This window comes from Corynebacterium sp. HMSC11D10, from assembly GCF_001806995.1.
Lineage (GTDB): Bacteria > Actinomycetota > Actinomycetes > Mycobacteriales > Mycobacteriaceae > Corynebacterium > Corynebacterium coyleae.
Window position 1 is genome coordinate 38,706 of sequence record NZ_KV787018.1, and the last position, 56,677, is coordinate 95,382.

At 62.8% G+C, this 56,677-nt stretch carries 55 protein-coding genes; 33 read left to right on the plus strand and 22 right to left on the minus strand.

Annotation, left to right across the window (positions count from 1 at the left end):
- Positions 1–140 precede the first annotated feature (140 nt).
- On the minus strand, positions 141–1,592 hold the full coding sequence (locus HMPREF3120_RS00510) for a hypothetical protein (protein WP_070449744.1): 1,452 nt from the start codon (positions 1,590–1,592) through the stop codon (positions 141–143).
- 108 nt (positions 1,593–1,700) lie between these two features.
- On the opposite strand from HMPREF3120_RS00510, the gene HMPREF3120_RS00515 reads away from it, so the two are divergent.
- The 5 genes from HMPREF3120_RS00515 (at position 1,701) to HMPREF3120_RS00535 (ending at position 4,484) form a co-directional block, all read left to right on the plus strand.
- Entirely contained in the window at positions 1,701–2,129 is a 429-nt protein-coding gene (locus HMPREF3120_RS00515; RefSeq protein ID WP_070449750.1) for a hypothetical protein, read from the plus strand.
- A gap of 146 nt (positions 2,130–2,275) precedes the next feature.
- Entirely contained in the window at positions 2,276–2,692 is a 417-nt protein-coding gene (locus tag HMPREF3120_RS00520) for a hypothetical protein (RefSeq protein WP_070449752.1), read from the plus strand.
- 150 nt (positions 2,693–2,842) lie between these two features.
- Entirely contained in the window at positions 2,843–3,241 is a 399-nt protein-coding gene (locus tag HMPREF3120_RS00525) for a hypothetical protein (protein ID WP_070449755.1), read from the plus strand.
- Positions 3,242–3,392: 151 nt separating this feature from the next.
- Positions 3,393–3,791: a hypothetical protein gene (locus HMPREF3120_RS00530; RefSeq protein WP_070449765.1), complete on the plus strand. Its 399-nt coding sequence runs from the start codon at positions 3,393–3,395 to the stop codon at positions 3,789–3,791.
- A 324-nt stretch (positions 3,792–4,115) separates the two neighbouring features.
- A complete protein-coding gene (locus HMPREF3120_RS00535) occupies positions 4,116–4,484 on the plus strand; it encodes a hypothetical protein (protein ID WP_070449768.1) in 369 nt (122 codons plus the stop codon).
- A gap of 27 nt (positions 4,485–4,511) precedes the next feature.
- On the opposite strand, the gene HMPREF3120_RS00540 is transcribed toward HMPREF3120_RS00535, so the two are convergent.
- From HMPREF3120_RS00540 to HMPREF3120_RS00550, 3 genes are all read right to left on the minus strand, one after another.
- Positions 4,512–5,219, minus strand: a complete 708-nt coding sequence (locus HMPREF3120_RS00540; protein WP_070449771.1) for a hypothetical protein — start codon at positions 5,217–5,219, stop codon at positions 4,512–4,514.
- 57 nt (positions 5,220–5,276) lie between these two features.
- A complete protein-coding gene (locus HMPREF3120_RS00545) occupies positions 5,277–6,983 on the minus strand; it encodes an ATP-binding protein (RefSeq protein ID WP_070449921.1) in 1,707 nt (568 codons plus the stop codon).
- Between the two features lie 212 nt (positions 6,984–7,195).
- Positions 7,196–8,434, minus strand: a complete 1,239-nt coding sequence (locus tag HMPREF3120_RS00550) for a dicarboxylate/amino acid:cation symporter (protein ID WP_070449776.1) — start codon at positions 8,432–8,434, stop codon at positions 7,196–7,198.
- 88 nt (positions 8,435–8,522) lie between these two features.
- On the opposite strand from HMPREF3120_RS00550, the gene HMPREF3120_RS00555 reads away from it, so the two are divergent.
- The 12 genes from HMPREF3120_RS00555 (at position 8,523) to HMPREF3120_RS00610 (ending at position 19,297) form a co-directional block, all read left to right on the plus strand.
- Positions 8,523–8,978, plus strand: coding sequence for an SdpI family protein (locus HMPREF3120_RS00555; protein ID WP_246815385.1), 456 nt, complete (start codon positions 8,523–8,525; stop codon positions 8,976–8,978).
- Between the two features lie 187 nt (positions 8,979–9,165).
- Positions 9,166–10,635, plus strand: a complete 1,470-nt coding sequence (locus tag HMPREF3120_RS00560; protein WP_070449779.1) for an anthranilate synthase component 1 — start codon at positions 9,166–9,168, stop codon at positions 10,633–10,635.
- Positions 10,632–11,192: a glutamine amidotransferase-related protein gene (locus HMPREF3120_RS00565; RefSeq protein ID WP_070449782.1), complete on the plus strand. Its 561-nt coding sequence runs from the start codon at positions 10,632–10,634 to the stop codon at positions 11,190–11,192. Before HMPREF3120_RS00560 ends, HMPREF3120_RS00565 begins: the two co-directional genes overlap by 4 nt.
- Positions 11,185–12,204, plus strand: coding sequence for an anthranilate phosphoribosyltransferase (gene trpD, locus HMPREF3120_RS00570; RefSeq protein ID WP_070449785.1), 1,020 nt, complete (start codon positions 11,185–11,187; stop codon positions 12,202–12,204). Before HMPREF3120_RS00565 ends, trpD begins: the two co-directional genes overlap by 8 nt.
- Positions 12,197–13,576 carry a bifunctional indole-3-glycerol-phosphate synthase TrpC/phosphoribosylanthranilate isomerase TrpF gene (gene trpCF, locus HMPREF3120_RS00575; RefSeq protein ID WP_070449789.1) on the plus strand — a complete coding sequence of 460 codons (1,380 nt, stop codon included), beginning with the start codon at positions 12,197–12,199 and terminating at the stop codon, positions 13,574–13,576. Before trpD ends, trpCF begins: the two co-directional genes overlap by 8 nt.
- A 10-nt stretch (positions 13,577–13,586) precedes the next feature.
- Complete coding sequence (gene trpB / locus HMPREF3120_RS00580) at positions 13,587–14,783, plus strand: tryptophan synthase subunit beta (protein ID WP_070449793.1); 1,197 nt, start codon at positions 13,587–13,589, stop codon at positions 14,781–14,783.
- Positions 14,784–15,599, plus strand: a complete 816-nt coding sequence (gene trpA / locus HMPREF3120_RS00585) for a tryptophan synthase subunit alpha (protein WP_070449794.1) — start codon at positions 14,784–14,786, stop codon at positions 15,597–15,599.
- Complete coding sequence (locus HMPREF3120_RS00590) at positions 15,596–15,970, plus strand: Rieske (2Fe-2S) protein (RefSeq protein WP_083279367.1); 375 nt, start codon at positions 15,596–15,598, stop codon at positions 15,968–15,970. Before trpA ends, HMPREF3120_RS00590 begins: the two co-directional genes overlap by 4 nt.
- A 24-nt stretch (positions 15,971–15,994) precedes the next feature.
- Complete coding sequence (locus HMPREF3120_RS00595) at positions 15,995–16,933, plus strand: bile acid:sodium symporter family protein (RefSeq protein ID WP_070421892.1); 939 nt, start codon at positions 15,995–15,997, stop codon at positions 16,931–16,933.
- Entirely contained in the window at positions 16,930–17,235 is a 306-nt protein-coding gene (locus HMPREF3120_RS00600) for a hypothetical protein (protein WP_070449796.1), read from the plus strand. Before HMPREF3120_RS00595 ends, HMPREF3120_RS00600 begins: the two co-directional genes overlap by 4 nt.
- Positions 17,236–17,250: 15 nt before the next feature.
- A complete protein-coding gene (locus HMPREF3120_RS00605) occupies positions 17,251–17,763 on the plus strand; it encodes a hypothetical protein (RefSeq protein ID WP_070449798.1) in 513 nt (170 codons plus the stop codon).
- A 250-nt stretch (positions 17,764–18,013) separates the two neighbouring features.
- Positions 18,014–19,297, plus strand: coding sequence for an HNH endonuclease signature motif containing protein (locus HMPREF3120_RS00610; RefSeq protein WP_070449801.1), 1,284 nt, complete (start codon positions 18,014–18,016; stop codon positions 19,295–19,297).
- 68 nt (positions 19,298–19,365) lie between these two features.
- On the opposite strand, the gene HMPREF3120_RS00615 is transcribed toward HMPREF3120_RS00610, so the two are convergent.
- The 5 genes from HMPREF3120_RS00615 to HMPREF3120_RS00635 form a co-directional block, all read right to left on the minus strand.
- Positions 19,366–19,803 (minus strand): hypothetical protein, encoded by a 438-nt coding sequence (locus tag HMPREF3120_RS00615; RefSeq protein WP_070449804.1) that lies wholly within the window; start codon positions 19,801–19,803, stop codon positions 19,366–19,368.
- A 133-nt stretch (positions 19,804–19,936) separates the two neighbouring features.
- A complete protein-coding gene (locus HMPREF3120_RS00620; protein WP_070449807.1) occupies positions 19,937–20,284 on the minus strand; it encodes a branched-chain amino acid transporter permease in 348 nt (115 codons plus the stop codon).
- Entirely contained in the window at positions 20,285–21,004 is a 720-nt protein-coding gene (locus HMPREF3120_RS00625; RefSeq protein WP_070449812.1) for an AzlC family ABC transporter permease, read from the minus strand. It abuts the gene before it with no gap.
- A complete protein-coding gene (locus HMPREF3120_RS00630) occupies positions 21,005–21,613 on the minus strand; it encodes a YqgE/AlgH family protein (protein ID WP_070449814.1) in 609 nt (202 codons plus the stop codon).
- A complete protein-coding gene (locus tag HMPREF3120_RS00635) occupies positions 21,606–23,030 on the minus strand; it encodes a CCA tRNA nucleotidyltransferase (protein ID WP_371441175.1) in 1,425 nt (474 codons plus the stop codon). Before HMPREF3120_RS00635 ends, HMPREF3120_RS00630 begins: the two co-directional genes overlap by 8 nt.
- A 129-nt stretch (positions 23,031–23,159) precedes the next feature.
- On the opposite strand from HMPREF3120_RS00635, the gene HMPREF3120_RS12315 reads away from it, so the two are divergent.
- From HMPREF3120_RS12315 to HMPREF3120_RS00670, 7 genes are all read left to right on the plus strand, one after another.
- On the plus strand, positions 23,160–23,936 hold the full coding sequence (locus HMPREF3120_RS12315; protein WP_083284711.1) for an NUDIX hydrolase: 777 nt from the start codon (positions 23,160–23,162) through the stop codon (positions 23,934–23,936).
- The gene (locus HMPREF3120_RS00645) at positions 23,933–26,395 is read left to right on the plus strand and encodes a hypothetical protein (RefSeq protein ID WP_070449817.1); all 2,463 of its coding nucleotides are present in this window, start codon (positions 23,933–23,935) and stop codon (positions 26,393–26,395) included. The genes HMPREF3120_RS12315 and HMPREF3120_RS00645 overlap by 4 nt, the downstream gene beginning before the upstream one ends.
- Positions 26,392–29,814 (plus strand): murein biosynthesis integral membrane protein MurJ, encoded by a 3,423-nt coding sequence (locus HMPREF3120_RS00650; RefSeq protein WP_070449819.1) that lies wholly within the window; start codon positions 26,392–26,394, stop codon positions 29,812–29,814. Before HMPREF3120_RS00645 ends, HMPREF3120_RS00650 begins: the two co-directional genes overlap by 4 nt.
- Before the next feature lie 74 nt (positions 29,815–29,888).
- Positions 29,889–30,455 carry an RNA polymerase sigma factor gene (locus HMPREF3120_RS00655; protein ID WP_070421903.1) on the plus strand — a complete coding sequence of 189 codons (567 nt, stop codon included), beginning with the start codon at positions 29,889–29,891 and terminating at the stop codon, positions 30,453–30,455.
- Positions 30,456–30,465: 10 nt separating this feature from the next.
- The gene (gene trxB / locus HMPREF3120_RS00660) at positions 30,466–31,479 is read left to right on the plus strand and encodes a thioredoxin-disulfide reductase (protein WP_083284712.1); all 1,014 of its coding nucleotides are present in this window, start codon (positions 30,466–30,468) and stop codon (positions 31,477–31,479) included.
- 10 nt (positions 31,480–31,489) lie between these two features.
- Entirely contained in the window at positions 31,490–31,819 is a 330-nt protein-coding gene (trxA, locus tag HMPREF3120_RS00665) for a thioredoxin (RefSeq protein WP_070421904.1), read from the plus strand.
- A gap of 48 nt (positions 31,820–31,867) precedes the next feature.
- Positions 31,868–33,043: an N-acetylmuramoyl-L-alanine amidase gene (locus HMPREF3120_RS00670; protein WP_070449822.1), complete on the plus strand. Its 1,176-nt coding sequence runs from the start codon at positions 31,868–31,870 to the stop codon at positions 33,041–33,043.
- Between the two features lie 523 nt (positions 33,044–33,566).
- On the opposite strand, the gene HMPREF3120_RS00675 is transcribed toward HMPREF3120_RS00670, so the two are convergent.
- The 7 genes from HMPREF3120_RS00675 to rpmH all read right to left on the minus strand — a co-directional run bounded on the left by HMPREF3120_RS00675 (position 33,567) and on the right by rpmH (position 38,096).
- Positions 33,567–34,628 (minus strand): ParB/RepB/Spo0J family partition protein, encoded by a 1,062-nt coding sequence (locus HMPREF3120_RS00675; RefSeq protein WP_070449825.1) that lies wholly within the window; start codon positions 34,626–34,628, stop codon positions 33,567–33,569.
- 3 nt (positions 34,629–34,631) lie between these two features.
- Positions 34,632–35,552 (minus strand): ParA family protein, encoded by a 921-nt coding sequence (locus tag HMPREF3120_RS00680; RefSeq protein WP_101740847.1) that lies wholly within the window; start codon positions 35,550–35,552, stop codon positions 34,632–34,634.
- 27 nt (positions 35,553–35,579) lie between these two features.
- A complete protein-coding gene (gene rsmG, locus HMPREF3120_RS00685; RefSeq protein ID WP_101732845.1) occupies positions 35,580–36,212 on the minus strand; it encodes a 16S rRNA (guanine(527)-N(7))-methyltransferase RsmG in 633 nt (210 codons plus the stop codon).
- A gap of 100 nt (positions 36,213–36,312) precedes the next feature.
- Positions 36,313–37,293 carry a membrane protein insertase YidC gene (gene yidC / locus HMPREF3120_RS00690; protein ID WP_070449834.1) on the minus strand — a complete coding sequence of 327 codons (981 nt, stop codon included), beginning with the start codon at positions 37,291–37,293 and terminating at the stop codon, positions 36,313–36,315.
- A gap of 9 nt (positions 37,294–37,302) precedes the next feature.
- Complete coding sequence (gene yidD / locus HMPREF3120_RS00695; RefSeq protein ID WP_070421910.1) at positions 37,303–37,590, minus strand: membrane protein insertion efficiency factor YidD; 288 nt, start codon at positions 37,588–37,590, stop codon at positions 37,303–37,305.
- Positions 37,590–37,943, minus strand: a complete 354-nt coding sequence (rnpA, locus tag HMPREF3120_RS00700; protein WP_070421911.1) for a ribonuclease P protein component — start codon at positions 37,941–37,943, stop codon at positions 37,590–37,592. Before rnpA ends, yidD begins: the two co-directional genes overlap by 1 nt.
- Positions 37,944–37,958: 15 nt before the next feature.
- On the minus strand, positions 37,959–38,096 hold the full coding sequence (rpmH, locus tag HMPREF3120_RS00705) for a 50S ribosomal protein L34 (protein WP_070421912.1): 138 nt from the start codon (positions 38,094–38,096) through the stop codon (positions 37,959–37,961).
- Positions 38,097–38,857: 761 nt separating this feature from the next.
- On the opposite strand from rpmH, the gene dnaA reads away from it, so the two are divergent.
- The 6 genes from dnaA to gyrB all read left to right on the plus strand — a co-directional run bounded on the left by dnaA (position 38,858) and on the right by gyrB (position 47,457).
- Positions 38,858–40,456, plus strand: coding sequence for a chromosomal replication initiator protein DnaA (gene dnaA / locus HMPREF3120_RS00710; RefSeq protein ID WP_070449836.1), 1,599 nt, complete (start codon positions 38,858–38,860; stop codon positions 40,454–40,456).
- A 723-nt stretch (positions 40,457–41,179) separates the two neighbouring features.
- Positions 41,180–42,379 (plus strand): DNA polymerase III subunit beta, encoded by a 1,200-nt coding sequence (gene dnaN / locus HMPREF3120_RS00715; RefSeq protein ID WP_070421914.1) that lies wholly within the window; start codon positions 41,180–41,182, stop codon positions 42,377–42,379.
- Between the two features lie 15 nt (positions 42,380–42,394).
- Positions 42,395–43,576, plus strand: a complete 1,182-nt coding sequence (gene recF / locus HMPREF3120_RS00720; protein ID WP_070449840.1) for a DNA replication/repair protein RecF — start codon at positions 42,395–42,397, stop codon at positions 43,574–43,576.
- Entirely contained in the window at positions 43,560–44,156 is a 597-nt protein-coding gene (locus HMPREF3120_RS00725; protein WP_070449843.1) for a DciA family protein, read from the plus strand. The genes recF and HMPREF3120_RS00725 overlap by 17 nt, the downstream gene beginning before the upstream one ends.
- Positions 44,157–44,374: 218 nt before the next feature.
- Entirely contained in the window at positions 44,375–45,217 is an 843-nt protein-coding gene (locus tag HMPREF3120_RS00730; RefSeq protein ID WP_141740798.1) for an Abi family protein, read from the plus strand.
- Positions 45,218–45,321: 104 nt separating this feature from the next.
- Positions 45,322–47,457 (plus strand): DNA topoisomerase (ATP-hydrolyzing) subunit B, encoded by a 2,136-nt coding sequence (gene gyrB, locus HMPREF3120_RS00735; protein WP_371441174.1) that lies wholly within the window; start codon positions 45,322–45,324, stop codon positions 47,455–47,457.
- 89 nt (positions 47,458–47,546) lie between these two features.
- Here gyrB and HMPREF3120_RS00740 read toward each other — a convergent pair whose 3' ends face one another.
- Positions 47,547–47,981, minus strand: a complete 435-nt coding sequence (locus tag HMPREF3120_RS00740) for a DUF6918 family protein (RefSeq protein WP_070421918.1) — start codon at positions 47,979–47,981, stop codon at positions 47,547–47,549.
- Positions 47,982–48,095: 114 nt separating this feature from the next.
- On the opposite strand from HMPREF3120_RS00740, the gene HMPREF3120_RS00745 reads away from it, so the two are divergent.
- On the plus strand, positions 48,096–48,977 hold the full coding sequence (locus HMPREF3120_RS00745) for a chymotrypsin family serine protease (protein WP_141739321.1): 882 nt from the start codon (positions 48,096–48,098) through the stop codon (positions 48,975–48,977).
- Positions 48,978–49,108: 131 nt separating this feature from the next.
- Here the strand turns inward: HMPREF3120_RS00745 and HMPREF3120_RS00750 are convergent, their stop codons facing one another.
- The 4 genes from HMPREF3120_RS00750 to HMPREF3120_RS00765 form a co-directional block, all read right to left on the minus strand.
- Complete coding sequence (locus HMPREF3120_RS00750) at positions 49,109–49,546, minus strand: hypothetical protein (protein WP_141739322.1); 438 nt, start codon at positions 49,544–49,546, stop codon at positions 49,109–49,111.
- 27 nt (positions 49,547–49,573) lie between these two features.
- Positions 49,574–51,415, minus strand: a complete 1,842-nt coding sequence (locus HMPREF3120_RS00755) for a Rib/alpha-like domain-containing protein (RefSeq protein ID WP_070449850.1) — start codon at positions 51,413–51,415, stop codon at positions 49,574–49,576.
- A 79-nt stretch (positions 51,416–51,494) separates the two neighbouring features.
- Entirely contained in the window at positions 51,495–51,755 is a 261-nt protein-coding gene (locus HMPREF3120_RS00760) for a TetR family transcriptional regulator (protein WP_371440469.1), read from the minus strand.
- Positions 51,755–51,967: a CopG family transcriptional regulator gene (locus HMPREF3120_RS00765; RefSeq protein ID WP_070421923.1), complete on the minus strand. Its 213-nt coding sequence runs from the start codon at positions 51,965–51,967 to the stop codon at positions 51,755–51,757. The genes HMPREF3120_RS00760 and HMPREF3120_RS00765 overlap by 1 nt, the downstream gene beginning before the upstream one ends.
- A 71-nt stretch (positions 51,968–52,038) precedes the next feature.
- Between HMPREF3120_RS00765 and gyrA the strand changes: the two genes are divergently transcribed.
- Positions 52,039–54,555, plus strand: a complete 2,517-nt coding sequence (gene gyrA, locus HMPREF3120_RS00770) for a DNA gyrase subunit A (RefSeq protein ID WP_070449856.1) — start codon at positions 52,039–52,041, stop codon at positions 54,553–54,555.
- A 3-nt stretch (positions 54,556–54,558) separates the two neighbouring features.
- Positions 54,559–54,903, plus strand: a complete 345-nt coding sequence (locus tag HMPREF3120_RS00775) for a DUF3566 domain-containing protein (protein ID WP_070421925.1) — start codon at positions 54,559–54,561, stop codon at positions 54,901–54,903.
- A gap of 80 nt (positions 54,904–54,983) precedes the next feature.
- On the opposite strand, the gene HMPREF3120_RS00780 is transcribed toward HMPREF3120_RS00775, so the two are convergent.
- Complete coding sequence (locus HMPREF3120_RS00780) at positions 54,984–56,228, minus strand: hypothetical protein (RefSeq protein WP_070449859.1); 1,245 nt, start codon at positions 56,226–56,228, stop codon at positions 54,984–54,986.
- Between the last annotated feature and the right edge of the window lie 449 nt (positions 56,229–56,677).

Genomic DNA, 56,677 nt, shown 5'->3' on the forward strand with positions numbered 1-56,677 from the left:
CGTGGCATAAGGAACCCCGCCACTGCGTGTTCTCAGTGGCGGGTTTGCGCTTCGAATTTCTCCGCGCCTAAGCATAAACACGGACCTAATAAAGGAAAAGCCCTAACTGTGTTTTGTGACGACTGTCACCTCAAAATTTCTTAGAATGACGAACTACCGCCACCAGCGGAAAAGCCCGACGAGGACACGCCGCCACTAAAGCCACTCGAGGAGGACGACGCCGCCTTTGCCGCCTGTACGTTCGCCGCGTGCCACGAGTGCATGTGCACGTATGGGACGTACCCGCCGTACCAGAACCCAGTCTCGTACACCGCCGGTGCCCGCAGCTTTTGCTTCTCCTTCACGTCGCTGAACTGCTTCTTCTTCACCTGGTCCAAGATCACGCGGTAATCGCCGAGCACGCGCACGAAGTCATCGAGGAAGGTGGGGGAGTTCGGGTTTGCGTCAAGCGCCTCGATCCGCCCCATCAGCAGGTCGAGTTCCCGCTTCAGCTCCTTGCCCTTCACCTCACTGCGCGCCCGCAGCACGTCCTCGCGGATCTTGGTCAGGTCAGCCCGTCGCGCTGCGGCGTCGCCATGCTCGACGGCGAAAAGCCTGTCGATGTTTTCCTCCGCCTTAGACACGTGCTTGACGGATTCGGCCGCGTCCGCCAACTGCCTGCGGTGCTCGTACACGTCCTTGTCGTCGTTCATGTTGATCGCGTTCAGCCCCGCCGCGCCGTGGACCAACTCGTTCATGCTCAGGAAGCGGTCGCGGACTTCCGCCCACTGGCGGCGCAGGGTTTCGTCGGCAAACGCGGACGTCAGCGAGTTCGCCCGCACGTCCACCTCGTCCAGCCGTCCCGCGAGGCGGGTGTATTCGCTGGTCACGGTGTCGTAGTCCTTGCGCGCCTGGGCGACTGCTTTTCGACGACGCCCCCGCACCGCCAACAACCCACCCCCACCAGCGCCTGTCGCACCGGCACCGAGGACGCCAAGCCCGATGGTCGCGCCGATCTGATCATCAGTCGCGTCGTCCACCTGCTTCTGGGCAAGTGCCTCGGCGTTCATGGCCTGGTTCGCGGTACGGAACAGCCCGGCCGGGATATTGCCGTCCTTCACGCCGGGTTTCATGGCGTCTTGGAGATCGGTGAGGTGGGAGTCGTCGTCAAGCATGAGCTCGCGAGTCACATCCTCGCCGCCGTACACAAATGCCTGCCGCGGGTCGAGGCCTACGCCGACGATGAGCGCGCCGTCCGCAAGGTGGCCGTTCTCGCGCTTCGACTGATCGACAAGGTCCGGGTACTGGGTGCGCAGGAGCGCCTCAACGTCGTCGAGGACGTTCTTGTGGTTCGTTTTGAACACCATGTAGTGGAAATCCGTGACCACCTCAGGCGCATCAATGCGTGCAGTGTCACGCTCGAGACGTGCGCGGTCGTCGGGGGAGAGGACCTGCTGCGGGTCGTCGATAATCGCATTCGGCGCGCCATGCGTTTGCATCGTGACCTGCGAAATCTCCGGCACATCCACCATGTTGTAGCCGACGGCGGCGCCACCGAAACCCACCAACGCCGTGATGCCAAGAACCGCTGCAGTCTCACTCAAATTCGCCATGGAAAAAAATTTTAGCGACGAAGTAACACACATCGCTTGGCGAGCGATGTAAGTTTTACAACTGTCAGAGCCCTGGCATGTTTCACCGATCACATTAAGGAGAACCCCATGAAGCGCATCGCTACCGCAGCAGCCGCTGCAACCCTGTCCCTGTCCCTCGTTGCCGGCCCGGCATTCGCTGAGACCGAGGGCACCACCCCGCCGAAGCCGGACAAGGACGGCTCCTCCATCTCCAAGCAGGAGGGCGACAAGGCCGGCGAGACCAAGGTTGGCTCCTCCGAGCGCTTCAAGGCGTGCAAGAAGGATGAGAAGCCCGTCGAGGCCAAGGACGGCGACGCTAAGGCTGACGAAGCCAAGACCAAGGAAACCAAGTCCACCGGCGACTGCATCCAGGAGCTCATCAAGGACGACAACTACAAGTCCGGCATCCTCGCCCTCCTGATCGGCGTCCCGGTCGCACTCGTCGCACTGCTCGGCGCAGCTGCTGCCTTCTCCGGCGCCATCCCGGGCGTGCAGCTCCCGGCTCTCCCGTTCTAAGGCACACTTAGGCGCGGTACTTCGACCCGGCTCCCCTGGTGGGGGACCGGGTCTTTTGTTGTGGTGAGGTTTTTGTTGTTCGTGCTGCGAACCTTCTTCGACACACGTTTAATAGCAGGTACACACCTGACACCAAGGAGAAAACCATGAAGCGCATCACCACCGCCGCTGTCGCGGCAACCCTGCCCCTGTCCCTCGTTGCCGGCCCGGCATTCGCCGCTGAAGGAGATTTTGGCTCTTCGCTCTACTACAGGGATTGCAAAGTCCAAATGGACGAAGTTTTCCTTAATTACGACCTCTCCTTGAAGGAGGCCAAGACCGACCAAGAGCGGGCCGAGATCAAGCAGGCCATCGAGGACAACAAGACCGAATATTTAAAGGAGTACAACAGCTCCACCCCGTCCGGCGTCTGCATCAAAAAGACCGTAGATCAGGAAGAGTACAAATCCAGCATGCTCGCCCTCCTGATCGGCGTTCCGGTCGCACTCGTCGCACTGCTCGGCGCAGCCGCTGCCTTCTCCGGTGCCATCCCGGGTGTCCAGCTCCCGGCACTGCCGTTCTAAGTCGTCGCGTTTCCGCCCGGCTCCCTCTCGAGGGCGCCGGGTTTTGTTGTTGTAGGGATGCATCGAATGTAACAACCAGACTGCTTTGCTCGATCTCCCAACTAAGCGTTAGCTTCCGCAACGCAGAACCAACGATCGAAGGAGAAGGCTATGAAGCGCATCGCAACTGCCGCTGTCGCAGCAACTGTGTCCCTGACCGCAATCGCAACCCCAGCCATCGCCGCTGAAACGGGTTCCTCTCAGTACTACAAGGACTGCAAGGTGGATGCCGACCGGTTCTTCAACAACAAGGGCAAAATCGAGGACAAGACGGACAGCGAAACCGTCAAGGGTGGAATGGAAGACATCCAAAAGGCTAAGTTCGGCGAGAACAATAGCTCCACCGCTACCGGTGTCTGCGTAAAGAAGCTCGTCAATAACGACGAGTACAAGTCCGGCGCCCTCGCCCTCCTGATCGGCGTCCCGGTCGCACTCGTCGCACTGCTCGGCGCTGCAGCTGCTTTCTCCGGCGCCATCCCGGGCCTGCAGCTCCCAGCACTGCCGTTCTAAATCGGTGCGCTTAGGCGCTTAGTTGAGACCCAGTTTCCCCAGTTGGGGCTGGGTCTTTTTAACGTCGTGAAAGTTTTTTGTCGATTTGCCTGCGGAATGCCCTTGACACACGTTTAATACCTTCTACACACCAAATCTCAAGGAGAAAAATATGAAGCGCATCGCTACCGCCGCCGTCGCGGCAACCCTGTCCCTGACCGCAGTCGCAACCCCGGCCCTCGCCGCTGAGGAGAAGCTTGGCTCTTCCAAGGCATACCAGAAGTGCGTCGAAAATATTGAGAAGACCTGGAAGTGGGTTGAAGATGCTCCAACCGCAGCTGAGAAGGCAGAGCGCAAGAAATGGGTTGAGGACAGCCTCAAGAACGAAAAGATCAACAGCTCCACCCCGTCTGGCGTCTGCATCAAGGCAGGAGTTCAGGATGACGACTACAAGGCTGGTTTCCTTGGTGTCCTGATCGGTGTCCCGGTCGCTCTCGTCGCACTGCTCGGCGCAGCCGCGGCCTTCTCCGGCGCTATCCCGGGCCTGCAGCTCCCGGCTCTCCCGTTCTAGGTCGGCGCGCTTAGGCGCTACAAATTCAACCCGGTCCTTGTTGAAGGGGCCGGGTTTTGTGTTGCCATGTGGAACTTTCTTCGGTGTGCCGTCGTGGTCTCCTGGGGAAAGTGAATTATTTGGGTGCGGTGGGGGAGGAAAGTTCCCGAGAACAGCTGTTTTCACCGTCGCGTGACGGAGTGGGGACGCAAACGTCAGTGAAGAACACGAAACCTGTGTGATTTCTCCAACCCGCAACACAGATTCGACCCGTACAAGTGAATGGCGACGGGCACAACGCCCGAGCGAATCAACTCGTGCGAATCAATTAGCGAAGGAGTAATCATGACCAACACTCGTATTGCAGCCGCCGCTACCGCTCTTGTTCTCGGCGCAACCGGGCTGGCCGCCTGCAACGACTCCGAGGACACCACTGACTCCGTGACCACTCCGACCGACGGTGTGGTCTCCGACGTCAGCGACGCCGTCACCACCGGTGACGCCACCGCGGGTGACACGGGCAGCACGGGTGGCACGGACTCCACCGGCGATGCGGTCGTCTCCGATTCGGCTGTTGTCTCCGAGGATCCGTTGGCGTCGACCGACGCGGTCATTTCCGACGAGGTAGTGACCAACTCCATCCCAGCTGACGGTGCAGCAGGTGGCGCTGCCAACGATGCAGCTGGCAGTGCAGCCACCGCACCGACCAACTAAGCCAACACCGACAGCGGGTAACGCCCGCTAGAACGGTTCAGACACCGCCCGGCTAATCACCACTGCGTCAGGCTCGATGCACTCACGCAGTTGAAGCTCGGCGGTTTTGTTGCTGTCTGAGGTGAGCACCCAACCCGCCCAGGCGTCCTTGCCAGGGGAGAAGATGCCGTCGCCCTTGCCGATGATGTTCAAGGTGGCGTCGCGAAGCCAGAGCGGGCCGACAAGATCAGCATGTTCGGTTCCCTCGAGTGGGGCGACGAAGGGTTGGTAGGCGACGGCGTTGAGGGCGGCGAGGGTGTCGTCGAAAAGCTGCTGCGCCACCGCCATGTGTTGCGAGGCACCGAGATAGACGATGGTGGTGAGAGAGAGGGGGCCGGTGGGCTCGTCGCGAAGCGTGAGGTCCGACAGGCCGCCGAGTGCCGCCGCGAACCGCGTGGGGCCGCCCATGTCCTCGAAGAAGAAGTAGTCGAGCGCCTCGTCGCGGTTGGTCGTGGTGAAGTCCACGAGGGCGTTGAGCTCGTAGAGCTGGAGGTCCTCCGGCGCGGCGAGGTTGTCGTACGCGGCTTGGCAGCGGAGATCCCAAAGCACGTACTCGTCCTCGATGGGGTGAGGGTGCGGTGACACCGCCGCAATCTCGACGCCGCTGGCCCGGATGCGGTTCAGGTAGAGCTCGTACGCGCCGTCGAGGTCCGGCTCGTGCGCCACGAAATGAGTGGTGACGATCTCGAAGGACATGCGAATGACACTACGCCATTGGGGGAGTGGGCAAATGTTTCACGTGAAACGGTGTGGCTAGTTGGGGAGGCGATACTTTCGCTTGCGGCTTGTGGGTGGGGCAGTGGGCACAATTTCACCCACATCCACCATGCTGCGGAGTCTTGGGCGCAGGGTGTTGACACTCACGTCAAGGTGCTCCGCGATGTCGCGTGCTGCTGCCTCTCCAACTTGGGACAGGTAGGCGATGAGTTTGTTGTCTGTTTCATCGAGTTCGATGCCGCTGCTTGAAAGTACAAACGAATCCCGCGTGTGTCCCGGTCCGAGCAGTCCGCGTGTGACGAGATCACTCAACAGACTGCGTGCATCGTCACTATCAAGCCCAATGTGCTTACGGAGCTCCTTCACGGACACAGCACCCAAACCCTTGGCAATCGCCAGCGCGATCTGTTCCTCTCGAGTGCTGTCGGGCGCGACCGACTCCAGCCATGCCGACATTTCAGGATCGAGGATCCCGAACCTGTATAGGATGACGGTGAACTCACCAATCCGGGCATCGAACACCGGCTGGGGCAGGCCATAGCCTTCCATCCCTTGCTTCATTCGCTGAATACCGCTTCCCTGGTTTTCAGCCACGCGCATCGAGCCCGAAGGCGTTGGAAGATTGCTTAGCAAGTTCGCGAGCGAAGGGTTCCTGCTTACCGACCTGTTCTCGTCGATATTGTCTTCAGTACGATCTCCCCACAGTCCTCCGGGACTGTTCACCTCGACCCGGTCCGGGTACACATCAACCTGCACTTGTCGCCCCTGGACCTGCGGACTGTAGTCACGGTGCATCGCGGCGTTCACAATAGCTTCACGTAAAGCAATCTCTGGAATCTCAGGCTCGTCGACCATATTCGACCCGACTTCCACAGTCCGAATCCGGAGATTACGCATGACGGCTTTAATCGCATCCTCGACCGCCAGTGGAAGCGGACCGTCGCAGTGGGCTCGATCGAGGAAGCGGGTTTCAGATGTCGACTTCTCCGTCGTAGGGTGAACCGCCACATCGATGAAGAGCTGCGGGAAAAATTGTTGCGGGTAACTGCCTAATGCCAATGCGCCTGCCAAGGTTGGCACCCCCTCAGCATCAAGCACATGCAGTCGCTCCAAAACCTCTGCATCGGTTCTTGTTCCCACTCGGATCCTGGAACCCCTCTTTTCCAAAGATTGGATCAGCCCGTTCCACGCCTGGCCGTCTAGGTCATCAAGGCTCGCCCCCGGAACAGGCAGCAACTCCGAGGAATCTGGCGTGTAGAGATTCATGAGCTGAAAGATCTCGTAGCTGGAAAGCCTCTGATCGCCATCCAGTACTCGCTTGTACGCGCCATCCCGGAGTCCTTGCGAGGTCACGTAACACGGCATCTGCTTTCCGAGGCGCTCATCGGTACGCATCGGCCGCACCTCAACCAAGATCACCGGCGAACCCTGGTATTCATCGAGTTCGACGACAGTCTCGGGTATCGGCGTCACCGGAGGCTTCTGTTGGTCGACCCTCAAAGCACTGATGAGTCGATCATTCATCGCACGAGAGTCAAAATCAGTGGCTGGCTGGAACGTACCGGTCGACTGATCTTCCTCAATACCAAGCACGATCACGCCACCCTTCGTATTGGCGAAGGCGCTCACTGCTTTCCAAAAGGCTGTATCCAACTTCCCCGTACCGGATTTCGCCTCAATCCAGTGATCATCATTCCGCTGGCGCCGCAGCCTGGCCATAATGTCATCCATCCGCTCACTCATGCTCTCACTGTACTCACTTTTTACAGTGAGGGCATCACTCAATACAGTGAGGACCCATTTTCACCTCTCTTTTTACAGTGAGGGCGTCACTTCATACAGTGAGGAGCCATCTCGATACAGTGAGCACCTGATGTTTCACGTGAAACACCTCGAAGAGCAACAAGGCAAAAGAAAACCGCCCCGAAGGGCGGTCGTCTCAAATCAGTGGGGGACTAGCGGGCAGCGCCTGCTTGGGTGTCCGCCGGGGTGGTGACGGTGTCGTCGTCAAGCGAATCGTTCTTGATCTTGCCCGCAGCGAACTTGTTCACGATCAGGGCGATCGCGCCGTCGCCGGTGACGTTGGCGGCCGTGCCGAAGGAGTCAACGACGATGTAGGACGCGATCATGAGCGAGACCATGGACTCGTCGAAACCGAGGTTGGACTGCAGCAGACCGACAGCGGCCATGATGGCGCCACCCGGCACGCCCGGCGCGGCGATCATCATGATGCCCAGCAGGAGGATGAATCCGATGACCTGGCCGGCGGAGATGTCCAGGTTGGCCATGAACACGATGGAGAGCGCGTAGAGGGTGATCTTCATCATCGAGCCGGACAGGTGAATCGTCGCGCAGAGCGGGACCACGAAGCCGGCGACGTCCTCGTCAACCTTGTTCTTCAGGGTAGACTTGTAGGTGACCGGGATGGTCGCGGCGGAGGACGAGGTGCCCAGTGCGGTGAAGTATGCCGGCAGCATGTTCTTCAGCGCCTTGAACGGGTTCACGCCAGCGACGGTGCCTGCGACCAGGTACTGCAGCAGGACGATCACAACAGTCATCACGACGGAGAGCAGGAGGACCACGCCCATGGCCGCCATGGTGTCGCCGAAGTTCTCGTTCATGCCCAGGTTGAGGAAGGTGCCGAAGATGAACAGCGGCAGCAGCGGGATGACGAAGGTGACCACGACCTTGAGCACGATGTCGTTAAGCTCGCCGAGCACCTTGAACAGGTTGTCGGACTTCACTGCCGTCATGGACAGGCCGACGACGAAGGCGAGGAGCAGCGCGGACATGACTTCCAGTGGTGGCGGCATTTCAACGCTGAAGTAAGGGGAGAGGCCGCCGGCATCGGGGTCGGCGACATCGGTGATGAGGGTCTTGCCGTCCAGAAGCCTCGGGTACAGCGTGGACGCCGTGAACCATGCGATCAGGCCGGAGATGAACGTGGAGCCGTATGCGACACCGGCGGTGACGCCGAGCCACTTGCCTGCGCCCTGACCCAGACCCGCGATGGCGGGGGCGATGAGGGCGAAGATAAGGACCGGGACGAAGAAGCCGAGGAAGTTAGAGAACAGCCCGTTGAACGTGACAAAGACGCGGGCAAGCCAGTCCGGGAAGAAGAAGCTGCAGGCGAAGCCCAAGGCAATCGCTACAACCACCCAGAACAGCAATGAGTGGAGGGTTTTCTTTTGCATGGGCCTAGCGTAGCCCGTATTTATGCAATCTACTGCATTTTGATCATATTTTTTTGCAGGTGAGTGTGCGGTCGTATGCTTAGTGGCTATGAGTCCGTTCGCGAACATGAGCTCCCTTAACGTTGTCCTCGGCATTATCTTCTCGTTGCTAACGCTTGCGCTGTTCATCCCCGGCGCGCTCGCCTCTGCGGGCAAGCTGCCCGGCAACAAGTGGATCGGCCTCCACGTGCCGGCTGTGCGCAAGGACGAAGGCACTTGGAACCAGGCGCATAAGGTAGCGGGTCCGTTCTGGGTGCTGGCCGCGTTGGCGCTCGCGTTCGGCGCGGCGTTTTCGTTCATCGCTTCCGGCTGGATGTGGGTCATGCCGGCGATCGCGGCGGTAGCGGCGGTGATTTCGGCGTCCGTGGGCGGCAACTTCGGTGCGCGCGCCGCGACGTTGGTGGAGCACGCGCGTGAGCAGGCGCCTGCGCAAGAAGAGGAGAAGCCCGCGGTGAACCTTGATGCTTTGCGACGAGCCGCCGACCACGCCGACAACAACGAATAAAATGAGCCCGCGAAGCCGGATCCTCGGCTACACTTCCTTTTTGTGACGTACATGACTTCTCAAACATGGTGGTGGCTCGCCTAACTGGCGCGCCACCTAGCGAAGTCACGGCCCGCCAGCTTGTCCCCCAAGCGCCGCGGGCCCTTTTTTATCCCTCGGTGCAAGCAAGAACAGAACCGAGGATCACATGAAATTCACCCGTCAAGAGGTGCGCTACCACGAGGATGTGGCAAGCCTCTTCGCCCACATCGGCGGCCTCGACGCAACCGACACGGTGTTGCTCGAGTCCGCTGACATCACGACACGTTCGGGGTTGCAGTCGTTGGCGGTGCTGAGGTCGTCGATACGCATTACTTGCTCCGGCAACCGCGTGACGCTGACGCCGTTGACGCCGTCGGGCGAGATTATTGCGAACGAGATCGGGCTCGAGCACGAGTTTCCGCGCGTTGATGTGGAGGACGAGCGCGAGCGCCTGACCGCGGCGTCCACGATGGATGTGCTGCGCAAACTGACCGCCACCGAGGGCAATGAGGACTTTCCGCTGCTCGCGGGCGGTTTTGCGTTTGATTACCTGGAGACGTTCGAGCGTCTGCCCGAGGTCGCGGACGGCGACAACACCTACCCGGATTACGAGTTCGTGCTCGCCGAGGTGGTGCTGCGCGTGAACCACCAAACCGGCACGGCGTACCTCGCCGGGGTTGATGCTGCAGGTGACGGAATTGATCTCACCGAGATCGCAGCACTTATCGACGACGCCCCCGCACCCACCGACCCAACCACCCTCACCGGCACCCTCGTCGCCGAGGCAGATATGCCGGACGAGGAGTTCCGTGGGGTAGTGGAGCAGCTGCAGGGCAACATTTACAACGGCGACATCTACCAAGTCGTGCCGGCGCGCAGCTTCACCGCCGACTGCGACGACGCCTTCGGTGCGTACCGCCGCCTGCGTGCCGCGAACCCCTCGCCGTACATGTTCTACATCCGCGGCGAGGGCTACGAACTGTTCGGCGCATCGCCGGAGTCGAACCTGAAGTTCTCGCCGACCACCCGCCAGGTGCAGCTGTATCCCATTGCCGGCACGCGCCCGCGCGGGCTGAACCCGGACGGCACGGTCAATCACGAACTGGACACGCGCATGGAACTGCAGTTGCGCACCGACGCCAAAGAGGTTGCCGAGCACACCATGCTGGTGGACCTGGCCCGCAACGACATGGCGCGCGTGGCCGAGCCGCGTACCCGCAAAGTGCAAGACCTACTGCAGGTGGACCGCTACTCGCGCGTGATGCACCTGGTTAGCCGGGTCACCGCCACGCTGGCTGCGGACCTCGACGCGCTTGACGCCTACCGCGCGTGCATGAACATGGGCACGCTCACCGGCGCACCGAAGCTGCGTGCGACCGAACTGCTTCGCTCCGTGGAAGGCAAGCGCCGCGGTTCCTACGGCGGGGCGGTGGGCTACTTGCGTGGCGACGGCGAATTCGACACCTGCATCGTCATCCGTTCCGCATTCGTGGCCAACGGCAAGGCCATCGTGCAGGCCGGCGCGGGTGTTGTGCGCGACTCCGTGCCCCAGTCCGAGGCTGACGAAACTCTGCACAAGGCCTACGCAGTCCTGCACGCACTCGCCGGTGGCCGCGACCTGGAGGTGAAGAAATGATCGTCCTGCTGGATAACCAAGACTCCTTCGTTTACAACCTGGTGGACGCGTTCGCGGACTACGACACCGTGGTTTACCGCAATACCGTTACCGCCGACACGGTGCTGAACGCCAACCCGGACCTCATCGTGCTTTCGCCCGGCCCGGGCTACCCGGCCGACGCCGGCTGCATGATGGAGGTCATCGAACGCGCCCAGGGACGGGTCCCGATTCTGGGCATCTGCCTGGGCTTTCAGGCTCTGGTGGAGCACTTTGGTGGGCGGGTTGAGCCGTGCGGGCCGGTGCATGGGTCGTCGCAAAGCATGGTGCTTACAGACGGCCGCCACGTCCCCGTCGCCCGCTACCACTCCCTCGGCGCCACCACCGCGCCACCCGGTATTACGCCGCTGGCGTGGACCGGCACGGAGATCGGCGACGTGATCATGGCCGCCGAAACCGACGACGGCATGTCCATCGGACTGCAGTTCCACCCCGAATCCATCCTTACCCCCTCTGGCCCGCAAATCCTGGACCACTGTGTGACGAAATTACTACAGAAAGGCCACGACAATGACTAGCCAACTCGAGATCTTCCGCCGCTTCATGGACAACCCCGAGCCCACCCTCGAGGAAGCCATCGAGGCATTTACCCCGCTGACCGTCGGCGACTACGACGACGTACACATCGCCGCACTGTTGGCCATGATCCGCACGCGCGGCGAAACTTTTGCCGACATCGCCGGTGCGGCCCGCGCGTTCCTTGCCGCCGGGCGTCCGTTCCCGGTGACGGGGGAGGGGATCATGGACACCGCCGGTACGGGTGGCGACGGCGCGAACACCATCAACATCACCACAGCCGCTTCGCTTACCGCAGCTGCCGGGGGCGTGAAGATGATCAAGTGCGGCAACCGCTCCGTGTCCTCCAAGTCCGGTTCGGCGGACGTGCTCGAGGCGCTGAACATCCCGCTGGACCTCGACCCGGACCGTGCTGTGCGCCAGTTCGAGTCCTCCAACTTCACGTTCCTGTTCGCCCCGGCGTACAACCCGGCGATCGCGTTCGTGCAGCAGGTCCGCAAGGCACTTGGCGTGTCCACGCTGTTTAACACGATGGGTCCGCTGCTCAGCCCGGCACGCCCGGAGTTCCAGATCATGGGCATCGCTAACCCTAAGTTGGGCCAGGTGATTGCGGAAACGATGCGTGAGCTGGGCCGTAACCGTGCGCTCGTCGTCCATGGCGCGGGTACCGACGAGATCGCGGTCCACGGCGATACCGAGGTCTGGGAGCTCAAGGACGGCGAGATCACCCACTACACGGTCACGCCCGAGGAGCTCGGCGTGGAGCGCCACAGTCTGGAGGACCTGCGCGGCGGCAACGGTGCGGAGAACGCAGCCTTCATGCGCGCCACGTTCGCGGGGGAGGGCCCGGCCGCGCACCGCGACGCCGTTGCCGTTTCCGCGGGTGCGATGTTCTACCTCTACGGCATCGCGGATTCACTGGCCGCGGGTACCGAGCACGCGAAGCAGTTGCTTGCAAACGGCACGGTGGCCGATTGGCTCGCCACCCACGAGGAGGCCGATTACAGTGGCTAAGATTTTGACCAATATCGTCGAGAACCGAAAACGTCACCTTGACGATATTCGCGCACGCGTTGCACACGTAGATTTCGCCACGTTACGCAATTCGGAGCGCTCTCTGTACGACTCCCTCGCGCGCCCCGGCACCGCATTCATTATGGAGTGCAAGTCCGCGTCCCCCTCGCTCGGGCCAATTCGCGACGACTACAAGCCCGGCGAGATCGCATCCGTGTACTCACGCTACGCCGCGGGCATCTCCGTGTTGTGCGAGCCGGACTACTTCAACGGCGACTACGACCACCTGGCCACCGTCGCCGCAACGACCCATTTGCCGGTACTGTGCAAGGACTTCATCATCGACGAGGTCCAGATCTACGCCGCGCGCTACTTCGGCGCCGATGCGATCCTGCTCATGCTCTCCGTCCTTTCCGACGAGGAGTACGCGCACCTGGCTTCCGTCGCCGAGTCGCTCCACATGGACGTGCTCACCGAGGTGATCAACGAGGACGAGGCTCACCGTGCCATCAAGCTCGGCGCGAAGATCTTCGGCGTGAACCACCGCAATCTTCACGATCTCTCCATCGACCTCGACCGCTCCGCACGCCTCGCCGAGCTCGCTCCCGATGGGGCAGTGGTGGTCTCCGAGTCCGGCATCCGCGACTCCGCAACCGTGCGTCGCCTCGGCAGTCACTCCGATGCGTTCCTGGTTGGCAGCCAACTGACCTCCCAGCCGGACATCGACCGCGCCTGCCGCGAGCTCGTCTACGGCCCGAACAAGGTCTGCGGCCTGCGCACCGCCTCCGCCGCCCAGGCCGCCAAGGCGTGCGGCGCGGTCTACGGCGGGCTCATTTTCGACGACGCCTCCCCGCGCAATGTTTCACGTGAAACAGCCACCGACATCATCGCCGCCGAGCCCGGCCTGGACTACGTCGCGGTGTCCCGCCGCACCTCGGGTTACGACGAGCTCGTCCAGCCCGGCATCGCCGCCGTCCAAATCCACGCGCCGTACCAGGGCTCCGTCGAGGCGGAACTGGCGCTCATCGAATCCGTGCGCAAAGAGGTCGACGTCGAGGTCTGGCGTGCCGTCTCCATGACGCAGCCGGATGGAGAAAAGGTGGCCGAGGCGGTTGCTGGGGTCGTCGACAAGCTAGTGCTCGACGCCCACGACGGCGGCTCGGGGGAGCGCTTCGACTGGACGCGCGTGCCGGACGCCGTGAAGCAGAAGGCGTTCCTTGCGGGCGGCCTCAACCCCAACAACCTCACTGATGCGCTGCGCGTCGGATGCGCCGGCCTGGACCTGAACTCCGGCTTCGAAGACCCCAACGGCCACAAAGACGCGGGCGCGCTGCGCCGCGGCTTCGACACCATCGGCAACTACCACGAGTAAAGGACACCCTATGACTCTCCTCCCTGCGTACTACGGCGAATTCGGCGGACAGTTCGTCCCCGAATCCCTCCTGCCAGCGCTCGACCAACTCGAGCAAGCTTTCGTCGACGCGTTTAACGACGAGGCCTTCATGGCGGAATACCGCTCCCTCCTGCGCGACTACCTCGGCCGTCCGACCCCGCTGACCGAATGCCGCAACCTGCCCCTCGACGGCAACGCGCGCATCTTCCTCAAACGCGAGGACCTCGTGCACGGCGGCGCCCACAAAACCAACCAGGTGATCGGCCAGGCGCTGCTGGCAAAGAAGATGGGCAAGACCCGCATCATCGCGGAGACCGGCGCCGGCCAACACGGCACGGCGACCGCACTTGCCTGTGCGCTCCTCGGGCTCGACTGCGTGATCTACATGGGCAAGACCGACATGCAGCGCCAGGCACCGAACGTCTACCGCATGCGCCTGATGGGCGCGAAGGTCGTCGGCGTGGAATCCGGCGCGGGCACCCTCAAGGACGCGGTGAACGAGGCGCTTCGTGACTGGACCGCAACCTTCCACGAATCCCACTACCTCCTCGGCACGGCTGCTGGCCCGCACCCGTTCCCGAAGATCGTCAAGGAATTCCACCGCGTGATCTCCACCGAGGCCCGCGCCCAGATCCTCGAGCGCACCGGCGCCCTGCCGGACGTGGTCGTCGCCTGCGTCGGCGGCGGCTCCAACGCCATCGGCATGTTCGCCGACTTCATTGACGACGACACCGTCGAACTGGTCGGCGCCGAACCCGGCGGCGAAGGCTTCGGCCAAGGCAAGCACGGCGCCGCCATCGCCCAGGGCACCATCGGCATCCTGCACGGCACCCGCTCGTACCTCATGCGTGACGACGACGGCCAGGTCGAAGAGTCCTACTCCATCTCCGCCGGCCTGGACTACCCGGCCGTCGGCCCGGAGCACGCCTACCTCGCCCAGTCCGGCCGTGCGAAGTACGTGCCCGTCACCGACGAAGAGGCCCTCGACGCCTTCCAGGCCCTATCCCGCCACGAAGGCATCATCCCGGCGCTCGAGTCCTCGCACGCCCTGGCCTACGCGCTCAAGCGCGCTGCCGAGCACCCGGCCGACGCCGAGCCGCTGAACATTCTCGTCGCCCTGTCCGGCCGCGGCGACAAGGACATCGCACACGTCCGCGCAACCCTCGAGCAGAAGGAGAACAAGTAAATGTCGCGCTACGAGCAACTCTTTGCCAAGGGGGAGGGCGCGTTCGTCCCCTTCATCATGCTGTCCGACCCGAACCCGGATGACGCCGTGGAGATCATCTCCGCCATCGTTGAAGCCGGCGCCGACGCATTGGAACTCGGCGTGCCGTTCTCTGACCCGGTCGCCGACGGCCCCGCCATCCAGGGCGCCCACGTCCGCGCTCTGCGTGGGGGAGCGACCGTACAGCAGGCCCTCGACCAGGTGCGCACCATCCGCGAACGCTACCCGGACCTGCCGATCGGCATGCTGATCTACGCCAACGTCGCCCACACTCGCGGCCTCGACCGCTTCTACACCGAGTTCAAGGAGGCCGGCGCCGATAGCGTGTTGCTTCCCGACGTCCCCGTGCGCGAGTCTGACCCCTTCACCGCCGCCGCCGAGCGCGCCGGCATCGACCCGATCTTCATCGCCCCGGCAAAGGCCTCCCGCGAGGTCCTCGAGGGCGTGGCCGCTAACTCCCGCGGCTACATTTACGCCATTTCTCGCGACGGCGTCACCGGCGCGGAGAATGAGGCGACAGTGGAGGGGCTGCGTGAGGTCGTCGATAATGTGCAGTCCTTCGGCGGCGCACCGGTACTGCTCGGCTTCGGCATCTCCCGACCCGAGCACGTGCGCGACGCGATCGCCGCTGGGGCCGCCGGCGCGATTACCGGGTCGGCGATTACGAACATTATTGATAAGTATGTCGTCGATAATCGCGTGGAAAACATGGACAGGCTGAAACGGGAACTTTCCGACTACGTCAGCGCCATGAAGCAGGCTACGATCGCATCATGACCTGTTCACGTCGCATGTTCCTGCTCGGCACCGCCACTACCTTCGCCGGTGCCTTCCTGGCCGCCTGCGGGGAAGAGGCCCCCGAAGAAATTGCGAAGACCGACGTGCCGGTCGGCTCCGCGGTGATCCTGGACAAGTTCATCATCGCCCAGCCGTCCGCCGGCCAGTTCGTCGCATACTCGGCGGTGTGCCCGCACCAGCAGAAGAAGATCACGAAGGTGGAGGGCGAGACCGTCAAGTGCGTCGCCCACGGTTCCGTCTTCAACATTGCGACCGGCGAGCGCGTCTCCGGCCCCGCCATCTCCGGCCTGCGCGAGGTAGAGGTCATCGAAGCCGGCGACAAGGTCGAAGCCCAAAACCCGGCGAGCTAACCTGCTGGCCGTAGACTCGGCCACATGAAGAAGCTCGATCCTCTCCTCGTCGGCATCGTTGTTGCTGCGATCCTCGCCTTCGTCGTGCCGGCGCGCGGCGCGTTCGCGGACGGCTTTGGGGTGGCCGTCAAACTCGCGATCGCGCTGCTCTTTTTCCTCTACGGCGCACGCCTATCGACGCAAGAAGCCCTCCGGGGCCTCACCAACTGGCGCCTCCATGCCCTCATCCTCGCGTTTACCTTCGTGGCATACCCGCTGATCGGTCTGCTCGCGCGACCTACCACCGGGCTCATCTCCGAGGACCTCTACCAGGGCCTACTCTTCATGACCCTCGTTCCGTCCACCGTCCAGTCCTCCGTGGCGCTGACCGGCATCGCACGCGGCAACGTGTCCGGTGCTGTTGTGGCGGCGTCGGTGTCGTCGTTGGTGGGTGTCGTCGCTACGCCATTGCTCGTGATGTGGCTGATGGGCGCAGGCGACGGCGTGCACATCGACACCACCGTGTTCACCGACATCGCCCTCCAACTCCTCCTGCCGTTCATGCTCGGCCAGCTGGCACACAAACGGCTGGGGGAGTTGGCTAAATCCAAGGCCACCAAGATCGTCGACCGCGGCTCCATCTGGATGGTCGTCTATTCCGCCTTTTCCAAGGGTGTCGTCTCCGGCGTGTGGTCGAACGTGACCGCGCTTGAGATCGTGCTGCTGATTGTGTTCTCCGTGGTGCTGGTCTTCGCCATGCTGTGGCTGACCCGCGTCGTGCCACAGGCGCTGCGATTCCCGCGCGAGGACGTCGTGGCCGTGCAGATGTGTGGCACGCAGAAATCTCTTGCGACCGGCTTGCCGATGGCTACCGTCATCTTCGGCGGTGCCCAACTCGGCGTGCTTATTATTCCGCTAATGATCTATCACATGGCACAGTTGATGATCTGTTCCGCATATGTCTCCAGAAAGAGTTTCACGTGAAACATTACGTCCGCATCCATTACAACGTCCCCGAACTCGGCGGAGAGCTGCTGAATATCGCTGAGCTGGAGGAGGTGTCGTCGCAAAGCTGCACCATGCTCCGCATGATTGAACTCGACCCCGCCGAGACCATCACCGGCATCTACGTCGACGGTCGCATCATCGGACAGGCCAACCAACCCATGGGCACCGTGCCACACCCGCGCACCTACGACGCGATGGAAGGCATCACCGCCCGCCACCTCACCGCCGACGAATTCGAAGGCCTCTGGTCCGAAGCCCGAGCGAAGTTCCCGCACTAGCTTTATTCTTCGCCTATGGGTAGCTTTTTCGACACCATAGGCCCCTTCCTGCCTGGCCCGCTCGAGATCATCGCGTTCTATGGCCAGATTTTCCTCCCGATCCTGGTGCTGTTCTTCATCGCCCGGATGATCTTCCCAGGCCGCGCACCCATCGGATTTCGCCGCGACCTTATCGACGGCGTCATCCGCACCATCCACATCACCCCGCACATCCCGGGTGTGGACTCGACCGTCAGATACATGTCCGTTGCGACGATCGAGGCCACCACGCCCAATGGGGTAGTGAAGTACAAGGACATCCCCGCCAGTCCCGGTGCCCTCCCCAGCGCGGTTCGTCGGCAGATTTTCAAGCGCCCCCTACGCCAGCGCTCGCATCGGATCGACGTCGGCGACACGCTCAAAGCCCGCGAGATCCGCCGCCAGATCCAGAGTGGCGGCTACGACTTCACCCTGCCGCAGCCGGTCCGCGTGAAACTCGTCCCGCCGAAGAAGGAAGGCAAGCGCCTCTGGTACCGCGTGGTGAATTAGTTGGTGCGTCCCCACTTGTCCGCAATGCGGAGTTGCGGATGCTTGACGACGACCCCACGCGCCCGAATTCGTTGGGCCTCCCCAACGATTGGCGCGGCCGGGATTGTCCGCAATGCGGAGTTGTTCCGTTCGGTTTTAGTGCGTTTTATAGCACTCATATAAAACATTGTTTGTGCAGGTCACAGCCGTGTCGTGGCGGGTTGTATGCTTTGCTTTATCGAACATACATACGGCCTTAAGGGGGACCACAATGACAACGGCAGTGGAGGAGAAGTGCACTGAACCTAGTGCGTTTGCGGAGTTGCTTACGGATGCAATCGAGCAGTCGCACAGAAGCATGACGCGTTGTAAGGCGGAGCTGTTGACGTCGATACGCGCGTTTGAGGAGGGCGGTTTCGCACCGCAGATGGGGGCACGGACCACGGCGCAGTTTCTGACGCGTCGCCTGGGGATCTCGATCTCCACAGCGCACGAATATGTCCACGTCGGCTGCCGCCTCGGCGAGTTTCTGTACCTTCAGCAGCAGTTCTCTGCGGGCAAGATCAGCTACTCGGTGGTGCGCTTGCTGCTTCGCTACCTAACCCCGGCGGTAGAGCGCCAACTTGTCGACATGGCCCTGGAACTCGGCTACCACGAACTCGAAATCGCACTCAGTGGATACGACAAACCAGGGAATGGTGATAGCGAGAAGCCGGACCACTACCTGCGCGTACACACCCGCGATAACGGCGAGATTGCCCTCCACGGGGTGCTCAACGCCACCGACGGCGCCGCATTCATCGCCGCGCTGAAACTCGGGGAGATCGCCTACTACGAGATGGAGGAAATGCTCGAGGATGCATTGCGCCACGAAGACGGCCGCGTCGCCGAGCTCTCCATCAGGGACATGCTGCAAAAGGCCGACGCCGTCGAACCCGCAAAGAAGGCTCGCAAGACCGCCTCGGGCTATGGCATGCCGATCGGCCGAATGCTGTTGCAGGCCTTCATGGGCATGGTGCACATGACCCGCAGCCAGCCCAAGAGCACACTGACAACGCCAGGCGCGCACGTCAACGTTCTGGTGACCAAGGACGGCCGCGCCTACATGCCCAACAACGTCGGCGCGCGTTCCGAGGCACTGGTTGGATTGATCGCCAATGCTGACCTGCGCGCTTCCACTGTCGACGACGACGGCCTGATCATCAACACCGGCCGCTCTTCACGCTTTGCGACGCCGGGCCAGGTCAACGCCCTGCTCACGATGTGGGGTGGCCAGTGTGCAGCGCCTGGTTGCACGCACTCCCGCTTCATCGAGATCCACCACATCAAGGAGTGGTCCGAGGGCGGTATGACCGATCTAGAAAACCTGCTGCCACTCTGTTCCGCCTGCCACTCCTTGGTTACCGATGGCTACCTCGAAACCGTCAAGGACGGCAGCGACGTGCACTTCATCTACCAAGACGGCACCCGCTACGTTTCGGAGAACTATTCACTCCCACGCCGCCGCGACAACGCCGAAACCTGGGCAGAAAGCGGGGGAGGATTCGATGACTAAGCGCAACCAAAGCAGAGAAAAACTCCCCTCCGCGCGGGAGAGGAGTCAAGCGTTAAAGCCGAGAAGACTTAGAACGGGAGCTGGACACCCGGGATGACGCCTGCGTAAGCAGCGCCACCGAGGACAGCGAGAACCAGAGCGGCGATGCCAGTGCCGACGAGGATGTCGTAGGTGGTGCCCAGCTTGTAGCCGTTGTTCGCGTCGTTCTGGAACGACGACTTCATGACAGTATTCTGGTTGGCGACATCCTTATCGGTCTTGGTCTCAAACATGCCAGCCTTGGACGAGCCCATATACGGTGCAGAGAAACCCTCGCCCGGCTTATCAACCTCAGCTGCAACAGCAGCGAGGAGGTACCAACCAAGCAGCTCATCGGTGACCTGCGAAGAAGCAGCGTATCCGTAGCCGCCGGTTTCTTTACCGTCAATTTCGACGGCCTGAGCCGGAACGGCGGCGAGGGACAGGGCGGTGGTTGCTGCCAGGACGGCTGCGGCGGTGCGCTTCATGGGAAACTCCTGAAGTAGAGCGGATAAAAGTGAGCCAAGTAACTTGACAACCGCAATTAAAGCACAGCCAACAACCTGTGACCAAACGTAATTTAACCGTAACGTTATCGGGTTGCCTGGCGATATAAGCGCTCTACACCACCAGGTTCACCAGCAGCATGTACACGGCGGTGCCGGCGAAGATGGAGAGGTCGGCGCGCTGTCGCCAGGCGTGGAGCACGAACGTAATCACCAAAGCCGCGAGGGCGGACCAGAAGCGGCCGGGGTTTCCAGCTTCGCCCGCGATGGTGTACACGACCAGGACGGTCATCACGCCGACGGGCATGAGGACGGCGAGGAAGTCGATGAACGGGCTGCCCTTGAGGTACCGCGTGAGCGCGAAGGGCAGGGCGCGCAGCAGGAAGGTCACGATGCCGGCCGGGATGATCACGGCGGCGGCCATGCCGAGGGTGACGCCGTCGGGGAGTCCGAGGGTGCTCATTTATTTCACCTGCCAGGTGAGGAGGTCGTCGATACGCGGTGCCCAGAACCGCAGCAACAGCACGCCGAAGTAGGCGAGCAGGCCGATGATGATCATCTGGTCGGGGAAGATGAACGCCGCGACCACGGCCAGCGCACCCGCGATGAGTGGGGCGGAGAGGTCCTTGCTGCTTTGGAATGCCTCGTAGGCGAGGACCGCAAATAGGGCGGTGAGGGCAAACTCGAAGCCTTCGATGTCCTCTGGGATGAGGTTGCCCACGAGTGCGCCGATGATGCCCGGCAGGATCCACGATGCGTTGATCAGCATCGCGCTGGTCATCAAGCGGGCATGAGTCAGGCGCGTGCCATTAGCGACGAGCGTGGACGTCAGGGCGTAGAGCTCATCGGTCACGCCGTAGGTGAGGTACAGGCGCGGCAGGCCCGGGCGCGCGACGTCGCGGGGGAAGGTGAGGCCGTAGAAGATGTGGCGGAAGTTCACCATGAACGCGGTCAGCGCGGAGGAAAACACGCCGAACCCGCTGGTCACCATGCCAATGGCCAGGAATTCCATCGAGCCGGAGTAGATGATGACGGAGAAGATCGGGGCCCACCACCATGCAAAACCGGCTTGCGTGACCAGCAACCCAAACGCCAGGCCGAGCGGCACCAAACCGAGGCCGACGAGCCACGAGTCCTTCAGACCCTGGCGAATCTGCTGCTGTGTTTCACGTGAAACACCCAATTAGTTGTCCTCCAGGCTCGCGGGGAACGTCGCGAACAGTGGCAAGGGCATTGCTTGGCGACGCATCACGTCCCCCCACAAATCCGCACCCGCCGGAGCGATCACGTCGGAGGGCAGGGCGGGGGCGACGAACCAGTCGCCACGCAGGATCTCTTCGTCGAGTTGGCCCGGCTCCCACTCGGCGTAGCCGGCGAAGATGCGAACACCGTCGATGTCGGCGGAGACAAGCTCCGGTTCAACGTTGAGGTTGAGCAGCACGAGGCGGTTGGCCATGCGCTGGAAGTACGGGTTGGCGTCGATGTCCACGCCGGGGGAGGTGACGCCGAGGCACACTGCGGCCTCGGGGCGGACGGGCCCGCCAATGTGCACAGCCTGGGGCTTGGCGGCGAGGTCGGCCCACGCAGGGATCACGTTGGCAAGCGCGGTCTCGCTGCGGCGGTTCAACACGACGCCGAGGGTGCGCTCCGCGCTCTGCTCGATGATGAGCACCACGGTGCGGGCGAACTCGGGGGAGTACATGCCGGGTGCGGCGACGAGCAGCATGCCGGGTTCAGGGTCAGTGCGCTCCAGGGCGTTGAAGAGGCGATCGGCGTAGAAGTACTCAGGCATTCTCGTTCTCCCACCAGGTTTTGAGTTCGGCGACGGCCTCGTCGTGGTCGAGCTCGCCACGCTCGAGGCGCAGTTCCTTCAAATACTTCCACGCCTTGCCAACCTCCGGGCCCGGTTTGAGGCCGAGGATCTCCATGATCTCGTTGCCGTCGAGGTCCGGGCGCACGCGAGCGAGGTCCTCCTTGGCGGCGATGTCGGCGATGCGCTCCTCCAGGTGGTCGTAGGTGCGCTGGAGGCGCGCGGCCTTCCTGGGGTTGCGGGTGGTGCAATCCGCACGAACGAGTTTGTGCAGCTTAGGCAGCAATTCGCCGGCGTCGGTGACGTAACGGCGCACGGCAGAATCGGTCCACTGCCCCTCGCCGAAGCCGTGGAAACGCATGTGCAAGAACACGAGCTGGCCCACGTCGGAAATGACGTGCTTCGGGTACTTCAGGGCCTTGAGGCGCTTGCGGGTCATCTTCGCGCCGACCACTTCGTGGTGGTAGAAGGTCACGCCGCCGCCTTCCTTCGGCGCGCGAGTGGCGGGTTTGCCGATGTCGTGCATGAGCGCCGCCCAGCGCAGCTTCAGGTCGGGGCCCTCCTCCGCGTCTTCGAGTTCGGTGGCTTGGCGCAGCACGGTCAGGGAGTGGCGGTAGACGTCCTTGTGCTGCATGTGCTCGTCGGTCTCGAGTTGCAGGGCAGGGATCTCGGGCAGGATGTACTCGGCAACACCGGTGGCCACGAGCAGGTCGATGCCCTCCCAGGGGCGCGAGCCGCACATGAGTTTGTCCAGTTCGGCCTGGACGCGCTCGACGGTGATGCGCTGGATCTCACCGGCCATGTCGCGCATCGCATCGAAGACGCGGTCGGCCACCGTAAAGCCCAGTTGGGAGACGAAGCGGGCGGCGCGCAGCATGCGCAGCGGGTCGTCGCGGAACGACACCTCCGGCTCCTGCGGGGTGTCCAGCACGCCCACGACCAGGTCGGCAAGGCCGTTGACCGGGTCGTGGAAGGTGGGGGCGAGGTGGTCGTCGACAAGCGAAAGCTCAATCGCCATCGCATTGCAGGCGAAGTCGCGGCGCACGAGGTCGCCGTCGAGGGTGTCGCCGAAGGTAACTTCGGGGTTGCGGGTGATGCCGTCGTAAAGATCGGAGCGGAACGTCGTAATTTCAACGGTTTCCCCGTGCCGGATCGCGGAGACGGTGCCGAATTCGATGCCGGTGTCCCACACCTTCTCGCCCCACTCCGCGAGAATTTCCTGGATAACCGCAGGTCGGGCGGATGTAGTGAAGTCCAAATCGTGCACCCCGCGGCCCAGCATGGCGTCGCGGACGGAACCGCCAACAATATATAAGGACTCGCCGCGCTCGGCGAAGAGTCGGGCGAGCGGCTCCAGCAGGGCAGATTGCTTCTCGACGACCCCCTGCGCCCGGGCCATCAACGCGGCGGGGGCAAGTGGGTCGTTCGGATCGGGCATGTCGAAAAGCTTTGTCACCTTGGACACGATACCCGCCACTACCGCGCGTGGAGTACCACAACCGGCCTGAAGCCGGATAGCATGGCACGAATGAGTGACAACACGCGGCCTGTACCGGGTCCCCCCAGCGGTAAGGGGGGATCCGGCGGGCGGCGTCGTCCGCGGAAGCGCCGCGGCGGCCAGAATAAAAACCAGCAGGGCCAGGACAAGAACCAGTCAGAAGGCGGCGACAAGCCGAAGAAGAAGCAACACCGTCGCCGTAACCCGAACAACCGCCGGAGGGGCGGGCGCGGGAATCAGCGGAACCGGAACCGCAACCAGCATCGCCGTCATTCGCAGTACAACCGCCAGCACGACTCTTCGATGGAGGTGCGCGACGAGACCTCGGCCGGTGGTCTGGTGGTCTCCGGTATGGCGGAGGCTGTCGGCCCGGACGGCAAGGTAGACATGAGCCGCATCTACGTCGCGCTGATTGGCCGGCTGGATCGCCGTGGGCGGTTGTTGTGGTCGATGCCGAAGGGCCACGTCGAGGATGGCGAGCACCAGTGGCGCACCGCAGAGCGTGAGGTCTGGGAGGAGACCGGTATTACCGGCGAGGCCTTCGACACCCTGGGCACCATTGATTACTGGTTTGTGTCCGACGGAGTACGGATCCACAAGACGGTGCACCACAACCTGCTGCGGTTTGTGGACGGCGTGTTTAACGACGAAGACCCGGAGGTCACCGAAGTGGCCTGGGTGCCCATGAGCGAGTTGATGGAGCACCTTGCGTATGCCGACGAGCGCAAGCTGGCGCGTATCGCGTTTGACCGGATGCCTGAGCTGGCTCGGAAGGAAGTCGCCGCCGGAAGGTCTACCCCGCGATGATTCGGCCGATTTCCCGTCTAGCTGCGGCCGCGGTTGCGGTGGCGCTGGCGGTCCCGTCAGCGACCCCGGCTCGCGCGGTGCCTGCGGTGCCGGTGAGCCCGAAGAACCCTGAGGTTGCGGAGCAGTGGGTCAACCCGGCGGTGCGCCCGGGTGAGGGCCAGCTCGCGCGCGTGTCGCTTATCGACGCCCCCGCGGTCGTCTCCGCGCACGATCCGTTTCACGTGAAACTTCGCGTGACCAATCAGACCGACACAACCCTCGAGGGCCTCAAAGTGCTCACGCGTCGCGCCGCGCCGGTGGGCTCCGTCTCCGAGCAGCGCGTGGCCGCCGTCGCCGGGGTGGGGGAGTACAGCGTTGTGGGCGACGAGGTGGTCGTGGATACCCGGCTGCGCCCCGGCGAAAGCGCCGAGCTGTCGCTGCAGATGACCGCGCCCGGCGGCATCGGCGTGTACCCGATGATGCTGCAACTTATCGACGACACCAGCGCCACCCTGGACACCGACCGCTTCCACTTGGCCGTGCGCGGGTCGGCCGACGACGTCGAACCGGGCGGGCTGACCGCCCTGTACCCGGTCTCCGCTCCGGTGAATATCGTGCCGGGAGAGACCGGCGAGGCCCCCGAGGACCCGCCGCTGGTGCTGCAGAGCGACGCACTGGCGGAACAACTCGCGCCCGGCGGGCGCTTGGACACCCTGGTGGAGCAGTACCGCAAGGCGGTGGAAACCCCTGAGGTTGGCTACGCCACCTGCATGGCGCTCGACCCGGCGCTGGTGGACACGGTGGACCGCATGACCGGCGGCTACACCGTCAGTGATTCGCGCCCCGCCGTGGTGGAGGAACCGAAGCGTCTGCGCGACAGCTGGGGTTCGAACGACGACACGCACGGCGCCCCAGGTTCCGGGGCCGAGGACGCGAAGGCGTGGCTGGAGAAGGTGCGCGAGATTGCCGCGACCGGCTGCACCGTGGCGCTGCCGTGGGCGAACGCGGACCTCAACGCGGTGGCGCGTACGGGTGATCCGTGGCTGATGCGCGAGGCCGTCGAGCGCGGCCCGTTTGTGCTGCAGCGGGTGCTAGGCACGGCGGGCACAATCAATACGGTGGTCGCTGGCACCGGCTACATCGAGGCAGGCGCCGGGCCGGCGCTTGGCTGGGCGGACCACACCCGCTCCACGGTGTTCGACGGGGGGATGCACGCCGCGTGGGAGGCGGCCCAAGCTGACAGCGCGTCCGACGCCGAAGCCGACTCCCACCAGAGCGCGCTCGAACGCGCGGAGCTCGCAGACTTCTCGGGCGCGGCGGCGCCGGTGCCGGAGGTGCCGGTGCAGGTACTCGTCGCAAAGCATGCGGATGCACAACGTTTCACGTGGAACACTGCCGGCGTGATGGAGGTCGCGTACCAGGATTCGCTGGCCGCGGTGCTGGCGGCGACGGGGGAGCACCCCGAAACGCCTGGTTACACCAACCCGAGCCTGCGGTTCGACTACACCATGGACTCCAAGACCGCGCGCGACAACAACGCCGCCGCCGCGATGCGGCTTGCCGCCCAGAACGCCACCACGCGTGAGGACGACGCACCGACGCAGCCTGTGATGGTCAACCCACCGGCGACGTGGGACGCGAAAACCGCCGCGGTGTTCCTTGGCACAATCGCTGGCCTAATCGCCGACGGAACCTCCCGCCCGATCTCGTTCGGCGACTACCTCGCCGCCCCGCCGGAGGTCCCACCCGCCGACACCACGGCCACATTCTCGGACCCCGCCGCCTTCACCGACGCGGAAATCCTGCAGGTCACACAGCAAAACAGCTTCATCAACGACATCACCGCGCTCATGGCAAACGACCCCGCCATCGCGCTGACCCGCTACGGCTTCACCCTGCCACTGCGCCGCGACATGCTCGTCGCGCTCAGCACCAACAGACGCAGGGCACTTTCGCTTTACGACGACGCCGTGCGCGCCACCGGCGACCGCCTCGCCGCCAGCCGGGCAACGCTGAACGATCTGCGCGATTCCGTGACGTTGATCCCGCCGGGGAACGTGTACACCAGGGCGTCGTCGTCAAGCCCACTGCTCATCGTCGCCCAAAACGGAATGCCGCTGCCGGTGCAAACCCAGATCCGCTACTGGGGGCCCGACGGCGCGAAACTGAACGTGCCGGGGACGCTGAAAATCCCCGCACGCGGCTCCGTCACCGTCCAGATGACCGCCGACCTGCCCGACAACAACCGCGGCACCGACCTGCAGCTTTACCTCGCGGGTGCCTCGGCCCAACCGATCTCGCGCCCGGTGGACATCTCCGTGCGCACCGCCGGGCTCCAACTCGGCGGGTGGGCGCTCGCCGGCGCGCTGATCGCCGCGATGCTAGCGCTCCTGCTCATCACCCGCAGGAAAGCACCGCCGAACAGGCGCCCAACCAAACGCCCACCGCCCAGCAACCCACGTGAACGGAGACAGCCGTGACAGCACAGGACAACAACCAGCCCGAGGCTGGCCTGCGCCGCCGCATCGTCGCCCCGGCACCCCCGGCGCCAGTACCGGCCCCGCGCGAGCCGAAGCCGCCCACCCCGGCGGCAACCGGCCTGCCGGACAAGTCCCTGCTGACCACCAGCCCCAAGGGCGAGACCATCGCCCCGCCGCCGACGGCTGACGACGCCGCCGCTGTCGCCACAGCCGCGACAACCGTTGCGGTCGCCGAGCCCGCCGAGCCTGCCGAGGACACCAAACCGAGCGAGGGCGAAAAGGTCGTCCGCGCCACCGGCTCGATGGCGATTGCCACGCTGATCTCGCGCATCACCGGCTTCATCCGCACCGTGCTCATCGGTGCAGCGCTCGGCGAGGTTGTCGCCTCCGCGTTCAACACCGCCAACACGCTGCCGAACCTGATCACCGAGATCGTGCTCGGATCGGTGCTCACCGCACTGGTCGTGCCGGTGCTGGTCCGCGCGGAGAAAGAGGACGCCGACCACGGTGCCGCGTTCATCCGTCGCCTGTTCACGCTCACGCTGACGCTGATGACGGTGGTCACGCTGCTCGCCGTCGTCGGTGCGCCGTGGCTGACGGAGATGATGCTGGACGAGGACTCCACAGGCAACCTCGTCCAAACCACATCCTTTGCCTACCTGCTGCTGCCGCAGATCTTCTTCTACGGCATGTTCTCCCTGTTCATGGCAATCCTGAACACGAAGGAACACTTCCGGCCAGGCGCGTGGGCGCCGGTGGCGAACAACGTCGTCTCCATCGCCGTGCTGGTGGCGTATATGGCGTTGCCGGGGACGTTGAATCCGGCAGCGCCGTCGTCGATAAGCAATCCGCACGTCCTGCTGCTTGGCCTGGGCACCACCGCAGGCGTAGTGGTGCAGTGCCTGATCATGCTGCCCGCACTGCGGAAACTGGGCATCGACCTGCGACCGCTGTGGGGTATCGACGAGCGCCTCAAGCAGTTCGGCGGCATGGCCCTGGCCATCATCACCTACGTGGCGATCAGCCAGCTGGGCTACGTGATCACCACCCGCATTGCGTTCGCGGCGGACCCGGCGGCACAGTTCATCTACCAACAGCACTGGATGCTGCTGCAGATGCCGTACGGCATCATTGGCGTGACCCTGCTGACCGCGATCATGCCGCGCCTGTCGCGCAACGCCGCCGACGGCGACGACAAGGCCGTTGTGCACGACCTGACCATGGGCACCAAACTGACGTTTATCGCCCTGCTGCCGATCATCGTGTTCATGACGGCGCTCGGCCCTGACACCGCCAGCGCCCTGTTCGCCTACGGCTCATTTAGCGACGAAGCCGCGTACACCCTCGGCCTGACCATCAGCGCCGCCGCGTTCACACTCATCCCGTACGCACTGGTCATGCTGCACCTGCGCGTGTTCTACGCACGCGAGGAAGCCTGGACGCCGACGTTCATCATCGCCGGCATCACCGGCACCAAAATTGCGCTGTCCATGCTGGCGCCGACCATCGCGAGCGAGCCGGGCCACGTGGTCATCCTGCTGGGTGCCGCGAACGGGTTCGGCTTCGTGGCCGGCGCGATCATCGGTGCGCTGCTACTGCGCCGCAAGCTTGGCACCCTGCAGTTCCGTGAGGTGCTACGCACGTCCCTGTGGGCCATCGGCGCGTCCGCCGTCGGTGTTGCCGCGGTGTTCGGTGTGCGCTGGTTGCTTCGCGACGTCGCCGGCCTCCACCTCCCGGAAGCCCTTGGACGCATGATCGGTGCACCATCGCTGGGTTCGCTGATCGAGATCGCGCTGCTCGGCGTGCTGTTCCTCATCGTCACCGGCGTCGTGCTGTCGCGCTCCGGCCTGCCGGAGGTGCAGAACCTGGGCTCCGCTGTGGGCCGCATCCCGGGCCTGGGCCGGTTCATCACCGCCGACGCCGACCGCGGCCTCGAAGTGGGCCAGGTCGACCCGCGCGAAATGTCCAACCAGTTCCTCGCCGCCGACACCTTCAACGCCTCCCCGGTACCGCCGCCGATGTCCGCCGGTGTCGTCCGCGGCCCGCGCCTCGTGCCCGGTGCGTCCGTGTCCGACGGCCGGTTCCGCCTCATCCGTGACCACGGCGCGTCCTCCAGCGCCCGCTTCTGGCAGGCGCGCGAGATTGCCACTGGCCGCGACGTCGCGCTGACGTTCGTGGACACCACCGGTGCCGCCCCGATGGCGCCCGCCACCCCGCGCGAGGCCGCCCTCCAGGCCGCCGGTATCGCGCGCCGTACCCGCCAGCTGGTCAACATGCACCTGCCGGCGCTGCCGGACCACGTGGAGATCCTGTCGTTCCGCTCCGGCGCCGTTGTGGTGTCCGACTGGATCGAGGGCTCCTCGGTGAAGGCTGTTGCGGAGTCGGGCCAGACGCTGCACACGGAGGCCGTCGCCAATGCACTCGTGCCACTAGCTGCTGCGCTGGCCACCGCGCACGAGGCCGGCGTGCCGCTGGGTCTGGACAACCGCCAGCAGTTGCGTATTGATACAGACGGCATCGTGCGCCTCGCATTCCCGGCCGTCCTGCCGGATGCGACAAAGCCGACCGACGCCGAGGCGTTCGCCGCCGCCCTGGAGTTGCTGACCTCCAACGTCCCCTCCGACGACCTTGCCGAGATCACCGCACGCACGCGAGCGCTTGTCGACGCCGACGCCGTCGACCAAGCCGCCTTCCGCGAAATCGCCACCGCCCTGAAGGAAGCAGCCAACCTGCCGGGCTCGCGCCGCCACAGCGAGGAAGACGACACCCCGACCGACACCATCCCCGTCGTCGAGGTGCCCGAGTCCGTCGAGCCCGTGCCCGAGCACGTGGAGGACCCGGACGTGATCCACGGTGGCTTCGGCAGCGGCCGCACCAAGCCGTTGACAATCGCGCTGGTCACCCTGGTGGCCGTGGCTGCCGCAGTGGCGATCGGTGTGCTGACGACCTACCTGGTGGACATCGTCTCCGGGGAGGAAGAAGAGGAAGCCGTCGCGACATCCTCCGTGGCGCCCGCCCCTCGCGTACCGGTGCTCATTGCACCGCTGGAGGCTGTTGCTGACTCTGCTGGCTCTTCCGGCTCTGATGCTCACGCCGCCGTTGACGGTGATCGGGCCACGAAGTGGGAGGTCGGAGGGGATCTCGTCGTCAAGCAAAGCAACGGTCAGCCGTTCGACCTCGAGCAAGTGCTTATCGACGCCTCCGGCGCAACCGGCGCAACCTTCACCATCTCCGGCGTACCCGCGGGTGGTCAAGCGCCTGTAGTGCTGTCGGAGGGCACGGTGCGCACCGGCCAGATCAGTGCCGATGTGGACTACACCGGCGCGCTGACCGAGGTCATCATCTCCTTCACCCCGGCGGAACAGAAACCGCTCGAAATTTCGGAAGTTTCGTTGGCAGGGCATGTGGATGTCCAATAGATTGTGCAATTGACCCCTTCCCTTCGGGGCGGGGGTCGTGCACACTGGGGGTCAACACTTTTCTGGGGGGAATCATGGATTACCGCAATGACCGGGCTCTAGTCGCCCAATACCTCGACGGGGACCGACGAGCGTTCAGGCAGATCGTCAAACGCCACCACAAAGCCATGTACTACGTGGCCCGCAACTACACGCGCAACGACCAAGACGCGCAGGACATCGTCCAGGACGCGTTTTTCAAGGCGGCACGCAGCCTGCACACCTACCGCGGGGAAGCGAAGCTATCCACGTGGCTGCACCGCATGACCATCAACGCCGCCATCGACCACCAACGCAAGTTCACGCGCGCGGGCGCACAGGCGAGTCTTGACGACGACGCCGTGGCCGTCAGCAGCGACATGAACAAATACCTCGCCTACAACCCCATGGAGGCCATGGAACGCACCATCGCGATGCGCCAGGCGCTCAACGTGTTGCCGTCGGGGCAGCGTAAGGCACTGTGGCTGATCGATGTCGCAGGCATGTCCGTCGAGCACGCCGCCCACGAATTAGGCGTGAAACCGGGCACCGTGAAGTCCCGGAGATACCGTGCCCGGGAGGCAGTAGCTGCAGCAATCGGGGAGAGGTTAACAAGCAGCTAGACTCACCGATATGAACTTCTCCGGATTCAATTTCGTTACCCCGCAGACCGACGAAAGCGGCGATTCCGCAACGGAACCCGCCACCGCCCGCACCGATGTAGACACCATCCACGATGTGATCATCATCGGCTCCGGACCGGCCGGCTACACCGCCGCGCTCTACGCCGCTCGCGCCGAGCTCAAGCCCCTCGTATTCGAGGGTTACGAGTTCGGCGGCGAACTCATGAACACCACCGACGTGGAGAACTTCCCCGGCTTCCCCGAGGGCGTGCTCGGCCCAGACCTGATGGGCAACATGCGCGAGCAGGCCGAAAAGTTTGGTGCAGACCTGCGCCCTGAACTGGTAGACCGCGTGGACTTCTCCGGCGAGATTAAGAAAGTGTTCGTGGACGACGAGGAGTTCCACGCCCGCGCCGTCATCCTTGCCACCGGTGCAGCCCCACGCCACCTGGGCATCCCGGGCGAGGCCGAACTGACCGGCCGTGGCGTGTCCACCTGCGCCACCTGCGACGGTTTCTTCTTCAAAGACCAGCACATCGCCGTCGTCGGTGGTGGCGACTCCGCAATGGAGGAAGCAACCTTCCTGACCAAGTTTGGCTACAAGGTCACCCTGATCCACCGTTCGGAGAACTTCCGTGCCTCCGCCATCATGCTGGAGCGCGCGCGACAGAACGAGAAGATCGAGTTTGTCACCAACACCGTCGTCGAGTCCGTCGTTGAGGCAGACGGCAAGGTTGGCGGACTGAACGTACGCAACGTGGAAACCGGCGAAGAGTCCGTCCTGGATGCCACCGCGTTGTTCGTTGCTATTGGCCACGATCCGCGTTCCGGCTTCCTGGAGGGCCAGGTTGCTGTAGACGAGGGCGGTTACGTGTCGGTGGAGGATCCGTCGACACGCACCAGCGTCGCCGGCGTGTTCGCCTGCGGTGACCTGGTGGACAAGACATACCGTCAGGCCATCACGGCGGCTGGTTCGGGCTGCCGTGCCGCGTTGGACGCACAGCACTATCTCGCGGAGCTGTAAACTAACGGCCATGAGCGCACCAGTAGATGTCACCCAGGCCACCTTCAAGAGCGAGGTCATCGAGTCCGACACCCCGGTTCTCGTGGACTTCTGGGCAGAGTGGTGCGGCCCGTGCCGCAAACTCTCCCCGTTGCTCGATGAGATCGCGTCGGAGATGGCAGGCCAGGTTAAGGTAGCCAAGGTCAACGTGGACAACGAGCGCACCCTGGGCGCAATGTTCCAGGTCATGTCCATTCCGACCGTGCTGCTGTTCAAGGACGGCAAGCGCGTCGATGAGTTTGTGGGTCTGCGTCCGAAGTCGGAGATCGTCGCTAAGATCCAGGCGCAGCTCGACGCGTAAGCTGTTGTAGTTGGTTTTGTTTTTTCGACCGGGAAAGTTAGGTGCTTAGTGCAAGACTTGCTGCACGTTGGCGACTCCAGCTCGCGGGTTGCCGAGGTTCGGTTGTCGCTGGCCCGCCTCGGTCTCCTCGACGGATACGAAGGCGAAATCGATAGCACGCGTCGCTTCACCGAAAGCGAGATGCTTTTCGACGACACCCTCGCCGAAGCCCTCAAAGCCTTCCAACAATCTCGCGGCATTTTGCCGTCTGGCTCCATCGACGACCTGACGCTCCGCGAGCTGCGCGAAGCCTCCTACACGTTGGGCGCGCGCGTGCTGAGCTACCAGCCGGGCCAGGAAATGGTCGGCGACGACGTGGGCCAGCTGCAGACACAGCTTCACGAGCTCGGCTTTTACTCCAACCGCATCGACGGCCGCTTCGGCCCCGCCACCTACGAGGCGTTGATGAACTACCAGTTGAACTCCGGTTTGGAGGACGACGGTGTCTGCGGCCCCGACACGTTGCATGCGTTGTCGCTGCTTGGCCGTCGTATCACCGGTGGTTCCGCCCAGGCGATCCGTGAGCGTGAGACCGTCCGGCAGGCCGGCCCGAACCTGGCTGGTAAGCGCGTAGTCATCGACCCTGACCTCGGTGGTTCCGACAAGGGCCTGGTTGTGGAGGGTCCGTACGGCCCCATCACGGAGGAGGAGATCCTCTGGGACCTCGCCCAGCGTATCGAGGGCCGCATGGTCGCCACCGGCATGGAAACCATCCTGTCCCGCCCACGTGGCGACAACCCTACGAACAAGCACCGCGCCGACCTGGCCAACGGGTTTAACGCGGACCTCTTGATCTCCCTCCGCCTGGATTCCTACCCGAACGAGAAGGCCAACGGCGTCGCCACCTTCTACTTCGGTTCCGAGCACGGCAGCTCGTCGCTTACCGGCGAGACCCTGTCCGGTTACATCCAGCGCGAGATCGCTGCCCGCACTGACCTGCAGAATTGCCGCAACCACGCCCGCACCTGGGAGATGCTGCGGATGACCCGCATGCCGTCGGTGGAGCTCGTGGCCGGCTACCTCACCAACCCGGGCGACCTGGCCGTACTTACCGACCCCGCCCAGCGCGACGCCATCGCCGAAGCCGTCGTCGTCGCCGTGAAGCGCCTCTACCTGCTGGACCACGACACCCGCCCGACAGGCACCTACTCCTTCAAGGAGCTCCTGCGCGAAGAGCAGGCCTAACCGCCGGTTGTTGGGCGCCGCTGCGGCCCTCTCTGCCCGGCCCTTTCTGCCCAGCCCGCACGCCCAGGCTCTCGCGCCCGTTCTGGCCCCCTCGCCAAGCCGCCCAGCCTTCTCCGTCCAAGAAAGTTCCCCGTCTGGGAATCTTCTTGGCATTCCGGGCCCAAATAGTTCACTTCGCCCAGGTCGCGCCGTCGCGGGCGGAAAATAGTTCCCGGGCCTAACGCGATCTGCCGATTTCCGTGGAACTTTTTTGGTGGGAGGAGCGGCAACGGCCTAGATCGCGGCAGCGGTCGCCCGTCGCCCGTCGCCCGTCGCCCAATCACTGACACATTGCGGCAGAATCTGTCAGCCGCCGGTAAACGTGCAGGTCAGAAACGACCCTGACAAAGTCCGGCAGAATCTGTCAGAATCGGCTGCCGGTGGCGGGCACGGCAGACAGCGTGGCAGGCCGACAGCGGGCATGCGGACACCGCGGGCGCACAGGCGACCCAAACCAACCGCCCAAACCAGCCGCCTAAAACCCCTAGTCGGTGCCTTGGATGAGCCCCATGATGCGCTCGAAGTCGTCCTTGTCGCCGAACTCGACGACGATCTTGCCCTTGCGCTTGCCCATGGTGACCGACACCTTCGTGTCCCAGATGTCGGCAAGCGAGTCGGCGGCCTGAGTGAGGTACTCCGGCTGGGGGACAGGCTGGCGTTTCGGTTTGTCCGGCACCTTGCCGCCAGCGTTGATCATGGAGACGGCCTCTTCGGTGGCGCGCACGGACAGGCCTTCGGCGACGATGCGGTCGGCGAGTTGGGCCTGGGCGTCGGTGGTGTCGTCGCCAAGTTTGATGCCCAAAAGCGCACGGGCGTGGCCGGCGGACAGCACACCGGCGGCGACGCGGCGCTGCACCGGAACCGGCAGCTTGAGCAGGCGGATCGCGTTGGTGATCACGGGGCGGGAGCGGCCGAGGCGGTCGGCGAGTTGTTCTTGGGTGACGCCGAACTCGTCGAGAAGTTGCTGGTAGGCGGCAGCTTCTTCGAGGGGATTCAACTGCACGCGGTGGATGTTTTCAAGCAGTGCGTCGCGGAGCATGTCCTCGTCGGAGGTTTCGCGCACGATCGCCGGGATGTGCTTGAGGCCTGCCTTGGAGGAGGCGCGCCAACGGCGCTCGCCCATGATGAGTTCAAAGCCTTCGGGGGTGTCGCGGACGACGATGGGTTGGAGGAGGCCGAACTCGCGGATGGAGTGGACCAGTTCGGCGAGCTCATCCTCGTCGAAGACCTGGCGTGGCTGCTTCGGGTTGGGGATGATCTGGCCGATCGGGATTTCCTGGTATCGGGCGCCCACCGGCACCGGCTGCATGACGTTGTCCTGCTTCGCAGTAACGGTCGGCGCGCCCTTCACAGCCCGCGGCGCACCCTTCGGCGCCCCCTTAGGCGCACCAGAACCAGCACCAGAGCCCTTGTCCTGCTTGCCGAAGATCACGTCGGAGGCGTTGCCACCGATGCCGGGGGTTTTGCCGTTCTTGTCAATGTCTGCGGGTGCCGACGGGATCAGCGCTGCCAGTCCGCGGCCGAGGCCGCCTTTGCGTTCTGCCATGGTTTAGTCCTCCTCGGAAGAGCTGTCGAGTTGGGCGGAGACTTCCGGGCTCACGCCAATTGGGCCGGTGGTGGGGTGGGGTTGGTAGTCGCCGCGCAGCGCGAGTTCTTTGGCTGCGTCGAAGTAGGCGAGTGCTCCGCGGGAGCCGGGGTCGTAGTCGATGACGGTCTGGCCGTAGCCCGGCGCTTCGGAGACCTTCACGGAGCGGGGGATGACGTTGTTCAGCACGACTTGGCCGAATTGGCCGCGGACCTCGTCGGCGACGTCGGCCGCGAGGCGGGTGCGGGCGTCGTACATGGTCAGCAGGATCGCGGAGATGTGCAGGTTGTGGTTGAGGTGTTCGCGGATCATGCCGATGTTGCCCAGCAGCTGCCCCACGCCTTCGAGTGCGTAGTACTCGCATTGGATGGGGATGAGTACTTCGTCGACGGCGGTCATCGCGTTGATGGTCAGCAGCCCGAGCGAGGGTGGGCAGTCGATGAACACGTAGTCGAAGCCGTGGTCTTGCATGAAACCGCGACGGATGGCGTCGTGGAGGCGGTATTCGCGGCGCACCATGGACACCAGCTCGATTTCCGCGCCGGCGAGGTCGATGGTGGCGGGGATGCAGAACAGGTTCTCGTTGTCTGCGTGCGCCTGCACGGCATCGGCGGCGTCGGCCTCACCGATGAGCACCTCGTAGCTGGAGGTGGTGCCGGAGGTGTGCTCGGCGCCGAGCGCGGTGGAGGCGTTGCCCTGCGGATCCAGGTCGATCACCAGCACTTTCATGCCCTGGCGGCTCAGTGACGCCGCGAGGTTGACGCTGGTGGTGGTTTTGCCCACGCCACCTTTTTGGTTGGCAACGGTGATCACGCGGGGTTGGTCGGGTCGCGGGAGCGTTTCGCTTCTCGACGACACCCTCGCCGCCCGCATCGCCTCCTCCATCAAAGGCGTGTCATCGTAGTGATCCACTTATTCCCCCTTCTTCTTGCGGGTGATGCGGATTAGGGTGGTTGGCTGTTCAAGCGTAGTCGCACCCACGGTGAGAATCTCGGGATCCTTACCGCCAGCCTTGGCGATGAGCTTGGCGTCGCGCTCCAGCTCCTCGGCGACGGATTCGCCCTTCATGGCGATCATGGCCCCACCGCCCTGCAGCAGCGGAAGCGACCAGCCGGCAAGTTTGCCCAAGGGTGCCACGGCGCGGGAGGTCACGGCGTCGAAGGATGCCTTCGGCTGCTCCTCGGCGCGGCCACGGATGACGGTGACGTTGTCCAGGCCGAGCTCCTCGGTGATCTCGCGCAGGTAGGTGGAGCGCTTCAGCAGCGGCTCGATGAGCGTGATCTTCAGGTCCGGCCGAGCGATCGCCAGCGGGATGCCGGGCAGCCCGGCGCCGGAGCCGATGTCCGCCACCTTCAGCCCCTCTTGGAAGGCCTCCGAGATCACCGCGCAGTTCAGGATGTGGCGCTCCCACAGGCGCGCGACTTCCTTGGGGCCAATAAAGCCACGCTCGGCGGCTGTGGTGGCCAGCGACTGGTGGTACGCCTCGGCCAATGCGAGGCGATCTCCGAAAACTTGGGCTGCGGCTGCAGGGGACGTATCCGACATGCACAACACTGTAGTCGGCTCCACGACACGGCCCCACACCATATATATGGGCATGAAAAATGCCCCGGGTGAAGCCGGGGCGTCGTCGATAAGCAAATGCTTAGTTGCCTTGCTTGCGCTGCTTCTTCGTGCGGCGATCCACCTTGCGGGCACCCGGGGCAGGCGCGGTGGTGCGCTTCATCTCCACCTTGCGGGCCTCCTCGGCAGCCTCCTCGGCGTCCATCTTGTTGTTCAGGAAACGGGTCTGGAAGAAGGTCCACACGTTGTTGGTCAGCATGTAGAACAGCAGGCCGATGTGCCAGATGACACCGGTGGCCAGAATCATGATGGGGAAGAACCAGAGCATCATCTTGTTCATCATGCCCATCTGGGATTCCATCATCGCGGCCATCTCGCCCTGCGGCTTCGCGGTCTTGCCGGCAGCCTTGCGGGCGGCCTGGCGGTTGATCATGATGCGAGCGTTGAAGTGCGTAAACGCAGCACACAGCACGACCAGCGGGGCACAGACGGCGATGATGTTCGCACGCGTCAGGTCAGCGTTACCGAAGGCTGCGAACATCTCCTCCGGCATCGACATGTACGCCGACAGCGGCACACCGAGGAAGTCCGCGTCCAGGAAGGACTGCACGTCCGACGGCGGGAAGGCGTAGTTGGCGGTGTTGCGGTTCTGCTCAACCGTGAAACCAAGGCCAACGCCGCCGCCGTCACCGGTGCGGTTGAAGGAACGCAGCACGTGGAGCAGGCCAATAAAAATCGGCATCTGCACCAGCGGCACGATGCAGGATGCCAGCGGGTTGGTACCCATCTCGCGGTAGAGCTTCTGCGTCTCCTCCGCAATTTTTTGCTGGTCGCCCTTGTACTTCTCGCGGATTTCCTGCATCCGCGGCTGCATCTCCTGCATCTTGCGGGTGGACCGCATCTGGTTCACCATCGGCTTCAGCAGCAGCAGACGCACCGTGCAGGTCAGCAGCACGATGGCGAGGATCCAGGAGATACCTGAATCCTTCGGAAGGATGAAGCCGAGAACCTCGTGCCAGAACTTCAGCACCCAGGAAATCGGCCAATAAATGAAATTCAGCACGTTTCGGTGTTACTCCTCACTCAATTCGATGCTGCCCGGGACAGGGTCGTAGCCCCCCGGGTGCCAGGGTCCGCACTTGCAGATCCGGGCCGCCGCCAGCATCCCACCACGTAGAGCGCCGTGCCGAGACACGGCTTCGAGCCCATACGCGCTGCATACCGGCAGAAAACGACAGGTCCCGCCCATTTTAAGGGGTGAGAGGTATTTTTGGTAGCCGCGAATCAGCCCGACCAGCGCTTTGGCGGCCGGTCCGCGGGCGGCGGGGATTTCACCGCCGGCGAAGTTGTAGTACGCCATTAGCGGTTCAGCGCTTTGGTAATGGCGCGCTCCATGTCGCGCGCGAGGTCATCGCTGGTTGCGGTGGCAGACTTCGGCAGGGCGCGAATGACGACATCGTAATTGCGCGGCAGCTTATCGACGACCCCACGTTGCACCACCACATGCCTCAACCTCCGCGACACCGCATGGCGGGTCACAGCGTTGCCGACCTGCTTAGACACCACAAGCCCGAAACGTGGGCCACCTGTGATGACCTCGTCCGGGCGTGGGTAGACATGGACCATTAATGTGCGAGACCCCGCGCGCACTCCCTGCTTCATCGCCGTTTTGAAGTCGGCGGATGAAGTGAGTTTGTGCGGGCGGGGTAGCACGATGGTTGCGTAAGACTACGCGGAAAGGTTCGCGCGGCCCTTCTTGCGGCGCGCGGAAACGATTGCGCGGCCGGCGCGGGTCTGCATACGAGCGCGGAAGCCGTGCTTGCGTGCGCGGCGACGGTTATTCGGCTGGAAAGTCCGCTTAGACACGGTGGACTCCTTGTGCGGTCATGAACGGCCGACGGCTCGTGAAAGCCTCCCGGGGTAGTAGCCGTTCCAAAGTTGAAACGAGTGCGTCGAGATTGCGGTTCGGCACCAGTGGATCGGTGCGCAGTCGCGTGCAGCGCCTTCGCCGGCTCGCCTTGGTAAGCGGCCCGGTGCCCGGCGGGGGCGGTGCTCTCGTGAAGCACGCCAGGGGTAACTGGCGTGAAGACGGGGATAAGACTACGCGAGATTTGCGGCCGCGGCCAAATCAACACTCCGGGTTTCTCATCTGGCCCGAACGGGTGCCCCCGTAATTACAAGCTTGTGTTTTTTCGCAGGTCGGGAAACAAATCGCCGAAGTTTCCTGCGGAGCAGCTGTGAGTATGGGGACACATGTTCGACGACAGGAGTTGTCCACAGTTTGGTGAATGACAAAACGTTAGACACTGCGAGGTCGGGCGGGGTAACAATGTTTCAACACCACAATCACACAGGCTGTTCATGCACAGCCCTGTGGATAACTGTGAAGTAATGGTTGAGACTTTCCCGGTTCGACGGTCATTTCCGCAGGGCAGGTCAGGTTTCTGTAATTCACACAGTTATCCACAGAGGAAAATGCACCTGTGGACAACTCCCGAATGCGAAGCTGTCCACACCTGTGGATAACATTGTGGATCGGCAGGTGAGAGCCAAGCCGATCATCCTCAGCGCTTGTGGATCAAGCGGTGAATTTGGAATTACAGGAAATTGACAGACTGGAGCGGACCTTGGCGGATCAACACCTCGAGGATCTTTGGCGTGGCATCGTCGACGAACTCCTCAGACTCTCCGAGCAACCCTCGTCCACGGTCCCCACACTCACCCCGCAGCAGCGCGCCTACCTGCGGCTCATGAAGCCAGTCGTACTTGTCGACGGCTACGCCCTCCTCTCCGCACCACACCAAGCCGCCAAAAACGTGGTCGAAGACTCCCTTTCCCCGCACATCACCGCGCTGCTGACCTCCCACACCGGACTGCCCTACAACCTGGCCGTTTCCGTCGCCGCACCCGAGCCCGAACCCCAGCCGGAACCCGAACCGGTGCAGCCGCCGATGCCCCCAGCGCCCCCGTCGCCACAAGCCCAGCAGCACTCCTGGGGCCAATCCCAAACCATGGCGGGGGAGTACGAAGCAGAACAACCAGCCGCCGGCGAACAAATCCCAATGGGCCTCGACGAGCTGGCGCGGATGCATGCCGCTCAGGTTGAGGGGCGTCGTCGAGAAGCAGCTGCTCATCCCACCGTGGACCGCCGCATCCCGCGCGAAAAGCCAGCTCACGACCCCGACCGCGAAGCCAGCCTCAACCCGAAATACACCTTTGAAAACTTCGTCATCGGCTCCTCAAACCGCTTCGCCAACGGCGCCGCCGTCGCCGTCGCCGAAAACCCCGCCAAGGCCTACAACCCCCTCTTCATCTGGGGCGGCTCCGGCCTCGGCAAAACCCACCTGCTGCACGCCGCCGGCAACTACGCGCGCGTCCTACAGCCAGGGCTGCGTATTAAATATGTGTCGTCCGAGGAATTCACCAACGACTACATCAACTCCGTGCGCGACGACCGCCAAGAATCCTTCAAGCGGCGCTACCGCAACCTGGACATTTTGATGGTCGACGACATCCAATTCCTCGAAGGCAAAGAAGGCACCCAGGAAGAGTTCTTCCACACCTTCAACGCGCTGCACCAGGCAAACAAGCAGATCATCCTGTCGTCCGACCGCCCGCCGAAGCAACTGACCACGCTGGAAGACCGTCTGCGTACGCGCTTCGAAGGCGGCCTGATCACCGACGTTCAGCCACCAGACCTAGAAACCCGCATCGCCATTCTGATGAAGAAGGCTGCCGCCGACGGCACCCAAGTCGACCACGCCGTGCTCGAACTCATCGCGTCGCAGTTTGAGTCGTCGATCCGCGAACTCGAAGGCGCGTTAATCCGCGTCTCCGCCTACTCTTCGCTGATCAACGAGCCAATCACCATGGAAGTTGCGCAGGTAGCACTGCGCGACATTCTTCCCGACGAAGGCGACGTGAACATCAACGCCGCCACCATCAAAGAAGCCGCCGCAGAATACTTCGAAGTCACCATGGAGCAGCTCGTCGGTGCAGGTAAAACCCGTCAGGTGGCGCACGCCCGCCAGATCGCCATGTACCTCTGCCGCGAACTCACCGACCTGTCACTGCCCAAGATCGGCGACGAGTTCGGTGGCAAAGACCACACCACCGTCATGTACGCCGACCGCAAGATCCGCAAGGAAATGACAGAAAACCGTGGCACCTACGACGAGATCCAGGAGCTCACGCAACTGGTGAAGAACCGGGCCCGCGCGCGGTAGGCGGTTGAGTTATTAGGGGAGTCCACTTCGGTGGGCTCCCTTTTTTGTGGTTTCGGGGCGGTTTTCCGCGCTCCCGCCCTATTCCCCAAAAAAGTTCCCCGCCTGGGAACTATTTGCGTCCAGAACCCCAAGAAAATTCACTTTCCCCAGGGCTGAACTGATAGCACCAAGAGAAAGTTCCACGACACAGCCAGAACCCGGGAACTTTTTTGGATTCAACCCCCAAAACCCCACCGAAACCCACCCAACCTAGATCTATCCACAGACCTATCCACACCTGTGTAATTACACCGTTGTAATTAGGCGATCTTAGTCACAAAAGGCCGCTGACCGGCTGGGGAGCGAGATGTGTACAAACGGTGGATAGCTCGGGACAGATTGTGTAATTCCAAAAAGCGCAGAAATCTATCCACAGGCAAGGGCAGTTATCCACAAGTTATCCACACCCTGAATCACAAGACGGATCGCCGAGATGACCGGCGCAGATAACGTGTAATCCACAGATTCCCCAGGACTTACTGTTGTTCCCATCTATTTACTTGTAATTCTTCTAAGAGAAAGAGAGGGTGTGCAGAACTCGCCGGGGCTCCGTCGATAGGCGTCGAGAAGCAAAGAGCGAATGACAAAACTGGCACCCGCAAATGGCGTGTGTCGGGGTGCCCGCCTAGAGTGGTTGCGTAATTACATCCGGCCCCTACCCACGTGCAAGGAGTCTGCGCCGCCATGGTTGACATCAACGGTGACAACAACGTGTCGTTCCGCGTCGAACGGGACGACCTTTCTGACGCCGCGGCGTGGGTTGCGCGCAGTTTGCCGACGAAGAACACGCAGCCGGTGCTTCGCGCGGTGGTCATCACTGCGGATGACAATGGTTTGGAATTCGCGGGCTTTGACTACGAGGTGTCCACGCGTGTGCGTATCGGCGCGGAGGTGTCTAACCCGGGTCGCGTCGCTGTAGCGGGCAAGCTCCTGGCGGACATTGTGGCGAACATGCCGAATAAGCCGGTTGAGGTGACCACGGATGGTCAGAAGCTGGTGCTGCAGGGTGCTGCGGCACGCTTTGAGCTGCCGATTATGTCCTTGGATGATTACCCGCAGTTGCCTCACTTGCCGCAGGTCACGGGTCGCATTTCGCCGGCGTCGCTGACGGGTGCGGTCACGCAGGTCGCGGCGGCGGCAGGTCGTGATGACACGCTGCCGATGCTCACGGGTATCCATGTGGAGATCGACGGCGAGAATGTCACCCTTACCGCCACGGACCGTTTCCGTCTGGCGCAGCGTCACCTGACGTGGGAGCCAGCGAGCGCGAACGTGAAGGCGGATCTGCTGGTTCCGGCGAAGACGCTGCTGGATAACGCTCGTACGCTGGACACGAGTATCGACGAGCCGGTGGAGATCGCTGTCGGTTCCGAGGACAACATTGGCGGCGAGGGCCTGTTTGGCCTGCACACCGGCAACCGCGAAACCACAACTCGCATGTTGGATGCGGAGTTCCCGAATGTGGAGCCGTTGTTGCCGAAGGAGCACACGTCGATCGCGTCGGTTGAGGTTGCGCCGCTGATGGAGTCGATCCGTCGTGTCAGCCTGGTCGCGGACCGCAACGCGCAGCTGCGTCTGCACTTCAAGGAAGGCCAGGTCACGCTGTTTTCCTCCGGTGCGGATTCCGGTGCGGCTGAGGAGACCATCGACGCCGCCTTCACCGGTGCCGACGAACTGCTCATCGCCTTCAACGCCGGCTACCTGCGCGAGGGCCTGTCGGTGATTGGCACGAACCGCGTGGTGTTCGGCTTCACGGAGCCGTCGCGTCCGGCGATCATGATCCCGGAGCCGGAGGAGCTGCCGGAGGCGGACGAGAACGGCACGTTCCCCACCCCGGATACGTACTTCACGTACCTGCTGATGCCGGTTCGCCTGCCGGGCTAGTCGCGGGCGGTCTGTATGCACGTCCGCGAGCTTGATCTGCGTGATTTCCGCTCGTGGCCCGAGTTGAATCTCAAGCTCGAGCCGGGGGTGACGGTGATCGCCGGGCGCAACGGCCATGGCAAGACCAACATTGTGGAGGCTGTGCACTACACATCCACGTTGTCGAGCCACCGGGTATCTACGGATGCACCGCTCGTAGCCAGCAACAAACCGAACGCGCGCGTCTCGGTCACCACGGTCAACGACGGCCGCGAACTCACAACCCACCTGCTGATCAAGCCGCATGGGGCGAACCAGGCGCAGATCAACCGCACGAAGTTGAAGTCCGCCCGGGAGATCCTGGGCGTGTTGAGCACGGTGATGTTTTCGCCGGAGGACCTGCGGCTGATCAATGGTGAGCCGGCGGAGCGGCGTCGCTTCCTGGACGACCTGGCGGCGCTGCGCACGCCGCGTCTTGGCGGGGCCCGCGCGGATTATGAGCGGGTGCTGCGCCAACGAAACGCACTGATCAAGCACTCAAACATGGCGCTTCGCAGGGGCTACGGTGACGACGACGGCGCGAGCGCCCTGAGCACCCTCGACGTGTGGGACGGCCAGCTTGCACATTTTGGGGCGCAGGTGGTGGCGGGGCGGCATGGGCTCGTCGATACGCTTGGGCCCCTGATCGCGGAGGCGTACCACTCGGTGGCGCCGGAATCGCGGCCGGCGTCGGTGGAATACCGCTCTACGCTGGACAAAGCTGTCACGGAGCTCGCCGGCGGGCCCTCGCGGGACCCTGCGGTGTTTGAGGCGGCGATGCTCACGGAGTTGGGGCGGCGCCGCAAGGAGGAGATCGACCGGGGCATCACGCTGGTCGGCCCGCACCGCGACGACCTGGCGCTCATGCTCGGCGACAACCCTGCGAAAGGTTACGCCTCGCACGGGGAGACCTGGTCGTATGCGTTGTCACTGCACCTGGCCGAATACCAATTGTTGTCCAGCGACGGCAAGGATCCGGTGCTGATTCTCGACGACGTCTTCGCCGAACTCGACGCCAAACGCCGCGAGCGCCTCGTTCACGTGGCCGAAGAGGCCGAGCAGGTCCTGATTACCGCTGCGGTTGGCGACGATCTGCCCGGCAACCTCGACGACGCCGTCACCGCCCGCTACGCCGTGACCATGGAGGATGGGGTGAGTTCGATTGAGCGATCTCATTAAAACCACCTTCGACAACCTGCGCGCCACCGCCCGCAAACGCGGCGGCCGCCTGCCGGACCTCTCCCGGCAGGGCACAAGTGTGATTCCAAGGCGCAACAAGCCAACGCTTATCGACGACCACCGCACCATCACGGTGCCGGGGTTGGACTTGCCGGCGGGGGGTCGTCGACAAGCAGATGTGCGCGGAATCCCCACTGGCCTGGACGGACGTGCGCTGCCGAGGAGTTACAAAGTGTCCTCCTTTGCCAACCTGCTGGGCAAAGAGGTGCGCAAGCGCGACTGGACCGAAAAGATGGCGCACGGCTGGGTGATGGGGCACTGGGAGGACCTGGTCGGGGAGAAGATCGCGCAGCACACGCACGTGGAGATGATCAAGGGCGACGAAGTACACGTGAGTTGTGATTCCACCGCGTGGGCCACCCAGATGAAGTACATGCAGCGCGAAGTGTTGCGCGCCATCGCCGAGAAAGTCGGGCCGGACGTGGTGACCAAACTGCATATCTACGGACCGAAGACGAAAAGTTGGCGCTACGGGCCGCTGCACGTCAAAGGCCGCGGACCGCGCGACACCTACGGGTAGGGGTTACGCTGGTATTGTTTCCCCGAAAGCCCCGGAGCGATCCCTGCATCAGCACATCACCGGGGTTACTGATTTGAATGTCAATACCCTCACGCAGTTAGAGCTTGCGTTGGGGAAAAGTGTCGTTTATTGTTTTCCATGTAAGCCCCGCAGATTGAGCCAGTAACGGCGAAGGTTCTGAGTTTTCAGGACGCTCGGGGCATTTGAAATTTCTGGGGGTGGAAATGAATTTCAGCGATCTGAATATGAATCTCATCGCTTCTTCGCCGAGAATGTCAACGTTTCGGGATTATGTTTTAACGCCAGGAAAGAATGGACAGGAAGCGCCAGTTGATCGCTTACCAAGGGCGGAACAACACCTCGAACTTTCTGAAAGAATTAACCGGGCTGCAAGTCGACTGTATTTCTGGGACTCACAAATCGCGGGGTCTTTTTGGCCCGCAGTGGCGCTGGTGGAGGTTCTCGTCCGCAACGCTATGAACGACGAACTGTGCGACTACTTCGATATAGACCACGAAGACGGTTGGCATACGTTAGTGATGAATGGAGAAGACTCCATATCGTCTTCCGAAGAAGGGAATCAGCTCAAGAGCAAGTACATCCTTCTGACGCGAAAAGACTACCGTGCATTTGAACAGAAACTGAGTGAGATTAAACGGAAGCGTCCCAGTTCTGCTATTTCGGGGGACTATTTTGTAGGAAAAGTTTCTCTAGGAATGTGGCTTAGCTTGTTGAATAACGGAGACTCGGGTCCAGGGCGCGGCTATCTCAACTACGAACAGACGCTATGGGAGCCGTGTTTGGTTGAGGCTTTTCCGAACTATCAAGGCAAGCGTTCCCAGCTGAGGAACGAATTAAACCAGTTTGCCAAGTTACGGAACCGGATCGCTCATCATGAACATCTTCTCGGACGGCACAACTTTAATAGTGATGCGGATAACCTCGTTAGTATCGCGAGCTATATCGACGAGGACGTTGCGGAGGTTATCCGACAAAACAACCGCTTTCGTTCTGTGATCGCCCAGCAACAAGATTTCCTTGACGGATTGACTGTCCTTTAAAACCCGAAAACGTGAAATTGGGGCGTGAAACGCCCGCTCGCGGGTTGGACGGGTGCCCGTTATGTCCCCCTCGGCGTGTAAGATGAAACGAGTTCAACGGGCCTATGGCCCATATTTCACGCATGGAGGAGCGTCCCGCAGTGGCTGAACAGCAACCCCATTACGACGCGTCGTCGATTACTATCCTCGAGGGCCTCGAGGCGGTGCGTAAGCGCCCAGGCATGTACATCGGTTCCACCGGTGTGCGCGGTCTGCACCACTTGGTGTGGGAGGTCGTGGACAACTCTGTCGACGAGGCGATGGCGGGCTACGCCGACCAGGTCGATGTGACGTTGTTGGCAGATGGCGGCGTTGAGGTCGTCGATAATGGTCGCGGTATTCCGGTGGAGATGCACCCGTCTGGTGCACCGACGGTGCAGGTTGTCATGACGCAGCTGCACGCCGGCGGTAAGTTCGACTCGGATTCTTACGCGGTGTCTGGTGGTTTGCACGGTGTTGGTATTTCCGTGGTGAACGCGCTGTCGACTCGTGTTGAGGCGGACATTAAGCGCGACGGCAAGCACTGGCTGCAGAACTTCAAGATGGCTGTGCCGGACAAGCTGGAGGAGGGCGGCAACGCCCGCGGTACCGGTACGACGATTCGGTTCTGGCCGGACCCGGAGATTTTTGAGACGGTCGAGTTCAATTACGACACGATCGCGCGTCGTCTGCAGGAGATGGCGTTCCTGAACAAGGGTCTGACGATTACGCTGACGGACCAGCGCGTCACCGATGAGGAGCTCGAGCTCGAGGCGATTGCGGAAGAGGGCGACACTGCGGCGCTTATCGGCGGTGACTCGTTCGACGACAACACCGAAACCGTCGACGCTTCTGAGGTGGATAAGGACGGCGACGGCAACCCGGTTGAGGTTGGCGATGAGGTTGCGCCAGACGTTAAGAAGAAGCGTGAGAAGAAGGTTGTCTACCACTACCCGGACGGCTTGATCGACTACGTCAATTACCTGAACAAGTCGAAGACGGCGATCCACCCGACCATCGTCGGTTTCGACCAGAAGGGTGACGGCCTCGAGGCTGAGGTGGCGATGCAGTGGAACAGCTCGTTTAAGGAGTCTGTCCACACCTTTGCCAACACCATCAACACGCATGAGGGTGGTACGCACGAGGAAGGTTTCCGTGCCGCGCTGACCACGTTGATGAACCGCTACGCCCGCGAGCACAAGCTGCTCAAGGACAAGGAGCCGAATCTTACTGGCGACGACTGCCGTGAAGGCCTCGCCGCTGTCGTCTCCGTACGCGTGGCTGACCCGCAGTTCGAGGGCCAGACGAAGACGAAGCTGGGCAACACTGAGGTCAAGGGCTTTGTCCAGCGCGCCATCAACGAGAACCTGTCCGATTGGTTCGACGCGAACCCGGCTGAGGCGAAGGTCATCGTGAACAAGGCGGTGGCGTCCTCGCAGGCTCGTCAGGCGGCGCGTAAGGCGCGTGACCTGGTTCGTCGTAAGTCTGCGACGGACCTGGGTGGCCTGCCGGGCAAGCTGGCGGACTGCCGTTCCAAGGACCCTGCAAAGTCCGAACTGTTCATCGTGGAGGGTGACTCCGCAGGCGGTTCCGCAAAGGGCGGCCGCGACTCCAAGTACCAGGCGATCTTGCCGCTGCGAGGCAAGATCCTGAACGTGGAGAAGGCCCGCATGGACCGCGTGCTCAAGAACGCCGAGGTCCAGGCGATCATCACCGCCCTGGGCACGGGTATCCACGAAGAGTTCGACATTGCGAAACTGCGCTACCACAAGATCGTGCTCATGGCCGATGCTGACGTGGACGGCCAGCACATCGCCACCCTGCTGCTGACCTTGCTATTCCGCTTCATGCCGGAACTGGTGGAGAACGGCCACGTGTACCTGGCTAACCCGCCGTTGTACAAGCTCAAGTGGGGCAAGGGCGAGCCGGGCTACGCCTTCTCCGACCGCGAGCGCGACGAGCTGCTGGCGGAGGGCCTGGAGGCCGGCCGCAAGATCAACACCGACGACGGCATCCAGCGTTACAAGGGTCTGGGCGAGATGAACGCCAAGGAGCTGTGGGAGACCACCCTGGACCCGGAGACCCGCATCCTGCGCCGCGTGGAGCTCGAGGACGCGCAGCGCGCCGACGAGTTGTTCTCCATCCTGATGGGTGACGACGTCGCCGCACGCCGTTCCTTCATCACCCGCCGTGCAAAGGACGTCCGCTTCCTCGACGTCTAGGCTGTAGGCGCGCACGACAACGCCCCGGCACCTCCACCAAGGGAAGTGCCGGGGCGTTGGCGGTTGTGGGGTGCTGCGACTGCTTTGTGCTACGCGTACTTTTCGACGACACGCCCCAGGTCCGGCAACGCCGGACTCACAATCTTCTTCGCCTTGCCGCGCAGCGTGGAGTAGACCTTCTTCAGCGCGCTGGGCATGGATTCGATGGCGGTATCGCCAGCCTTGAGGACGGAATCGATCACGGAGTCCTCGTTCGCGGCGAGGAATCCACCGAAGTCCTGCTGGCCGCTTGCCTTGAAGGCGTTCCAGTGCGGGTTCAGCGACTCGACGAGGTCCGGCAGGAACTTGTTCAGTCCCTTGCTCACAGCGTCTGCATCAGCCTTCTTACCTGCGGCGATGGCGGACTTGAGGGCCATGCCGGTCAGGCCGGACTGGTTGGCCACGGTGGTTTCCGTCAGTTGGGTCAGGTCCTCGACGAGCTTGGAACGGGTGGAGGCGTCGAGAAGCTTGGATAGATCACTCATAGTGGGCAGTGTACTTGGCGTACGACATGATTTTTGTTTGCGGGAAAACGAGCAGCTGTCAGGGAGCAGGGATATAGTCTTCAGTATCTTCGGCACTAATTGACAGGAAACGTTATGCCTGATTTTAAAGACATCGCTTCTCGGCTTCCTGAGATCGCAGGTATTGTCATCGCGATTCTGACGGTTCTCGGACTCATCGGCGGATTGTCATCGGGGGAGTTAAGTTCAGAAGCCCCAGGGCAGCAGAACATTACGCAACCGGACAGGGAGAGGCCCAACCCTGCGCCGCAGCCTCAGAAGCCTGCACCACGTGTAACCGCTGGTATGCGTAACACTGAGGTGTATCGCCAGTCCCAGGGCTTCGAACGGCTTGTCAACCTGGGCAAGGTGGCGCCGGGCGCCAAATATACGGTGTTTGACCAGGCGGGTCGTCCTAAAGGCGAATGCAGTTTTGGGTGGATGCTGCGCCAGCAGAACACTAACCGTGTGTTCAACCTGACCGCCGGTCACTGCGGTGTGACAGGTGACCGTGCGTTTGTGATGCTTCCCAATAACCAGCTCATGTATGCGGGTCGGTTTATCTCTTCGACCGGCATGCCGAATCGGATTGGGGTCGATGCTGATTTCGCAGTCATTTTCCTTGATAACCCCAATGTGCAGATTGACCCGACCGTTCCAGGTGTTGGCCGTGTGCAGGGTGTTGCTGGTTTGCCGGCAATCGATAGGACTGAGCCGAAGCTTTGCCGTCTAGGTTGGCGCAGCGGCTTGTCGTGTGGCTACTACATCGATACTCCAAGTCCACTGGTGTTCCGGTTCCGGAACATTTCGGACCACGGCGATTCCGGCGGCCCAGTGTGGGTTGAGGGGCCGAATGGCCGCTACGCCGCAGGTGTCCTGTCCTTCGGACCGAAGGTGAATGCTACCCAAATCGGTGCTGCCGCAATCGGCCCTGTGCTTGAGTACCTGAGTCAGTACAACTTCTATTACTGGGGCTAGAACCGGAGGTAAACGACAAGACCGCGTCCAGGACTGGACGCGGTCTTTTTGGTTGCAGTTCTTCCTCCGCAGCCCCATAAGTCACTGCAACCACAACAGTTCACAACCGTAACATACGCGGTTGCGGGGCGTTACTTAAACGACGGGGGATTTTTCTGGAATTGGTCAATCGCCTGCGTGACCTGGGACGTGATGAACTGTGCCGGGAAGATTCGGTTGCTCTCGGAGGAGCCCACGACGTGGGTGAGGTTGAACTGCTTGGCTACGTCGTCGACAGCTTGGCGCACTGGCGGCACGAAATCGACGATGGCCTGGATGGCAACCAGCGTGGTCACCAACGCGATGGTCAACGAGATCGGGGCCGAGCCGGTGTAGGAGCCCTCAAGTGGGCGCTTTTCTGGCACGTCGAGGTCCTTGTCGTAGTCCGGACGGTAGTCCGGCTTGGAGGAACCACCGGAGCTCGTGGTGGAGAGCTGTGTGACGGCGGGTTCGGCGTGAGCTGGTGCGACCGTGGTGACGACGGCAGCGGCCACGGCAATCGCAGTGGCGGCGGTGGCGATTTTCTTCATGGCAGACATGTTAAGTGCTCGGGGCTGTTAGAAGGGCAATGAACCCATCTGTGTCACTGCGAACCCTGCGGCGCCGAGCAGGGCCAGGACGCCGAGCACGATGGCGATGATGCCGCCGGTGCTGGACCCCTCCTTGTCCGTACCGCCAGGAGTCGGTGCAGGCGCAGGAGCGGGTGCCGGATTGGCGGTGGACGGCGTCCCCGGCTTCGGCGCAGGCGCAGGTGCGGGCGAACCAGGACCAGGCGCATCAGAAGGCTGCGTTGCGGTCGTGGTGTTGCTGCGGATGGCGATTGGCAGGCGGGCCGTGTTTTGCGAGCCGTCCTTGTAGGTCACCACCACATTCGCCGCAATTTGCGCAACGTCCGCGTTCTTACCTGCTGTGATGGTGATGGCACCCGTGGAGGTGTCGGCCGTAAACGTGAGGTCACGGACGACCAAGTTAGTGATGCTCACTACGGCGCCGTCCGGCCAGTTGTTTGGCTCCACGGTCACGCTTTCCCCGGGAAGGAGTCTTGCGGTGGGGTAGCGCACGGTGGTCACGGATGCCTGTTCCACCTCGGGTTTGATGAAGGTGAAGTTGGTCTCAAGGTACGTGCGCGACCCGTCGGGGAAGCGCGCGGTTACCGGCATGGTCACGGTGGTGCCGGCCCTGGTGCGCTGCGGCGGGGTCAGGTTGATTTCGCCGGTGTGGCGGTCGATCTTCACCTGCCAGCCGGCCGGGGGCGTTTGGTTGATCTCAAACGTGGTGCCTTTGGGGAAGTCGCCGACCGGTTTGGCTGTGGCGATTTCCGTGGTGGTGGCGCTCGCGGCGGGGTATTTCACGGTGAAGGCTTCGGAGTTCCACTTGCCGTCTTCGGTGACGGTGAAGGTCGCCCATCCGATGCCGACGAGGTTGTCCGGGGTGGTGACCTCGACTGGGATTTGGAAGGTCCAGGGTGCTGTCAGTGGGCGCTTTGGCTTGACGACGACAACCCCGCTGGCCTCGTCAACATCGACATCAATAAAGCGGAAGATGCTCGGGTTGAGATCGGGTCGTGCCTTGAAGGTGGTGCCTTCGGGCAGGGCGTCCGCCAACGCGGTGGAGGCTTGCTCGCTGCCGCTCATTGTCTTGTCGTGCCACTTCGGGGTGAAGGCGTTGTCGTAGATGTTGTTGAAGAAGTCCTCGATAGACGCACCGCTGCCAAGCGACTCGCTGGACTTCTTGGAGTAGGCGTAGATATCTGCACGCACGTTGCGGAACGAGCCGTCGGGGTACACCACCTTCACGCTGGCTGCGCTCTTGGAGCCTGGCTTGACCGGATCGAGCTGCGTGACAGACAGATCGCCGTTGGCGGCTGCGGTGACCTTGAAATGGTCGGGAGCGGTGACTTCGAATCGGGTGCCTTCGGGGAAGTCACCCTGCAGTTGCGCTACGGAGAGCACCGAATCGGAGCTGTCTTCGACGGTGAACGCTGGGTAGTACGACAGGGGGTACTTCTTTGCCATCTCGCCGATGGTGTCGACGACGTGGATCATGATGGGGAAACTGCGTGCGCGCACGCCGTCGCTGCCGGTGATCATGAACTGGGTGCGCTGGTTGGGGATCACGTCTTCGGCGACGTGCATGGTGACCACGCCGGTGCGTGGGTTGGTGCTGAACCGGTAGCCCAGGTAGTCGTCGGAACCCTCGAAGCGCACGTTGCTGGGGATGGAGCCCTGCGGGGCGATCTCCACGGTACCGCCGGGCGTAACCTGCTTGACCGGCCAAGTCAGCCCGGACAGGAAGGCTTGAGAGGTGGCGGCGGTGGCGGGGGAGTGGGGCAGAGCAACACCGCCGCCCAACAACGCGGCGGTGGCGGCTACCGCAATGGCGGTGCGACTGAACTTCATGGCTGCCTCCAATAAGTTATAAGAACTTTTCGACTATACCCCTAGACACCTGTAATGCGAGTTTTCGGATTCATCCCGTTTATCCCGCCCAGCGCCGGTACACCTCTGCGGCGACCACGGCGAATCCCTCGTTGCCAGACGACAGCGGTGCGAGCGCAGTAATAGAAGAGGATAAGGCCTCGGCTGCGGCGTCCACCGAGTCGAAGACCGGAACGCCGTGGAACCGGGAGCCTGGCACGGCAGCACACGCCGCCAGGAACCCGAAGGACGTGATGTGGCAGCCGTGGAAGTCGCAGTACTCGTCAGCGATGGCCAGCAACTGCTCTGCACTGAAACCCATCACGAGCGGGCCTGCCGGATGCGTGATTCCATGGCGGTGTAGCCGGGGATGAGGGAGCGTGCGAGGTCGGTGACGGTGGCGTCGTCAAGCAAACGCGTTGCGGAGGAGACCACCGCACGACGCGCGGCTTCCTGCTTGGAGCACCCCCATGCGGATGCGAGTAAAACGAGCGCTTTGTCTTCGTCTGCGGTCAACCGGAGCGTCATAGCCATACCACTTTGATACCACGGCGCTCCATGGTCGTGGCGGAAAAAGCCACAGAAGCCCGGTAAACTCAATAAACATGGCTGACGAGACCTCAAGCGGCACCGACCGCATTCAACCAATCGATATCAATGAGGAGATGCAGACCAGCTACATCGATTACGCCATGAGCGTGATCGTCGGTCGTGCACTCCCAGATGTGCGCGACGGCATGAAGCCGGTGCACCGCCGCATCATCTACGCAATGTATGACAACGGCTACCGCCCCGAGCGCTCCTACGTGAAGAGTGCAAAGCCGGTGGCAGACACCATGGGTAACTTCCACCCGCACGGTGACAGCGCTATCTACGACACCCTCGTGCGTATGGCGCAGCCGTGGGCGATGCGCTACCCGCTGGTGGATGGTCAGGGTAACTTCGGCTCGCCGGGCAACGACGGCCCGGCCGCGATGCGTTACACGGAGTGCAAGATGACTCCGCTGGCCATGGAGATGGTGCGCGACATCCGCGAAAACGCCGTTGACTTCAACCCGAACTACGACGGCAAGACCCAAGAGCCAGCCGTGCTGCCGTCCCGTGTGCCGAACCTTCTGATGAACGGCTCCAACGGCATCGCCGTGGGTATGGCCACCAACATCCCGCCGCACAACCTCAACGAGCTGGCGGCCGCGATCCAGTGGATCCTGGACAACCACGACGCGGACGAGCAGACCACGCTCGACGCCGTCATGGAGCGCGTGAAGGGCCCGGACTTCCCAACCGCCGGCCTCATCGTGGGTGATCAGGGTATTAAGGACGCCTACACCACCGGCCGCGGCTCCATCCGCATGCGCGGCGTGACGGAGATCGAGGAGATTGGCAACCGCCAGGTCATCACGATCACCGAGCTGCCGTACCAGGTCAACCCGGATAACTTCATCCACAACATCGCCGAGCAGGTCACCAACGGCAAGATGGTGGGCATCTCCAAGATCGAGGACGAGTCCTCCGACCGTGTGGGCATGCGCATCGTGGTCACCCTCAAGCGCGACGCTGTGCCGCGCGTGGTGCTAAACAACCTGTACAAGCACTCCCAGCTGGAGACGAACTTCTCCGCCAACATGCTGTCCATCGTCGACGGTGTGCCGCGCACCCTGCGCCTGGATCAGATGCTGCGTTACTACGTCAAGCACCAGATCGAAGTCATCGTCCGCCGCACCCAGTACCGCCTGGACGAGGCCGAGAAGCGCGCCCACATCCTGCGTGGTCTGGTCAAGGCGTTGGATGCGTTGGATGAGGTCATTGCCCTGATCCGCAACTCGCCGACTGTCGACGACGCCCGCCAGGGCCTGATGAAGCTTCTCGATGTCGACGAGATCCAGGCCAACGAAATCCTAGCCATGCAGCTGCGCCGCCTGGCAGCGCTGGAGCGCCAGAAGATTGTCGACGACCTCGCAGCCATCGAGGAACAAATCGCCGACTACAAGGACATCTTGGCCAAGCCGGAGCGTCAGCGTCAGATTGTTGGCGAGGAGCTGGGTGAGATCGTCGACAAGTATGGCGACGAGCGCCGCACCCAGATCGTTGCCGCAACCGGCGACGTCACCGAAGAGGATCTCATCGCCCGCGAAAACGTCGTGGTCACGATCACCTCCACGGGCTACGCCAAGCGCACCAAGGTGGATGCCTACAAGTCCCAGAAGCGCGGCGGCAAGGGCGTGCGCGGCGCTGAGCTGAAGCAGGACGACGTGGTGAAGAACTTCTTCATCTGCTCCACCCACGACTGGATCCTGTTCTTCACCAACTTCGGCCGCGTCTACCGGCTCAAGGCCTACGAACTGCCGGAAGCAGGCCGCACGGCCCGCGGCCAGCACGTGGCTAACCTGCTGGAGTTCCAGCCGGAAGAGAAGATCGCCCAGGTCATCCAGATCCAGTCCTACGAGGACGCCCCGTACCTGGTGCTGGCCACCCGCGATGGTCGTGTGAAGAAGTCGCGCCTGACCGACTACGAATCCGCACGTTCCTCCGGCCTGATCGCCCTGAACCTCAACGAAGGCGACGCCCTCATCGGCGCGTCCCTCGTTGGTGAGGACGACGACATCCTGCTCGTCTCCGAACAGGGCCAGGCGATCCGCTTCTCCGCCGACGACGAGCAGCTGCGCCCGATGGGCCGCGCAACCGCCGGCGTGAAGGGCATGCGCTTCCGTGGCGACGACCAACTGCTCGCCATGACCGTCGTCCAAGACGGCCAGTTCCTGCTCGTGGCCACCTCCGGCGGCTACGGCAAGCGCACCGCCATCGAGGAGTACAACACCCAGGGCCGCGGCGGCATGGGTGTGATGACCTTCAAGTACACCCCGAAGCGCGGCAAGCTCATCGGCGCCCTGGCCGTGACCGAGGAGGACCAGATCTTCGCCATCACCTCCGCGGGTGGCGTGATTCGTACTGAGGTCAACCAGATCCGTCCGTCGTCACGCGCGACCATGGGCGTGCGCCTGGTGGACCTCAACGACGGCGTGGAACTGCTTGCCATTGACCGCAACGTCGAAGACGAGGGCGAAGAGGAAGCCACTGCCGTGGCAACCGGCCAGAAGACCCTCGACGATGCGAAGGAGTAGCCCATGGCCGCGCGCAAAGTGACAATCCGGAACGTCAGCGCCGGATCCGTCTTTAAGGTTGCGACGCTGCTTGCCTTGTTCGGGTTCATCGCCTGGATGCTCGCCGCAGTGCTGGTGTACCTCGCGCTGGACCGCGCCGGGGTGGTCGAGTCCATCAACTCGCTCATCGGCGGCGTGGGCGGCGACCAGGTCGTGGACATGAAGCTCGCCATGATGGCCGCGGCCCTGTTCGGCCTGGCCGGCGTGGTGTTCATGTCCATCATGGCGCCGCTGACCGCGATCATGTACAACGCCGTCGCGGACCTCGTCGGTGGTGTGCGCTACACCATGTCTAACAGGGCAAAATAGCGCTTATCGACGACACCAAACGCGCCCCGGGTCGTACCTCCCGGGGCGCGTTAAGTCTTTTTGTGCTGGCCTGTGCTGGGTTAGAACCCCAGGCCCGGCATCATGTTCATCACCGCGAAGCCGATGCCGATCAAGGCCAGGATTGCCACGATCGGGGCGACGATCGCCGCGACGTTGACGTCCTTCTCAACAACCGGAGCCGGCTTGTCCTTCTGCTCAGCCTGCTGCTCGTGCTCGGCCGGTTTCTCGGCGGGCTTCTCCGGCTGGTTCTCAGCGGGCTTCTCGGCCTCAGGTGCTGGCTGCTCTGCCGGCTGCTCCTCCTCAGGCTGCTCCTTCGGAGCCGGGTCGTTAACTGCCCCTTCCTGCGACGGAGCCGAGGCAACACCACGGGCACCGATGCGCCAAGCGTTGATGGCCAGTGCTTCCCAGTCCGCCGGAACCTCGCGCACACCGAACGGGGTGTCGAGCAGGTATGGCTTCTCCGAGTAGTTGAAGTAGTCGAACTGGTAGTCGTAGTTCATCACCGACTTGTAGGCCGAGGTATCCAGACGCATGCCCTGGATGTCCTTGACCACCGCGTGCGCACCCTGGTGGCGCAGGCCGAGGGTGTGGCCTAGCTCGTGCAGGATGGTGTTGCGCAGCATCTCTTCCGAGTTCATGAAGCGGTGGTTAGCCACGAAGAACGAGGTGTCGTTGACCAGCGAGGCGCCGGACGACAGGTTGTAGGCGTCGATCTGGTCGCCGATAACACCGATGCGGAAGATGTTCTGGCGCTCGCCGAGCATCTCGTCGATGTTGTTCAGCAGCTTCGAACCCTGGCTTTCGTTCTCGAAGTAGTTCTTGACGTACTTCAGGGTCTCACCGCCGCGAGCCTCGTAGCCGGGGATGTTGTTGAAGGTTTCGCCGGCGTCGACGTGGAGGTTGATGCCGTGGTCGTCGAAAAGATCAACCATTTCCTGCAGGGACTCGGCCTTCACGCCGTATTCCTTGGTGTTGGCGTTGGCACAAGCCTCGGAAGGATCGGCGTCGCAGCCGAGGGTCTTGTACTCGGACTCCATCCAGTTGAGCTGGAGGAACAGGTCCGGCCGGCTCGGGTCCGCACCGTAAGCAGGCAGGTTAAGCACGGTGCCGTCCTCGAGGACAACGCCGTTGCGCTCCCAGAGGTCGGGGATGCCGTCGCCGTCGGAGTCGATGAGCTCCGCGGAGATCGCTTGATTATCGACGACAACGTCAGCAGGCTCTGCAGCCTTAGCCGGAACAACTCCACCGAAGGCGACGGTGGCGGCGAGGGCTGCTGCGAGACCGGTACGAAGTGCTGCGCGCATTTTCCTGCTCCTTACTTATCTGCGGTGTTTGCGGTAAACACCGCATTTCCTTTGCTGCCCTCGAGTTTATGCACCAAGTATGCGCTGGTAAACCCGTCGAATTTTCGGCCCTTTCGAGGCCGGATTGTTCAACGTTTATTTTGGATTGTTCAACGTTTTCACCCCGTTTATCGTGCGGATTGTTCATCAATCCGAGCTGATTTTAGGGCTGTCGCGTTGGGTTGTTGAACGATCTTTTGCGCTCCGGTTCGGTTCGTTCAACAATCCGGAGGAGCAGCATACTATGCATTGATTGGTATATGGATGGGTATACAACTTGGGATCTGGCCCTCACCAGGAGTTTTGCCTGTCACGCTCGTATAAAAACAGGTTGTGGCGCCGTCTTGGGGCGCTGCTGAGTGGCGAAAAGGCCAGGTTGGGCGGATTGTTCACCAATTTGTGCAGGCCTC

What these genes read in the sequence shown, in the direction of transcription:
- HMPREF3120_RS00530 (WP_070449765.1), top strand. Translation starts at nt 3,393, where the DNA reads ATGAAGCGCATCGCTACCGCCGCCGTCGCGGCAACCCTGTCCCTGACC.
- HMPREF3120_RS00590 (WP_083279367.1), top strand. Translation starts at nt 15,596, where the DNA reads ATGACCTGTTCACGTCGCATGTTCCTGCTCGGCACCGCCACTACCTTC.
- HMPREF3120_RS00680 (WP_101740847.1), bottom strand. Translation starts at nt 35,552, where the DNA reads ATGGAGGAGGCGATGCGGGCGGCGAGGGTGTCGTCGAGAAGCGAAACG.
- HMPREF3120_RS00675 (WP_070449825.1), bottom strand. Translation starts at nt 34,628, where the DNA reads ATGGCAGAACGCAAAGGCGGCCTCGGCCGCGGACTGGCAGCGCTGATC.
- HMPREF3120_RS00550 (WP_070449776.1), bottom strand. Translation starts at nt 8,434, where the DNA reads ATGCAAAAGAAAACCCTCCACTCATTGCTGTTCTGGGTGGTTGTAGCG.
- HMPREF3120_RS00750 (WP_141739322.1), bottom strand. Translation starts at nt 49,546, where the DNA reads ATGAAGAAAATCGCCACCGCCGCCACTGCGATTGCCGTGGCCGCTGCC.
- HMPREF3120_RS00515 (WP_070449750.1), top strand. Translation starts at nt 1,701, where the DNA reads ATGAAGCGCATCGCTACCGCAGCAGCCGCTGCAACCCTGTCCCTGTCC.
- HMPREF3120_RS00780 (WP_070449859.1), bottom strand. Translation starts at nt 56,228, where the DNA reads ATGCGCGCAGCACTTCGTACCGGTCTCGCAGCAGCCCTCGCCGCCACC.
- HMPREF3120_RS00765 (WP_070421923.1), bottom strand. Translation starts at nt 51,967, where the DNA reads ATGGCTATGACGCTCCGGTTGACCGCAGACGAAGACAAAGCGCTCGTT.
- gyrA (WP_070449856.1), top strand. Translation starts at nt 52,039, where the DNA reads ATGGCTGACGAGACCTCAAGCGGCACCGACCGCATTCAACCAATCGAT.
- HMPREF3120_RS00745 (WP_141739321.1), top strand. Translation starts at nt 48,096, where the DNA reads ATGCCTGATTTTAAAGACATCGCTTCTCGGCTTCCTGAGATCGCAGGT.
- HMPREF3120_RS00565 (WP_070449782.1), top strand. Translation starts at nt 10,632, where the DNA reads ATGATCGTCCTGCTGGATAACCAAGACTCCTTCGTTTACAACCTGGTG.
- HMPREF3120_RS00605 (WP_070449798.1), top strand. Translation starts at nt 17,251, where the DNA reads ATGGGTAGCTTTTTCGACACCATAGGCCCCTTCCTGCCTGGCCCGCTC.
- HMPREF3120_RS00615 (WP_070449804.1), bottom strand. Translation starts at nt 19,803, where the DNA reads ATGAAGCGCACCGCCGCAGCCGTCCTGGCAGCAACCACCGCCCTGTCC.
- HMPREF3120_RS00540 (WP_070449771.1), bottom strand. Translation starts at nt 5,219, where the DNA reads ATGTCCTTCGAGATCGTCACCACTCATTTCGTGGCGCACGAGCCGGAC.
- HMPREF3120_RS00635 (WP_371441175.1), bottom strand. Translation starts at nt 23,030, where the DNA reads ATGGCCCGGGCGCAGGGGGTCGTCGAGAAGCAATCTGCCCTGCTGGAG.
- trxB (WP_083284712.1), top strand. Translation starts at nt 30,466, where the DNA reads ATGAACTTCTCCGGATTCAATTTCGTTACCCCGCAGACCGACGAAAGC.
- HMPREF3120_RS00555 (WP_246815385.1), top strand. Translation starts at nt 8,523, where the DNA reads ATGAGTCCGTTCGCGAACATGAGCTCCCTTAACGTTGTCCTCGGCATT.
- HMPREF3120_RS00595 (WP_070421892.1), top strand. Translation starts at nt 15,995, where the DNA reads ATGAAGAAGCTCGATCCTCTCCTCGTCGGCATCGTTGTTGCTGCGATC.
- HMPREF3120_RS00520 (WP_070449752.1), top strand. Translation starts at nt 2,276, where the DNA reads ATGAAGCGCATCACCACCGCCGCTGTCGCGGCAACCCTGCCCCTGTCC.
- HMPREF3120_RS00525 (WP_070449755.1), top strand. Translation starts at nt 2,843, where the DNA reads ATGAAGCGCATCGCAACTGCCGCTGTCGCAGCAACTGTGTCCCTGACC.
- HMPREF3120_RS00620 (WP_070449807.1), bottom strand. Translation starts at nt 20,284, where the DNA reads ATGAGCACCCTCGGACTCCCCGACGGCGTCACCCTCGGCATGGCCGCC.
- HMPREF3120_RS00645 (WP_070449817.1), top strand. Translation starts at nt 23,933, where the DNA reads ATGATTCGGCCGATTTCCCGTCTAGCTGCGGCCGCGGTTGCGGTGGCG.
- HMPREF3120_RS00510 (WP_070449744.1), bottom strand. Translation starts at nt 1,592, where the DNA reads ATGGCGAATTTGAGTGAGACTGCAGCGGTTCTTGGCATCACGGCGTTG.
- HMPREF3120_RS00535 (WP_070449768.1), top strand. Translation starts at nt 4,116, where the DNA reads ATGACCAACACTCGTATTGCAGCCGCCGCTACCGCTCTTGTTCTCGGC.
- HMPREF3120_RS00755 (WP_070449850.1), bottom strand. Translation starts at nt 51,415, where the DNA reads ATGAAGTTCAGTCGCACCGCCATTGCGGTAGCCGCCACCGCCGCGTTG.
- recF (WP_070449840.1), top strand. Translation starts at nt 42,395, where the DNA reads ATGCACGTCCGCGAGCTTGATCTGCGTGATTTCCGCTCGTGGCCCGAG.
- HMPREF3120_RS00630 (WP_070449814.1), bottom strand. Translation starts at nt 21,613, where the DNA reads ATGCCTGAGTACTTCTACGCCGATCGCCTCTTCAACGCCCTGGAGCGC.
- HMPREF3120_RS00655 (WP_070421903.1), top strand. Translation starts at nt 29,889, where the DNA reads ATGGATTACCGCAATGACCGGGCTCTAGTCGCCCAATACCTCGACGGG.
- HMPREF3120_RS12315 (WP_083284711.1), top strand. Translation starts at nt 23,160, where the DNA reads ATGAGTGACAACACGCGGCCTGTACCGGGTCCCCCCAGCGGTAAGGGG.
- trpA (WP_070449794.1), top strand. Translation starts at nt 14,784, where the DNA reads ATGTCGCGCTACGAGCAACTCTTTGCCAAGGGGGAGGGCGCGTTCGTC.
- HMPREF3120_RS00560 (WP_070449779.1), top strand. Translation starts at nt 9,166, where the DNA reads ATGAAATTCACCCGTCAAGAGGTGCGCTACCACGAGGATGTGGCAAGC.
- trpB (WP_070449793.1), top strand. Translation starts at nt 13,587, where the DNA reads ATGACTCTCCTCCCTGCGTACTACGGCGAATTCGGCGGACAGTTCGTC.
- HMPREF3120_RS00760 (WP_371440469.1), bottom strand. Translation starts at nt 51,755, where the DNA reads ATGGGTTTCAGTGCAGAGCAGTTGCTGGCCATCGCTGACGAGTACTGC.
- HMPREF3120_RS00610 (WP_070449801.1), top strand. Translation starts at nt 18,014, where the DNA reads ATGACAACGGCAGTGGAGGAGAAGTGCACTGAACCTAGTGCGTTTGCG.
- rsmG (WP_101732845.1), bottom strand. Translation starts at nt 36,212, where the DNA reads ATGTCGGATACGTCCCCTGCAGCCGCAGCCCAAGTTTTCGGAGATCGC.
- gyrB (WP_371441174.1), top strand. Translation starts at nt 45,322, where the DNA reads ATGGCCCATATTTCACGCATGGAGGAGCGTCCCGCAGTGGCTGAACAG.
- yidD (WP_070421910.1), bottom strand. Translation starts at nt 37,590, where the DNA reads ATGGCGTACTACAACTTCGCCGGCGGTGAAATCCCCGCCGCCCGCGGA.
- trpD (WP_070449785.1), top strand. Translation starts at nt 11,185, where the DNA reads ATGACTAGCCAACTCGAGATCTTCCGCCGCTTCATGGACAACCCCGAG.
- HMPREF3120_RS00775 (WP_070421925.1), top strand. Translation starts at nt 54,559, where the DNA reads ATGGCCGCGCGCAAAGTGACAATCCGGAACGTCAGCGCCGGATCCGTC.
- HMPREF3120_RS00545 (WP_070449921.1), bottom strand. Translation starts at nt 6,983, where the DNA reads ATGAGTGAGCGGATGGATGACATTATGGCCAGGCTGCGGCGCCAGCGG.
- dnaN (WP_070421914.1), top strand. Translation starts at nt 41,180, where the DNA reads ATGGTTGACATCAACGGTGACAACAACGTGTCGTTCCGCGTCGAACGG.
- trxA (WP_070421904.1), top strand. Translation starts at nt 31,490, where the DNA reads ATGAGCGCACCAGTAGATGTCACCCAGGCCACCTTCAAGAGCGAGGTC.
- HMPREF3120_RS00740 (WP_070421918.1), bottom strand. Translation starts at nt 47,981, where the DNA reads ATGAGTGATCTATCCAAGCTTCTCGACGCCTCCACCCGTTCCAAGCTC.